We start from the raw sequence: 56,372 nt of genomic DNA, 5'->3' as shown, positions 1-56,372 counted from the left end.
GGGTGTCATCGGCGCGGTGCTCGGCACGATGGGCGGCGCGGCGGCACGTCAGCGGTTCGCCGACCTGCGCAACGGCCAGGACCGCCCTGGCGCGATCCTCGAAGACATCGTCGCCGTGGGTGGCGGCTTCCTGATCGTGTTCCTGGTCAGCCTGGTGTGAACGGATGCCGTTTGAAATGGCTGAGGTGACAGAACGCTTCGACGCGATCATCGTCGGTGCGGGACAGGCCGGGCCACCATTGGCGGGCCGGCTCACGCAGGCGGGGCAGAAGGTCGCGGTGATCGAACGCAAACTCGTCGGCGGGACATGCGTGAACTACGGATGTATTCCGACCAAGACCCTGGTCGCCAGCGCGCACGCCGCCCATCTGGCCCGCCGCGGCGCCGAATACGGTGTCAGCACAGGCGATATCGGCGTCGACATGACAAAGGTCAAGGCGCGCAAGGACAAGATCGTGCTCGATGACCGCGACGGCGTCGAGTCCTGGCTCGAAGGCATGGATGGATGCACGTTCATCCGCGGCCACGCACGCTTCTCCGACCCGCACACGATCCGCGTCGACGACCGAGTCCTGCACGCGGACAGGATCTTCCTCAACGTCGGCGGTCGCGCCGTCGCACCCGACATGCCCGGGCTCGCCGACATCGACTACCTGACCAACGTCGGCATTCTCGAACTCGACACGGTGCCCGAACATCTCGTCATCATCGGCGGCAGCTACATCGCCCTGGAGTTCGCACAGATGTACCGCCGCTTCGGGGCCGGGGTCACCGTGATCGAGAAGGGGCCGCGGCTGACATCACGTGAGGACGGGGACGTCTCGGCCGCGGTCAAAGACATCCTGGAGGCCGAGGGCATCGATATCGTCCTCGACGCCGACGCGATCCAATTCACCAAGACCGACAGCGGTTTCGAGGTCATCCCGAGCGACGGTGCGGCACCCATCGCAGGAACCCATCTGCTGATGGCGGTCGGGCGCACCCCCAACACCGACGACCTGGGGCTCGAGAACGCCGGGGTCGAAACCGACGCGCGCGGTTACATCGTCGTCGACGATCAATTGCGCACCAACATCGAACACATCTGGGCCATGGGCGACTGCAACGGCAAGGGGGCGTTCACGCATACGTCGTACAACGACTTCGAGATCGTCGCGGCGAACCTGCTCGACGACGACCCGCGCCGGGTCAGCGACCGCATCACGACGTATGCGCTTTACATCGACCCGCCGCTGGGACGCGCCGGTCTGACCGAGGCGCAGGTGCGCGAGTCGGGTCGAAATGCGTTGGTCGGCAAGCGTCCGATGACACGGGTCGGCCGCGCGGTGGAAAAAGGGGAGACGCAGGGCTTCATGAAGGTGGTCGTCGACGCCGAGACCGAGCAGATTCTGGGTGCGGCGATCCTCGGCGTCGGCGGTGACGAGGTTATCCACTCGATCCTCGACATCATGACCGCCGAGAAGCCCTACACCGCGATCTCGCGCACGATGCACATCCATCCGACGGTCAGCGAGCTGGTGCCTACGATGCTGCAGGAGATGACGCCGCTGACGTGACGGCTGGGTAGCCTGGCCAGTGGGCAGATATCCGTCAACCGCTGCCGGAAAGGCAACGCCGACTTGATGCCGAAGATGGTTGCTGTCGGATGCCTCATGGCGCTGGGTACGCTCGCGTGCCAACGTCACAGCGAACCTGGCGCTGATGACGCCGTCGACCGGCTCCCTCTCAGCCTCGACGAAATGAAGCAGATCAGCGGATTCGACGGATTCACACGCGACGTCGATACCGACCGACCCGCTGCCGACACGTATGTGCCCGACGGGCCTTGTCAGGCGCTCGCGGACCAACGGGTCGCGTTCGGAGACACCTGGATCCGGTTTCGATCGATCGCCGATAACGGTGAGTTGGTCAGCGGTCGGCCGCGCACGAGGGCGCCGGGTCCCGCCGTCGCTCCCTCGACGGTGCCCGTGGTGGCATCGGCCTTGCAAACCATCGCGCTCTACCCGAGCGACGTCGAGGCACGCAATGTGTTCGACCGTCGTGTCGCAGCCATGACCGAGTGCGTCGGGTTGAACATTCCTGGCTACAGCGGCACCGTCGCGCATCGCGATCCCGATACCGCGGTGTACACCAACAGCACCGGCAGCTGGGCGTTCGTCTTCGTCGTGAATTCAGCGATGCTGATTGAAGTGTCGGTGCTGGCTCTACCGGATGCCGAACGGATCGCCTCCGACATCTCGCAGGTGATCATCGACCGAATCAACTGACCGGAACGTGGCGACGATCGAATATCGTCGCAGCATGCCCACCGCGCTGCCGAGTCTCGATGCACTGACCGCCAAGGACGAGATCCGAGATCTCGTCCTTCAATACTGCCGCGCGATGGATCGCGGCGACGTCGCGCTGGCCGCAACGCTGTACGAACAAGGGGTATGTGCTGATCACCGGCGGCCGTTATCTCGACCGCTATTCAAAGCGGGAAGATCGGTGGAAGTTCGCCCACCGCAAATGCGTGGCCGACTGGACACACGAGTTCTCGTCGCCGCTCGCGACCGATGTCAAGAACCCGGTGTCCGGCAACCTTGCCCGGGGGCGCATGGACGCGCAGGACCCCTCGTACGCGTTCTTTACCGCATTTCCACGCGGTGACCGGGCGTAGCCTACGACGCCGCAGGCGATGACGCCGCTGCCGTGACCGAGCGGCCGACGATGAATTGCCGTGTCACCAAAGCGAACCGGTGACCGAGGTGACGGTGGGTGGCAACATCGGCGGGGTGGACCCCGTCGGGGTCGGCGTCGACGTCGGTCTGCGCGCCGGCGCCGAGGAAGAAGCCGAGCCGGTTGAGGTCGTTCTCGCTCGCCTCCGAATGGTTCCAGCCCGGAGGCAGACCGAGGCTGACCCAGTGCATGTGGTGCTGCGCGGCGAACACCGCCAACGACACCAACGTGTTCAACTTGTCGCCGCTCTTACCGCCCGAATTGGTGAACCCGGCCGCGACCTTGTCGCGCCACGCGCCGGTGAAGCAACGCCGCCCGGTCGACTCGGCGAAGCCCTGGAACGCCGCGGACACGTTGCCCATATAGGTCGCGCTCCCGAACACGATGCCGTCGGCCGAATCCAGAACGTCCCAGTCGGCGTCGGTCATCCGGTCGACGGCGACGGTTGCCACGACCGCGCCCGCCTCGCGCGCTCCTGCGGCCACGGCTTCGGCGAGTGTCGCGGTGTGCCCGAATCCCGAGTGGTAGGCAACTGCGACGGCAGGTGCGGCGATGTCAGATCCGTTGTGCGTCATGTTAACTCATCCTGTCTGCGTGCTGTTGATCTCTGCGCGCCTGCGCAGCCAGTCCGGTAGCGGTGCGTGCTCCAGGTATGCCTGCAGCCGGTCCAGATAGGCGTGGGTTCCGCCGAGGAACCCTCCGGCGTTGCGCACACCGAGCCCCCGATGGGTGAACTTCAGCAGGGTGCCGGTGCCGTCGGAAGTCAGTTCGTAGCGCACGGTGCTGTCCTCGATGATGGGCTGACGCCACTCGTGCTCGAGGACGTGCGGCGGATCCCACACCAGGATCCGCCCGGTCATGCGCATCCGGTCCGGAGGTAGCGGCGGTCCGGTGGGCACCATCTCGATCGTCCCGCCTTGCCGCGGTTCGATCGTCGTCGCGCCGAACCACTCTCGGCGTTCGTCCGGGTCGGCGATCGCGTTCCAGACCGCCTCGATCGGAAAGGGCAGCCGGCGTTCGAACGTCAGGACGGCGCGCTCGCCGTCGATGGTCAACCGGCCGTTGCGGTCATTCATCGCCGCTCCCGTGCTTTGCTTCCAGATGACGCTCCAGTGCGTCGAGGTGGTCGGTCCAGATGCGGCGGTAACGCGCGATCCAGTCGTCGATTGCCATCAGTCCGTCGGCGCGAAGCGCATAGATGCGGCGCTGCGCGTCGGGCCGCACTTCCACGAGGCCGACTTCCCGCAGCACCCGCAGATGCCGGGACACCGTCGGCTGGGTCAGTCCCGGCAGGCTCGCGACCAGTTCACCCGCGGTGCGTTCACCGTCGGCGAGCTGGTCGAGCAGTGCGCGACGACTCGGCTCGGCGACCGCTTCGAAGACGTCCATGCGGCTAGTATTACAGTTTGTCTATATAGACGCAAGCACATATTACTCAGCTCGCGCTGAATGGGTTGTACTCGGCGATCAGTTTCTCAAGCCGGGCCTCGTCGAGCCTCACCCGGATGGTGGCGGCTTCCTGTTGGTCGCGGATCACCTTGGCCAGGGTGAACGAACTGGTGACCAGAAACAGCGCCGTCATGCCCAGGAACAGTCGCTGCCAGGAGTCCAGCGGAAGGAACAAGATCCCGCCGACCAGTCCGAGCAGGCTGACGCCGAAAGCGATTGCGGCTTGCAGGAAGTACGCGGCGGTGGTCCGCGAGGTGGTAGGTGTGTCCATGCCGCCAGCGTGCAGGCGCAGCCGACGGCGGGGGTAGGTAGAACTACCCGACCTTCGACCTGTGTGCCGCGCGTATCAGGCGCAACTGGCCGATCTCGGCGGTGTTCTTGGTCAATTCGACGTTCACCCACAGCGCGGTGTGCGCGACGGTGCGGCCCGAGTCCTCGCCCCACGGGTACGCCGAGGGGGCGTTCGGGTCGACGCCGGTCAACACCTCTCGCCAGCGGTCGGCGAGGTGACGCAGGCGGGCGACGGCGGCGGCGCCCTCACCCGGCCAGGTGACGACGCCGGGCTCCCGCGGTGCTTCGCCGGTCAGATGATCGATCGCGCTCGACCACCACCAGTCGACGTGCCACGTGAGCCACGCGATCGTCGGCGCCGGGATGGGCTGGGGTTCCGTGGCGGACCAGTCCGCACGCCACACACCGTCCGCATCCGGCCGTACCGTCCACGTCACCTCGGCGGGCTTCCAGAGGAAGTCGTCATCGGCGAGGGCGGCCAAGTGCAGGTCGGCCAGCGCCCACACGAGTTCGAACTGCCACTGGAGGTCGACGGTCACGGGCGGCGTTGCACCAGCAGGGTCTGCGCCGAGGTGCCGATGAAGCCCTGCCGATCGAAGAGTTCGGCCGTGGTCACCCCGATGCCGTCGGGGCCGATCGAGCCTCGGGCGCGCACCGCGAAGTCGTCACCCGTCGGCAGGCGGTGCAGATGGACGGCGGTGTCGGTGTTCATGAACACGAACGACTCCGGGTCCAACGCCGCACCTGCACCGTTTGCGCTGTCCACGACCATCGCGAGCCGCTGCAGCGCGGTCGTCGGCTCCGAATCAACAAGCGCGACAAGCGGACTCATCCACACCACGTGTCCGGTCTCGCCGTTCTCGGGTTGGCGCCGCCAGCTCACCGTCTCCAGGTAGCCTTTCGCGCCGACCCAGCCGTGCGGCACCTCCACGGCGGTGCCCTCGATGAGTGGGGGATAGCGGTCGGTGGCCGCGTCGGCGGTGTCGCTGGTCGCCAACAACCATGCCGTCACGCGGGCCACCGCGCGCCGTGTGCCGTCGGGCCGGGTGTGGAGCATCTCGGCGGCCATCAGCGAGATTCGCGCGCCCGGGCGTTCCACCCAAGCCCGGACCCGCAGTTGCTCGACGGGAATCGCCCCCAGGATGTCCAGAGTCAAGCGCCCGATGCGCAGTCCCGAGTCGCCGGCCAGCTCCTCGATGCGCTTGGTCATCAGCGCCAACGGCGGTGAGCCGTGCTGGATTTCGGGATTCCAGTTGCTGCGGGTGCCGTCTGTGGACTCGAAGACCTCGAATTCGTCGTCGGTGCCGACACGGCGGTAGTGGCATTCGATCACGCCTCGGCTCACGCTCGTTCCGGTCCTCGCTGCGCTGCGAGCCTCGCTCGCGGGCGCCTTCGTGCGATCACACCGCAGGCTCCGCCGCGCGCAGCACGATGTCCTCGGCGGTCGGCGACCCCTCGTCGGGTGCCTCGGGCCAACCCGGGTACGGCGGCGGGGTGCCGCCGAACACGGGGCAATGCGCGTGGTGGGCGCACCAGTCGCACATCGCCGACGGCTTCGGGCGGAAATCACCGGTGGCTCCGGCGTCCTGGATGGCTCGCCAGATGGCGGTCAGCGTCTTCTCAAACCGCGTCAACTCGTAGAGGTCCGGGGTGTAGTCGAGGATCTGACCGTCGGCCAGGTACAGCAGCCGCAGCCGCGCAGGCAGCACGCCACGCGAGCGCAGCAGCGCCACCGCGTAGAACTTCATCTGGAACATGGCCTTGAACTCCGCGAGCGCGCGCGCCTCGGGCGGCGCCTTGCCGGTCTTGTAATCGACCACCCGCAGCTCACCGGTCGAGGCGACGTCGATGCGATCGACGAAGCCGCGCAGCAGTGTCCCGTCCGCCAGTTCGACCTCGACGCGCTGCTCACAACTGTCCGGGTCGAAGCGGGTGGGATCTTCGAGCCGGTAGTAGCCGGCCAGCAGGTCGCGCGCCTCCCTCAGCAGCGTGGCCCGCACCTCGGGGGCGAACTCGTCGGCGATGTCCGGGCGTTCGGCGACCACGCGGTCCCAGGCCGGCTCGACAAGCGTCATCGCGGTTTCCGGACCGCGGTGGGCGGCCGGCAGCGCGTACAGCTGCTCGAGTGCCGCGTGCACCACCGAACCGCGGACCTGGGCGACCGAGGATGGCTCGGGCAGCCGGTCGATCGCGCGGAAGCGGTACAGCAGCGGGCACTGCTTGAAGTCGGCGGCCCGCGAGGGCGACAGCGCCGGGCGCCGCAGCTTCTGCTCGCCCTGCTCGTTCATAGCGCCAGCCTAAGACCGGTGTCCGACAACCCCGGTACCCACGGCGGCGCGTCTACTGGCAGGCTGAACGACTGTGCCAAGAACCGGTCCGTTCGCCGTCGGCGATCGGGTGCAGCTCACCGACGCCAAGGGTCGTCACTACACGATGGTGTTGACGCCCGGCGGGGAGTTCCACACCCATCGCGGCGTCATCGCCCTCGACTCCGTGATCGGGCTGCCTGAGGGCAGCGTGGTCAAGTCCACCAACGGCGACCAGTTCCTCGTGCTGCGGCCGCTGCTGGTCGACTACGTGATGTCGATGCCGCGCGGCGCCCAGGTCGTCTACCCCAAGGACGCCGCGCAGATCGTGCACGAGGGCGACATCTTCCCCGGCGCCCGGGTGTTGGAGGCCGGTGCCGGCTCCGGCGCGCTGACGTGCTCGCTGCTGCGGGCCGTCGGCCCCGAGGGGCGGGTGATCTCCTACGAGGTCCGCGAGGACCACGCTCACCACGCCGAGCGCAATGTCGCGACCTTTTTCGGTGAGCCCCCGGCGAATTGGGATCTGGTGGTCGCCGACCTGACCACCTTCAGCGGTCCGGAGGTCGACCGCGTCGTCCTGGACATGCTCGCTCCGTGGGAGGTGTTGGGCACGGTCGCCGATGCACTGGTCGCCGGAGGCGTGCTGATGGTCTACGTCGCGACCGTCACGCAGTTGTCGCGAGTGGTGGAGGCGCTGCGCGAGCAGCAGTGCTGGACCGAGCCTCGGGCCTGGGAGAGCATGCAACGCAACTGGCACGTCGTCGGTCTGGCGGTGCGCCCGCAACACACGATGCGCGGCCACACGGCGTTTTTGGTCTGCGCGCGCAAGCTGGCGCCGGGCGCGGTGGCGCCGATGCCGCTGCGGCGTAAACGGCAACTCGGCAGCTGACCTTGACGGGTTGATTGCGCGCACCAGGTGGGGCGATCAACCCGCTAGGGCGCGATAGTCAGTCGTCGGTGCTGCGCCGGAGGCCGCGCCGGGCCGACAGCAGCTCGAACTCCGGGCGCGCGGCCACCAGACGTTCGGCGGCGTCGAGCACCTCGACGACATGCCCGCGGTCGGCGGCCACCAGAGCCACCCCGACGTTTGCCCGCCGGTGCAGTTCCTGGGCACCGGTTTCGGCGGCCGAGACGGCGAATCGGCGATGCAGTTCGGCGATCACCGGCCGGATCGCCGAGCGCTTCTGCTTGAGCGAGCGCACGTCGCCGAGCAGCAGGTCGAATTCGAGCCAACCGATCCACATCGGCGGCTCACGGCGTCGGTGTCGGCGTCGGGGCCGGACCGAGCTGCAACAGCGCATCGGTCGTCGAACGGGTCAGCTGCCAATGGTTGTCGGCGAAGCGGAACTGCATCGGGAACGTGAACTCGCCCGCCGTCGGATTGGCGGTCCGCACGGTGACGATTGCCTGAACGACACCGTCCGCGCCGTCGGACCACGTCAGATCCTTAGCCTCGAAGGTGGCCGGTGCGTAGCCGCCGTCGCGCAGCGCGACGGCGAACTTGTCCATCGATTCACCGTCGGCCGCGGTGGCGTCCTCGATCAGGTGGAGCTTCTCGGCCCCGGGAACGTTGGCGTCGGCGATGCGCGCCAGCACGTCGGTGAGCGCCTCGGGAGGCGGCAGGGGCGCGCTCGTCGCCCCCGGGTCCGGCGGCTGCACCGTCGGCGACGTCGCGGCCGGCGGCTGGGTCGCCGCGGGGGATTCGGTTGCCGGTTCGTCGGCGCCACATCCGCAAAGCCCGAGCGCCGCCGCTAACGCGACGGCGCTCAGGACTGCGAAACGGTTGGTGCGACGCACCGGGCTCCTAGCCGACGGCGGACAGCAGCGCCATCAGCGACTGCTTGGCCATCTGCCAGCCGGTCGGGCTCGGGCCGGGCACGAACTGGATGTTCTGGCTGGCCGTGCCGCCGGTGGCGGCGGTCGCGGTGACATCGGCGGACACGACCGGGCCGTTCTGGTCGATGTTGGCCACCGAGAAGCTCAACGGGAACTTGCCTTCGGCGGCCGCCTCACGAAGCTTGGTGTCGGCGACGCGGCTCTCGATGCGTCCGATGCCACCCTGGATGTACGGCGCTTTGCTGGCGGCCGTGCCGGACGTGCCGAGCGCCTGCAGCGTCTGCAGAAGCGCGCCTTCGAGTTCGGGAGCCGGGGCCTGTGGCATCGGGATGTCCCAAACGACCGGGGTGACGGTCGGTGCGGCGGCTACGTTGGAGGATGCAATGGACGTCACACCTGCCGCAGCACCGCCGACAACAGCAACCGCTGCGACGCCGGTAACGAGGGCTTTCAGGGTCACGATTTTCCTTTCGATCGGACCAACACATCAGAGAGGTTAACAGTGGTGCAGGTGTGTCGAATTGCTACACCGCACACAAAGGCTGAATCGCCGGTAGCTTTGGAGTTGTTACTGCACCAACTTTCGGTGCGGGGAGGGGCGCAATATGAGTGAATCAGACCGTTCTGACGCTTTCGCAGAGGGTTTTGACGCCCGAGGATCCGGCCTGTCCAGTGAGGACGCGGCCGAGCTCGAGGAGCTCCGCCGGGAGGCTGCCGTCTTGCGAGAGCAGTTGGAGAACGCGGTCGGGCCCCAGAGTGGGTTGCGCAGCGCCCGAGATGTTCACCAGCTCGAGGCGCGCATCGACTCCCTCGCCGCCCGCAACACCAAGCTGATGGAGACCCTCAAAGAGGCCCGTCAGCAGCTGCTCGCATTGCGCGAAGAGGTCGACCGCCTGGGCCAGCCGCCGAGCGGATACGGCGTACTGCTCGGCGTCCAGGACGATGAAACCGTCGACGTGTTCACGTCCGGGCGCAAGATGCGGCTGACCTGCTCGCCGAACATCGACACCAAGTCGCTCAAGCAGGGCCAGACCGTCCGCCTCAACGAGGCCCTGACCGTCGTGGAGGCCGGCAACTTCGAGGCGGTCGGCGAGATCAGCACACTGCGCGAGATCCTGTCCGACGGACACCGCGCGCTGGTGGTCGGGCACGCCGACGAGGAGCGCATCGTCTGGCTTGCCGAGCCGCTTGTCGCCGCCGAGGACCTGCCGGAGCGCTACGACGACGAGCTGAACGACGACAGCCGTCCCCGCAAGCTGCGCCCGGGGGACTCGCTTCTGGTCGACACCAAGGCCGGATACGCGTTCGAGCGCATCCCCAAGGCCGAGGTCGAAGACCTCGTGCTCGAAGAGGTGCCCGACGTCAGCTACAACGACATCGGCGGGCTGGGCCGCCAGATCGAGCAGATCCGCGACGCCGTCGAACTGCCGTTCCTGCACAAGGAGCTGTACCGGGAGTACTCGCTGCGCCCGCCCAAGGGTGTGCTGCTCTACGGTCCGCCCGGTTGCGGTAAGACGCTGATCGCCAAGGCGGTGGCCAACTCGCTGGCCAAGAAGATGGCCGAGGTGCGTGGCGACGACGCCCGCGAGGCGAAGAGCTACTTCCTCAACATCAAGGGCCCGGAGCTGTTGAACAAGTTCGTCGGTGAGACCGAGCGTCACATCCGGTTGATCTTCCAGCGCGCGCGGGAGAAGGCGTCCGAGGGCACCCCGGTGATCGTGTTCTTCGACGAGATGGACTCGATCTTCCGTACCCGTGGCACCGGTGTGAGCTCCGATGTGGAGACGACGGTTGTGCCGCAGCTGCTTTCGGAGATCGACGGCGTCGAGGGCCTGGAGAACGTCATCGTCATCGGCGCCTCCAACCGCGAGGACATGATCGATCCGGCGATCCTGCGGCCCGGCCGCCTGGACGTCAAGATCAAAATTGAACGTCCGGATGCCGAAGCGGCCCAAGACATCTTCAGCAAGTACCTCACCGAAGAGCTGCCGGTCAACGAGGACGACCTCGCGGAGTTCGACGGCGACCGCTCGCTGACGATCAAGGCGATGATCGAGAAGGTCGTCGACCGGATGTACGCCGAGATCGACGACAACCGCTTCCTCGAGGTGACTTACGCCAACGGCGACAAAGAGGTCATGTACTTCAAGGACTTCAACTCCGGTGCGATGATCCAGAACGTCGTCGACCGGGCCAAGAAGTATGCGATCAAGTCGGTGCTGGAGACCGGCAGCAAGGGTCTGCGGATCCAGCATCTGCTGGACTCGATCGTCGACGAGTTCGCCGAGAACGAGGACCTGCCCAACACCACCAATCCCGATGACTGGGCAAGGATCTCGGGTAAGAAGGGCGAGCGGATCGTCTACATCCGCACGTTGGTCACCGGCAAGAGCTCGTCGGCCAGCCGGGCGATCGACACCGAGTCCAACCTGGGCCAGTACCTGTAGTCCACCTTCCCTTTCGCCTCTCTCTGCCCCTTTCTGCCCCCTTCTTCCGCGAGCGGGCGTGTCTGCACACAACGCGCCGCGGTTGTGCAGCAATTCGCGCACGCTCGCGCGCGTCGAGCGCTACGGTCACGTCATGTCTGCGGACGAGCTGTCGGTCACCGACGGTGTTTTCGGCAAGCGGTACGGCGAAGTGCTGCTCGTCAAATCCACGCCGTCGGGTGCCGAGGCCACGGTGTACAACACGTTTCCGCTCAACGACTGCCCGGCCGACGTGTGGAACGCACTCGACGCGAAGGCGATCGCCCAGGAGAACGGCGCGGTGGCCACACTGCTCAACGGGCCGCGGTACTGGCTGATGAGCAGCATCGGCAAGAGAGGCCGGGAGGCGTTGGAGCGCAAGAGCTTCGGTGGTATCGAGATGCTGCGGCAAGCCACCGTCAAGCTCGCGTCGATGAACCCGGCCCCGTACCAGCTGAACCGGGTGGACCGGAAGGCGGTCTTCACCTTCGATGCGGGCCGCGAGATCTACGAACTCGTCGACCCGGACGGCCGATGCTGGGTCATGCAGACGTTCAGCCAGACGGTCGACCCGTCGCTCACGCTTGGAGACCTTCCCGGCCTCGCCGCCAGGCTGTCGCTGCCCGATGGCTGGTCGTATCGGGCGCTCACGCCGACATCGCCGCTCGTCGTCGACACCGCCACCGAGGACGCCTGCGTGACGCAGGACGATCTCGCCAACAGCTATTCGTTGCAGTCGTAAGAACATCAGCCCGCTTGACGCCTGGAGCGTGCCGAACTGGAATATCGCCTCTGTAAAGGCCCGCTCCCGCGCGCACGGGCCGTATGCTGCCAGCTAACTGGCCGGCCTAGTCCAGGGGGGGCTCGCGGGTGATTGAAGTGTTCATCAGCTACTCGGATGCCGATGAGTCCGCGGTCGACATGCTCTTCGAAGACGTAGAACTGGCGAAAATGCAGGTGTGGCGAGATGTGGACTCCGAACGGCGCCACGCCTGGTGGACCAGAACTCTGGAGAGAATCCGTCAGGCGACCGTATTCGTCTTCGCCCTGTCCGATCACGCATTGCGTTCTGAGGGGTGTCGCACCGAACTCGCCTACGCCGAAGCGCTCGGATTGCCGATACTTCCGGTCCAGATCGGTGAAGTAGCTGGCAGTCGGTCCGATCCGGTCTTCACCGAACAGATACTCGACTATCGCGGAACTTCGCGGCGCAGCGGCATCGAGTTCGTCGCGGCCCTGCTCGAACTGGCTCAAGAACGGGAGCCGGCCGATCCACCGCCCGCGCCCCGGATCCCTCGTGAGTATCTTTTTCAACTTGGCGACTTGGTGTACGACGACGCTGAGCTCCCACCGTCAACCCAGATGCAGATTCTGTTCGAATTGCGCAGCGCTGCATTAGATTCGAGCAAGTCAACGGAACAATATGACGTTTCGCGGCTGTTGCGAGCGCTGCGAGCTCGTGACGACGTCACGTTCCGCATCGCCAGTGAGATCGACACGTTACTTGCGGCCGAATCGTCGGCGAGCAACTTCTCAGACACGACAGAGTCGTCCGCAACGGTGCCCGAGCATGGCACCGCCGTATCCGAACTCTTCGGCGGTGAGCGGGAGTACCGCGTCGCACCCACGGTGGCTGCGTCCGGGACGGCACTCTACGACAGCGTCGGTCCCGCGGATGACGGCGCGAGCGCCCCTGAGACCGGCACCGCTATCGACGACCTGCTCGAACGCGCGGTATCGGCCATCAACCGCGGCGACCGGGAAGCAGCTTCCGATCTAGTCGAACAAGTGTTGGCCGTCGATGACGGCAACGTCGACGCGGAGGATCTCTTGGCCGCCCCTGCCGATGCGGGTGAGATTCGTCGCCTGACGATAATGTTCGTCGACCTCGTCGACTCGACGGTTCTGTCGACTCGGGTGGAGCCTGAAACGTATCGCTTGCTCGTCGGCCGCTATCGCGATCAGGTGCTGCGAATCGTCGAGCGTTACGAAGGTCATGTCGGGTCGACCAAGGGTGACGGCCTGCTGATCGTCTTTGGCTACCCGACTGCTCACGAGAATGATGTGCATCGCGCAGTACAGGCCGGACTGGAGATAACCCGGGAAGTCGCTCGGCTGAGCGAGCAGGCGGAACGCCGTTTCGGGTTGCAGGTGAACGTGCGGGTCGGTGTGCACCGCGGCATGGTCTATCTCGACACCGCTCAAGACGACGTTTACGGTTTGGCTGCCAACCTGGCTGCGAGGGTGTCGGGGCTGGCGCATCCCGGGACGGTCGTGGTCTCCGATGCCGTCCAGCCGTTGATCGAGGGTGACTTCGAGGTTCAGCCACTGGCGCCCGCGCCCGTCAAAGGTGTCGAGGAGTTGATCAACCACTACCACGTGGTAGGGGAGCGACTGAACATGGCTCGAGTTCAGTTGGGGCCAGTGGTCGGCCGTGATCGCGAGCTCGAACGGCTTGAAAAGAGTTGGGCCCGAGCAAGAGCCGGCACGCTGACCACCCCAGGCGTGGTTTTCCGAGGGGAGGCCGGAATCGGAAAGTCGCGGCTCGCTGTCACTGCCACCGAACTCGTCGAGCGTGATGGCGGGACGGTACTCGAGCTGGTGGGCTCCCCTTTTCATCCTGAGGCTGGGCTTCATCCCGTCCGTGCACTACTCGAACGCCGCTGCGGTATCGATCGGCAGACCAGCGCTGCGGACCGACTCCGCAGATTGCATGACGAGGTCGAGGCTCAATCGCTCGCCCCTGATGCGGTCGTTCCGCTCCTGGCGCCGGTTCTCGCGATCGCGCCCGAACACGGATATCGGGCCGTGCCAGCCGAAGGGCGAAAGCTGCAAGAACTTATCAATGATGCCGTACAAAGCTATTTACGATCGTGCCTGAAAGCCGCGCCCGCCCTGATCCTCGCGGAGGATGTGCACTGGTTCGACGGCTCCACCCTCGAACTACTCGGACAGGTTTTGACCGGGGCGGAAGGCAAATTGCTAGTCGTGATCACTGGTCGTGACGGCAACTGGCTGAACCCGCAGTGGCCGGTCAAGGTGTTCGATCTCAAATCGTTGAGCGACGATGAGACGGATGCGCTCATCCAGGCCCTCGACCCGAGCGTGACAGCAGAAGAGCGCGCCTCGGTACGTCGTCGATGTGACGGAGTGCCCTTTTATGTCGAACAAGTGGTGGCCGGTCTCGGGACGTCAGCGCCGCCCCGCGAGCGGCCGACGGTGCCCGATCCGCTCTATGAGCCGCTCTTTGCGCGGTTACTCACGACACCGAATGTGGTCCCGGTTGTGGAGGCGGCCGCGGTGATCGGACGCCAGGTCGATCGCAGCCTCTTGTCGGCTGTCACCTCGCTCGACGAAGACGACATCGACGACGTCATCGACGAACTCGAGAAGGCGCGTGTCATCGAACCAAGCGGAGCTTTCGGCTTCCGGTTCCGTCACGAGCTTCTGCGTGAGGTCGCAGCCGAGATGGCGCCGCCCAGCGTGCGGCGTGGACTGCACGCCAAGGTCGCTGACGCGCTGATCGAACAGGGAGAGCCGGACTGGCGACTGGTCGCCGCGCACTACCAGCATGCCGAGAGCCACAGTGAGGCGGCATCGGCGTATCAGAAGGCCTCATCAGACGCCAGGCTCCGCGGCGCCCTCAGCGAGGCTCGCCTGTATCTCGACCACGCGATCGAGGAGCTAGCGAAGTGTCCGCCGAGTGTTACTCGCGACCGTCTCGAGATCGCGCCTCGGCTGGTACGAGGCTTCCTCGCATCGGCCGCGGAAGGCTATCAGAGTCCTTCCGTAGCAGCTGATTTCGAGCGCTGTTTGCAGCTGGCTGGTACCGACATCCGCGACGACGAGGTATTCGCAACGATGCTGGCGATCGCTAGTTACTATGTGCCGCGGGCCGATCTGCGGCGCGCCTCCCAAGTGCTCGAACTCGTCGACGCCGGCGCCGAGGGCGAACGGCATTGGTTCAGGCCCGCTATTCAAAGCGCGTTCGGCATCGTCGCATTCCTTCGCGGCGACTTTCGGGACGCCCACAGTGAATTCACGCAGGCAACAGCGGGGTTGACCGAAGACGACGCCCATCAGATCGGTGCGCTGTGGTTCATTCCGGACGATCCGATAGCACTTGCTCACGAACACCTCGCCATGATCAACTTGCTCAACGGTGATCTGGCCAGCGCGGAAGCCGAGTTTGTCAACGCGGTTCGTCGCGCCGAGCTACTAGAGTTCCCGCAAGGGCCCTACAACCACGTGTATGCGATCGATATCGAGATATGGATGCGCGCCGAGGCGGGGCAATTCGATCGAGCACGGACTTTGGTTGCCGACATGATCCAACGCGCCGAGCGGTACGGCTTCGATTTCTGGCAGCTCTTCGGAGCCACCGAGCAATCCCTCGTAGACGCCACTGAATTGATCGCCGACGGATCCACCGATGCCGAAGCGTTGGAAAGTCAGATCACCGCCGTCGCGGGCTTTGTCGAGTTCTGGCGCTCAGTGGGGTTGTACGCCTACCAGACTCACTACGACTGCCTACTCGCGCAACTCCTGACTGCGGCGGGACGGGTCGAAGAAGCACGCGACCGGGTCGAAGTCGCCCTCGGCATCGCTCGAGACACGGAGATGCACATGTATGACGCCGAACTTCTGCGCGTTCGCGCACGGACTCACGCTGACCAGACCGACAGTCATCGTGACCTTGCTTCAGCGATAGCTTTGGCACATCGCCAGGGTGCTCCGCTTTTCGAATTGCGTGCCGCGCTCGATGATTTCAAGTTGCGAGGCGAGTCGGCACGCGGCGTGCTGCGCAGGGCGGTAGCGTCATTCGCCCCTGATTGCGCGATCCCGGAGTACGTCCGGGCTCGGCGGCTGCTCGGAGAGGTGGAATCAACCCTGCAGTGACTCCATCGTGCGGTAGGCATCGCGGCCGGCCAGGCTGACCGCGACGTCGGCGATCAGCGGGTCGAAGAAGCGCTCGCGATACAACGGATCCACGCTGGTGCTGACGGTGAAGTACAGACCGGACAGCACGGCGACGAAAAGCGATACGTGCACGATGGTCTGCGGCACGGGCACGTTGACGCCGAACCACGTTCCCGGACAGGGTGGTTCGCCGACCGGACAGGACTGCTCCGACGCCCACAGCACCGCGACGTCGTCAGGGACGGCGACGATGCCCAACGCAAGAAAGAATATGAACAGTCCGGTCGTGAAGAACACCACCTGTATCGTCTGGGAAAACACCATCACCGCAACGACATTGACCTGTTCGGCCAGTGAAAGCGGCGTGCGCTCCAGGCGCGTGCCGGGCGCGACGGCCAGCGGTGTGCCCTCGAGCAGCTTGGCCGGATCGTCTTGTTCGGCACGATCTTCACGCAGCGCCCGAACCTCGTCGCGAATCGTGGTGACCACGAAGATCAGCGCGACCAGGGCCAGGAAGCCGATTGTCTGCCAGAGCCGTTGGCGTGGCATCCGAGCGGCCAGCTGCCACAACTCACCGGTGAAGTACACCACAACGGTGAGCATCAGCAGCGGCAGCGCCCGACTCATCAGTGTTCCGAGCGCACCGAGTTGCACCCAGGCAAATCGCAGCGCCCATAACGCGATCGCGCCGATACCGAGATAGGTGAGCCAGATCGCGACCACGGCGACGACCGCGAACCCCACCGCCTCGACAGCCGCGATGCCCGAAAAACCGCTGTCGGCGAACGGAAGTCCCAGCACGAACACCGCCATCACCACCAATGCCGCCGAGCGTCGTCCGGCCTCGCTGTGCGCGGTGCCGATGCGGTGCAGCAGATGTAACCCGAACGGAGCCGCCACCAACAGCGCGGTCAGCACTCCCAACCGGATCGCATAGCCGATGTCAGGATCATCGCCGGTGAGATCGGCCAGCAACATCGTCAGCGAAATCACCGCTCCGACACCGCTGACCGTCGGGGCGGAGCGTTCGATCAGCGCCCCGGAGCGAACCCGTCGCGTGAGAACCAGCGGCAGCCCGCGATGCAGGAACCAGTTGTGCACCCGACGCATGTCCGACACGGGCATATTGTGCGCGAGATTCACTCCGGCAGGCGCTCACCGCGCCGGAACGGCGGCCCGGTAGCGGTTGCGGGCGGCCAGCGTGAGCCACAGATCGTCGAGCAGAGGGGCGATGAACCGGTCGTGATAGGCGTCGTCGCCCACCGCGCGGGCGCTGACGTACATGAACGTCAACGCTCCGAGAAACAGGGTCACTTGGATCAGCGCATCCGGAACCGGGATCGTCATGCCGAGGAATTGCCCGTCGCTGGACCCGTTGCGGGTCCATGCCGCGAGCAGCTCGGGGGAGAGCAGGATGAGGCCCAGCACCAGGAACAACAGCGCCGTCACCGTGGCCACGACCAAGATGTGGGCCAGCTGCGACACCGCGAGTACGAAGTACACGTTCCACCGCTCGGGCCGGCTCAGCGGTTTCACCCGCGCAGGATCGGGCATGTCGGCGAACGGAGTGCCGTCCAGCTTTGCGGCGTGACCCGGGTCCGGATCGGTGTCGTTGACCATGGGGCGCAACCGGTCCACGATCACCGACGCGACGAAGGCCGCCGCGATCGCGGTGAGGAACGACAGCGCCAGCCAGAGCCGGGTGCGCGAGATCGTCGCCGCCATCAGCCACACCGGCGAGTTGAAGAACACCAGGAACGTCAGGAGCAGCACGGGCAGCGCGCGCAGCAGCAGTGAGCCCGCCGCGCTCAGGTGTGCGAGTGTCACGCGGGCGGCCCAACCCAGTATCGAGCCGACGCCCAACGCGGTGAGTGCCAGGATCGCCGAGATGGCCACTGCCACCCACACCAGGTTCCTCGGCAGGTACGGGCTCGGGCCGCCGAACACACCGCCCAGCACCGCGACGGCGACAGCGACCGCCGCGGCCGCGAGGCGACCCCGCTGAAGAGGGATGTGCGACACCCACCAGCCCAGCGCCGCCGCCACCGGCAGCACCAGAATCAGCAGCACCAGCACGAACCACTCGCCCCGCGTCGGCCGTCCGTCGATGTCGATCGCGTGCTTACCCGTCAACGACACCACGGCGACGGTGTTGGCCATCAGCACCGCGAATGCGGCGAGGGCGGGGGCCGACCGCGACCACAGCTGGCGCACCGAACGGCTGGGCCGCAGGACCGCAGGCAGGCCGTGCACGAGGAACCACCGTTCGGCCGCCTGACGGCGCGCCGCATCGATGGGAGCGGGATCGACCGGAACGGATGGCACGGTCGTAGGCTACTTTCCGCCGTCACCTAGGCTTGGCGACATGCAACGGATTATCGGGACCGAGGTCGAGTACGGCATCTCGTCGCCGTCCGACCCGACCGCGAATCCGATTCTGACCTCCACCCAGGCTGTGCTCGCGTACGCCGCGGCGGCCGGGATCCAGCGTGCCAAGCGCACGCGCTGGGACTACGAGGTGGAATCGCCGCTGCGCGACGCCCGTGGCTTCGACCTCAGCCGGTCGGCGGGGCCGCCGCCGGTCGTTGACGCGGACGAGGTCGGCGCGGCGAACATGATCCTGACCAACGGTGCCCGCCTGTACGTCGACCACGCCCATCCGGAGTACTCCGCACCCGAGTGCACCGACCCGCTGGACGCCGTGATCTGGGACAAGGCGGGCGAGCGGGTGATGGAGGCCGCCGCGCGGCACGTCGCCAGCGTGCCCGGCGCCGTGAAACTGCAGCTCTACAAGAACAACGTCGACGGTAAGGGCGCGTCCTACGGGTCGCACGAGAACTACCTGATGAGCCGGCAGACCCCGTTCTCCGCGGTGATCGCCGGACTGACGCCGTTCCTGGTGTCGCGCCAGGTCGTGACCGGTTCGGGGCGCGTGGGCATCGGTCCGTCCGGCGACGAGCCGGGCTTCCAGCTGTCGCAGCGCTCCGACTACATCGAGGTGGAGGTCGGCCTCGAGACGACACTCAAGCGCGGCATCATCAACACCCGCGACGAGCCGCACGCCGACGCCGACAAGTACCGCAGGCTGCACGTGATCATCGGCGACGCGAACCTGTCGGAGACCTCGACGTATCTCAAGCTCGGCACCACCGCGCTGGTGCTGGACCTGATCGAAGAGGGGATGGATCTCAGCGATTTGGCGCTGGCCCGTCCCGTGCACGCGGTGCATGTGATCAGCCGCGACCCGTCGCTGCGCGCCACCGTCGCGCTGGCCGACGGTCGCGAAGTGACCGGCCTTGCGCTGCAACGGATGTACCTCGACCGGGTGGCCAAGCTCGTGGACAGCCGTGATCCGGACCCGCGGGCCGCCGACATCGTCAAGATGTGGGCCGAAGTCCTCGACCTGCTGGAGCGCGATCCGATGGAGTGCGCGGAGATCCTGGACTGGCCGGCCAAGCTGCGCCTGCTCGAAGGTTTCCGTCATCGCGAGAACCTGGGCTGGTCGGCACCGCGGCTGCACCTGGTCGACCTGCAGTACTCCGACGTGCGGCTGGACAAGGGCCTCTACAACCGGCTGGTGGCCCGCGGGTCGATGAAGCGGCTGGTGACCGAGCAGCAGGTGCTGGACGCGGTCGACAACCCGCCGACCGACACGCGCGCGTACTTCCGCGGTGAGTGCCTGCGCCGCTTCGGGGCCGACATCGCCGCGGCGAGCTGGGACTCGGTGATATTCGATCTGGGCGGTGATTCGCTGGTCCGGATTCCCACGCTGGAGCCGCTGCGGGGCAGTAAGGCGCACGTCGGAGCCCTTCTGGACTCCGTGGACAGCGCCGTGGAACTGGTAGAACAGCTCACCAACTAGGCGCGCTATCGCAGGCAATCAGCGCGGCGACCGGTAATGTGGAGTCACGGCGGGCAGCAGTGAGCCCGCCGACAACTTACGCAGGAGGCAGCGATGGCTCAGGAGCAGACCAAGCGTGGCGGTGGTGGCGGCGAGGACGACGACCTCACCGGCAGCACGGCCGCCGGGCAGGAGCGTCGCGAGAAGCTGGCCGAGGACACCGACGACCTGCTCGACGAGATCGACGACGTCCTCGAGGAGAACGCCGAAGACTTCGTGCGCGCATACGTCCAGAAGGGTGGACAGTGACCTGGCCGCACCGCGATCAGCTGGCCTTTCCCTCGCCCCTACCTGGAGCTCCATCCGTTCCCGTGGACCTGTCGTCCTTCTCTGAACTCCTGCGCCGCCAGGCGCCCGAACTTCTACCCGCCCACCGGGCCGCCGCCGCCCACGCAGGCGACGCCCATTCCGACTTCGCGCCCCACGGCACCACGATCGTCGCGCTGAAGTTCCCCGGGGGCGTGGTCATGGCCGGTGACCGCCGCGCCACCCAGGGCCACATGATCGCCAGCCGCGACGTGCAGAAGGTGTACATCACCGACGATTACACGGCCACGGGCATCGCCGGGACCGCGGCCATCGCGGTCGAGTTCGCCCGCCTCTACGCCGTCGAACTCGAGCACTACGAGAAGCTGGAAGGCGTCGCTCTGACCTTCCCCGGCAAGGTGAACCGGCTCGCGACCATGGTGCGCGGCAACCTCGGTGCGGCCCTGCAGGGTTTCGTGGCGCTGCCGCTGCTCGCCGGCTACGACCTCGACGACCCCAACCCGCAAGCGGCAGGGCGCATCGTTTCCTTCGACGCGGCGGGCGGCTGGAACTTCGAAGAAGAGGGCTACCAGTCGGTGGGCTCGGGCTCCATCTTCGCCAAGTCGTCGATGAAGAAGCTGTATGCGCAAGTGACGGATGGCGATTCGGCGCTGCGGGTGGCCATCGAGGCGCTCTACGACGCCGCCGACGACGATTCGGCGACCGGTGGGCCCGACCTCGTGCGCGGTATCTACCCGACCGCGGTGATCATCGACGCCGACGGCGCCGAAGAGGTGACCGAGGAGCGCATCGCCGAGTTCGCCCGTCTGGTGATCGAAAACCGTTCGCGCGCTGACACATTCGGCCCGGATGCTGTCCACCGTTCGACCGATGCGCGGGGAGATTCGTGAGCTTTCCCTATTTCATCTCGCCCGAACAGGCGATGCGTGAGCGGTCCGAGCTCGCGCGCAAGGGTATCGCCAGGGGGCGCAGCGTCGTGGCGCTGGCCTACGCCGACGGCGTGCTGTTCGTCGCCGAGAACCCGTCCCGCTCGCTGCAGAAAGTGAGCGAGCTGTACGACCGGGTGGGGTTCGCCGCCGTCGGGCGGTTCAACGAGTTCGACAACCTGCGCCGCGGAGGCATCCAGTACGCCGACACCAGGGGTTACGCCTACGCCCGCCGCGACGTCACCGGACGTCAGCTGGCCAACATCTACGCCCAGACGCTGGGCACCATCTTCACCGAACAGGCCAAGCCCTACGAGGTCGAGCTGTGTGTCGCAGAGGTCGCCCACTACGGCGAGTCCAAACCTCCGGAGATGTACCGCATCACCTATGACGGGTCGATCGCCGACGAGCCCCACTTCGTGGTCATGGGCGGAACGACCGAACCGATCATCGCCGCCCTCAACGACTCCTACACCGAGAACGCCAGCCTCGAAGATGCGATGAAAATCGCGATCGACGCCCTGCACGCCGCGGGTAACGGTGGCACCGAACAGCGTGTGCTGGGTCCCTCGACACTCGAGGTGGCGATCCTGGACGCCAATCGGCCACGGCGCGCGTTCCGTCGGATCACCGGCTCCGCCCTGGAGACGCTGCTGCCCGCGGTGGAGGAGACTCCGCAGGATTCCGAACCCGCCGGAGAGTAGGTCAGCCGGCGGCCGGCGTCGGCCGCGCCCGGATGAGGATGAGTTCGGCGAACTGCTCAGGGCATTCCAGCGGCGTGAAATGTCCCGCGTCGTAAGCGAAGTGCACGTGCACGTCGCTGAAGTAGTGCCCGAGTCGGTCCGACCATGCGGCCGGGAACAGCGGATCATGGTGCGGCCACACCACATCGGTGGGTACGTGGATCTTGATGGCACGCTCGGGCGGCAGTTCGGTGAGCGACTGGGCGATCATCCCGGCACCCGCGCGGTACCACGCGATCGACGCGGTGAACGCCCCGGGCAGACCGTAGTCGGCCACCAGTCGTTCCAGATCGTCTTCTGACACGGCGAAATTCGGCCCTGACCAATGCGTCCAGAAGTGTCGTAGGTAGTCGCGGACCAGATCGGGGTTCCCGTCGAGCAGCTGGCCCGCCAGCGGCAACTGGTGGAAGGACTGATACCAGAACTCGCTCTGCGCCTTCGCGGTCAGGACGCGGTCACCGGCACCGGGCAGCGGCGGGGACAGCACCAGCGAGCGCACCAGATCCGGCTGCATGCGAGCGACGCTCTGCGCGACGCGGCTGCCGACGTCGTAGCCGGCAAGCACCACCTCGGACAGCTCGAGCTCCTTGATCAGGCCGATGATGCTGCCGGCCTGCGCGGTGGCGCTGTAGAAGTGCCGGATCGCGACCGCGTGCTTGTCCGAGCCGCCGAAGCCCCGCAGGTCCGGCACGACGACATCGGCGGCATCCCCGAGCAGCGGCACCACCCGGCGATAGTCGTGGCGGTTACCGGGCCAGCCGTGCAGCAGTACCACCGGCGGCGCGCCCCTCGTGCCGAACCGGTCGTAGGCGAGCCGGAACCCGTCGACGGGCGAGCTGCGCGACCACACCGGCTTATTTTGGCCAGATGTCATCCCGGTTGTTGTGAGGTTGCACGATCCCTGCCGATATCACCGGTGATGACCCCCAGGATCGCGCGCCATGCGTCCGAGGGTGCGTTCAGCACGTCGGAGTGGGCGCTGGGGCCGGCCATCGGGCGTCCGTCGTCGTACCGGCCTGCGGGCAACGTGATCACACCGGCCATCTCGTCGGGGTCGGCGCCGTGCGGGCCGCCCGGGATACCCTGCACGGCCGCGATGAGGTCGCCGGGCGGTGTCATGGAGAAGCGCAACACATGTGGGTTTCTGTTGTGCCAGTCACCGGGCTCGTGCACCCCGACGCCCGCCCCCGCGGCGGCGACGTACATCGTGCGGTCCGAGGTCATGCCCAACGCCTCCGCGGTGCCCACGATCGACCCGCCGTAGGAGTGACCGACGACAGTGACAGGGATTCGGCGGCCCGTCGAGTCCACCGTGCGATCGACGTCTTCGGTGAAGGCGACCAGCCGCGGCGCCATGGCCTGCGCGTACCGCGGGTCGGCCGCCGCCGCCAGACCACTCACGACGTTGTCGCCGCGCGGAAACGGCCCGCCGAGATAGGTGATGGCGGCGACGTCGCCGCGGGTCGCCGAGACGAACCGGCGCGCGGTCCCGACGTTGGCCGCCGAGCCGGTGATCGTCGTGTTCAGCCCCGGTACGAGCACGGCGACGCTGGAGGCCGTTGCGACGTTGCCGTGCAGCTCCACCAGCGATGAACGGCCGGGGTCGAACGCCAGCACCTGGCGGTCCAGGCGGGCGTGGCCGCCTGCGGGATCGTCGATCTCTCCGAGCAGCTCCCGGTACACCGCGAGCCGCTGCGGATCGGGCTCGCGCAGCACGGCCTGCGCCACGTTGGTGCGGTTGGCCTCGACCCGCATCTGCCACGGCACGCCGTCGGTGTTGCCCACCTGCGAAGGGAAGTCGTCGATGAGCCGCTGCCGCTGCTCGGGTGTCATGGCCGCGATCTGATCGGCGATCCGATCCTGGCTGGTGATCGGCCATGCGGCGACGACGTCGGCATCGGCGGCCTGACTACCGGCGGCCGTGAGCACGAAGGCCTCGGCGATCTCGGCCGCAGCGTCGGCGTCGGCGGCGTCGAGGCGGTCCAGTGCCTCGGCGAGTTGGCCGGTCAGCTCGGCCGCACGCACGGTGAGCATCTCGACGGCGACCGGCGGGGCACCTCCGGACAGCGCGACCAGCAGCGGCGACGGCGGGTCGTGCACCGCGACCGCCCCGGCGTCGTCGACGGAAAAGCCTTCGGCGCGCGCGGTGGCGACCACGGCCATCACGTCGGCTCGGGCGGCGCTGATCTGGGCGGCGCCGTCGCGGGCGGCCGCGGCGGCGAGCACCAGTGCGCGCGAGAGCGTATCGGCCGTCGCGACAATGCTTTTCGCGCGGTGACGGGCCGTCTCAGCGGCAGCACCGGTCCAGAAGCTGAATTCGGCGGCCAGGGAGTCGGCGTGCACGCACACGGACCGGGCGTTGCGGTCCCACTCGTCGGCCATCAGGCCCAGCGCGCCGGGAGACCAGGTGTGGGCCTGGCCGATGGTCGGCCGCGTCACCGCCCGACGCGGTCGCCGGTGCGTTGCTCGGCGCGCTCGAAAGCGTCCGCCGAGATCCGCGCTGCGAGGGCCCAGCCGCGCATGTTCGCGACGACCTCGGCGAGCCCGGGTGCGACGGGCGCTGTCGCGGCGACGTCGGCGACGGCTGCGCCGGGCAGCTCACCCGGATTCAATTCGGGCCAACGCATCTCGGCGATCCGGTCGGCGGCGGTCATGACCTTTTCGGCGACGGTGCGCAGCTGCGACACGTCGACCTCGACGATTTCCCCCATGGCTCATGCTGACAGAATCGGCGTCTGCGCTGATGAAGTTATCCACAGGCCGACGTCCCTTACGGACTTTGACGCGAGTGTCAAGCGAAGGTCCGCTGCCTTCTTCGGCGCGGCTTGCCCACCGCGACCGGCGAGCAGCAAGTAGTCTCGATGAGGTGCAGCGACGAATCATGGGCATCGAGACTGAATTCGGTGTCACCTGCACGTTCCACGGCCATCGTCGGCTCAGCCCCGACGAGGTGGCGCGCTACCTGTTCCGGCGAGTCGTGTCGTGGGGCCGCAGTTCGAACGTATTCCTCCGGAACGGCGCCCGGCTCTACCTCGACGTGGGCAGCCACCCCGAGTACGCCACCGCCGAGTGCGACAGCCTCACGCAGTTGGTCACCCACGACCGGGCGGGCGAGCGGGTGCTCGAAGATCTGCTCATCGACGCCGAACAGCGGTTGGCCGACGAGGGCATCGGCGGCGACATCTACCTGTTCAAGAACAACACCGACTCCGCGGGCAACTCCTACGGCTGCCACGAGAACTACCTGATCGTGCGGGCCGGAGAATTCTCGCGCATCTCCGACGTGCTGCTGCCGTTCCTGGTCACCCGCCAGTTGATCTGCGGTGCGGGCAAGGTGCTGCAGACTCCCAAGGCCGCGACCTTCTGCCTAAGCCAGCGCGCCGAGCACATCTGGGAGGGCGTGTCGTCGGCTACCACCCGGTCACGACCGATCATCAACACCCGCGACGAACCGCACGCCGACGCCGAAAAGTACCGCAGGCTGCACGTCATCGTCGGCGACTCGAACATGTGCGAGGCCACCACGATGCTCAAGGTGGGCACGGCGTCGCTGGTGCTCGAGATGATCGAGGCCGGAATCGCGTTCCGCGACTTCTCGCTGGACAACCCGATCCGCGCGATTCGGGAGGTCAGCCACGACCTGACCGGCCGGCGCCCGGTACGCCTGGCCGGCGGCCGACAGGCCAGCGCCCTGGACATCCAACGCGAGTACTACACCCGCGCCGTCGAGTACCTGCAGAGCCGGGAGCCCAACACGCAGATCCAGCAGGTCGTCGACCTGTGGGGACGCCAACTCGACGCCGTGGAGAGCCAGGACTTCGCCAAGGTCGACACCGAGATCGACTGGGTCATCAAACGAAAGCTGTTCCAGCGCTATCAGGACCGCTACGACATGGAGCTGTCCGACCCGAAGATCAGCCAACTCGACCTCGCCTATCACGACATCAAGCGCGGCCGCGGGGTGTTCGATCTGCTGCAGCGCAAGGGACTGGCCGCGCGGATCACCACCGACGAGGACATCGAGGCGGCCGTCAACACGCCGCCGCAGACCACCAGGGCAAAACTGCGCGGGGAGTTCATCAGCGCCGCGCAGGAAGCCGGCCGCGACTTCACCGTCGACTGGGTGCACCTCAAGCTCAACGATCAGGCGCAGCGCACGGTGCTGTGCAAGGACCCGTTCCGGTCGGTCGACGAGCGGGTGAAGCGGCTGATCGCCTCCATGTAGGCGCTCGGCCGGCGGGCGGCAAGCTCTAAGCTGGGTCGAATGGCGATCTCCAAAGTCGAACGGCTGATGAACCTCGTGATCGCACTCCTGTCGACGCGCAACTTCATCACCGCCGAGCGGATCCGCCAGACGGTTTCGGGATACGCCGACAGCGCCAGCGATGAAGCCTTCTCCCGCATGTTCGAGCGCGACAAGAACGAGTTGCGCGACTTGGGCATTCCGCTGGAGACCGGGCGGGTCTCGCAGTTCGACCCGACCGAGGGCTATCGGATCAACCGGGAGGCCTATGCGCTGCCCACGGTCGAACTGACTCCCGACGAGGCGGCCGCCGTCGCCGTGGCCACCCAGTTGTGGGAATCGCCGGAGCTGATCACCGCGACCCAGGGTGCGCTGCTGAAACTGCGCGCGGCGGGCATCGACATCGACGCCGTGGAGGCCGCACCGGCGATCACGTCGACCGCGGCACTGCCCGGGCTGCGCGGGTCCGAGGAGGTGCTGGGAATCCTGTTGTCCGCCATCGACTCCGGACAAGCCGTGCAGTTCCCGCACCGACCGTCGCGCAGCGACCCCTACACCACCCGCACGGTGGAACCCTGGGGCGTCATCACGCACCGGGGCCGCTGGTATCTGGTGGGACACGACCGCGACCGCGACGCCACACGCACGTTCCGGCTCTCCCGCATCGGCGCCGAGGTGACCACGATCGGACCGCCCGGTGCGGTCAAGCGACCACAGGGCGTCGACCTACGCGAAGTCGTCGAACGCGCAGTGGGCGAGTGGCCATCGGGCGGCCAGGCGCGGGTGTGGATCGCCGAGGGCAAGGGCACCGCGTTGCGGCGACGGGCCGCCTCGGCGACGCCGCAGACACACAACGGCCGCCCGGGCGAGGTCATCACCATCGACATCGGAATGTTCGACCGGCTGGCCCGCGAGGTCGCCAGCTACGGTCCCGACGCGGTGGCACTCGAGCCCGACTCGTTGCGCGACGACGTGGTGGCCCGGTTGACGGCCCAGGCGGGACAACAGTGACTTGCGAGCGAGTAGCGAAGGCGGATCGCGCATGACGGCCGTATCGACGCGCCTGGTCCGGCTGCTCAACATGGTGCCGTACTTCCAGGCCAACCCGAAGATCACCTACGCAGAGGCGGCCTCCGATCTCGGCGTCAGCGTCAAGCAGTTGCGCGAAGACCTGAACCAGCTGTGGATGTGTGGGCTGCCGGGATACGGACCCGGCGACCTGATCGACTTCGAGTTCTCCGGCGACACAATCGAAGTGACGTTCACCGCGGGTATCGACCATCCGCTGCGGCTGACATCGCCGGAGGCGACGGGCGTGCTGGTGGCCCTGCGCGCGCTGGCCGAGGTGCCTGGCATGGTGGACCCGGAGGCGGCGCGCAGCGCGATCGCGAAGATCGAGTCCGCCGCGGGCACGGTGGGCCAGGACGGTGCCGCGGTCGACGAGCCCGCGCCGATCGAGAGCGACGCGGCCGCGGCGGTGCGGGAGGCGGTGCGCGACGGACACGCCTTGTCCATCGAGTACTACTCGGCGTCGCACGACGTGCTGACCAGCCGCATCGTCGACCCGATCCGTGTGGTGCTGGTCGGCGACCACAGCTACCTGGAGGCGTGGTGCCGCACCGCCGAGGGGGTGCGGCTGTTCCGTTTCGACCGCATCGTCGACGCGCAGGTGCTCGACGAGCCCTCGTCGCCGCCACCGCCGGCGGTGCAGGCCGAACCGGACACCTCGCTGTTCGACGCGGACCCCTCCCTGCCCTCAGCACTTCTGCTGATCGACCGGTCGGCGGCGTGGATGTTCGACTACTATCCGCTGCGGGTCAGCCGGGAACTGCCCGACGGCGCCGGTTGGGAGGCCGCGATGACCTACGCCTCCGACGACTGGATGGCCCGTTTCGTGCTCGGTTTCGGGTCGGCGGTGCGGGTCCTCGAACCCGCCCAGTTGGCCGAGAGGGTGCGGGAATCGGCGCACGCCGCGCTGCGCGCCTACGGCGCGGAGGCCGAGTGACGGTAGACTGGCCGCGACGTCTGGAGGTGACCTAAATGGGCGGTCTACAACCCTGGCACTGGGTGATCGTTATCGCCGTATTCGTGCTGCTCTTCGGTGCCAAGAAGCTCCCGGACGCGGCACGATCGCTCGGCAAGTCGATGCGGATCTTCAAGTCGGAGATCAAGGAGATGCAGGCCGATTCCAAGTCGGACACGCCGCCGGCCACTCCGATCGCCTCGGAGCGCGTTGACAACGCTGCGGCTCCGGAGCCCGAGCATCCATCGGACAAACGTCCGGCCTGAACGCCGAGAATCGATTGATCGCGGCCACGCTGCCGCGTCAGTAGGCATGCCGTGCAGACCCCAGGACTCTTCAAGAAGCTCGATCCTCGCCGACGGCGCTCGCGGGTCAACCCCGATGGCACGATGTCGCTGGTCGAGCACCTGCAGGAGCTGCGCACCCGGCTGCTGATCTCGGCGGCCGCCGTCGTCCTCACCACGGTCCTGGGTTTCCTCTGGTACAGCAACGGCGTGTTCGGGCTGCCCAGCCTCGGGGACTGGCTGCGCGGCCCGTACTGCGATCTGCCCGCCTCGTCGCGGGCGACGATCGCGCCGGACGACGAGTGCCGCCTGCTCGCCACCGCACCCTTCGACCAGTTCATGTTGCGACTGAAGGTCGCGCTGACCGCGGGCATCGTGCTGGCCTGCCCGGTGTGGCTGTATCAGATGTGGGCGTTCATCACGCCCGGGCTGTACAAGAAGGAGCGCCGGTTCGCGGTCGCGTTCGTCACCGTCGGCGCCACGCTGTTCGTGGCGGGAGCGGTGCTGGCCTACGTGGTGTTGGCCACCGCGCTGGGCTTCTTGCTGACCGTCGGCAGCGACGTGCAGATCACCGCGCTGTCCGGCGATCAGTACTTCGGCTTCTTGATCAACCTGCTGCTGGTGTTCGGTTTCAGCTTCGAGTTCCCGCTGCTGATCGTGATGCTCAACGCCGTCGGGGTGCTGACCTATGAGCGGCTCAAAGCGTGGCGCCGCGGCCTGATTTTCGCGCTGTTCGTGTTCGCCGCGCTGTTCACCCCGGGATCGGATCCGTTCTCGATGCTGGCACTGGCGCTCGCCCTGACGGTGCTGCTCGAGTTCGCGATTCAGATCGCGCGGCTGCACGACCGACGCAAGGCGCGTCGGGCCGCGCTCGAAGACATCTCCGACGACGCGGCCGCGCCGATCGAACCCGCCGAACCCATCGAAGCGTCCAGCACCGTGCCGACGTCCGCACGGCATGTGGTCGATGACGACGCCACCTAGTGAATTGGGCTGCGAGCTGGCCCGTTTCACCGAACAGTTGACGTTTGCACTCGATGACTTTCAACGCCGATCCTGCGAGGCACTGGAGAACGGGCACGGTGTGCTGGTGTGCGCACCCACCGGCGCGGGCAAGACGGTGGTGGGGGAGTTCGCCGTGCACCTCGCGCTGGCGGCCGGCGGAAAGTGCTTCTACACGACGCCGATCAAGGCGTTGAGCAACCAGAAGCACAACGACCTGGTGCTGCGTTACGGCCCGGAGAAGATCGGACTGCTCACCGGTGATCAGTCGGTCAACGGTGACGCCGATGTGGTGGTCATGACGACCGAGGTTCTTCGCAACATGCTCTATGCGAATTCCTCGACGTTGCACGGTCTTTCGTATGTCGTGATGGATGAGGTGCACTTCCTGGCGGACCGCATGCGCGGCGCGGTGTGGGAAGAGGTCATCCTGCACCTGCCCGACGAGGTGCGGCTGGTGAGCCTGTCGGCGACGGTCAGCAACGCCGAGGAGTTCGGCGGCTGGATCCAGACCGTGCGCGGGGACACCGCGGTCATCGTCGACGAACACCGTCCGGTTCCGCTCTGGCAGCATGTCCTGGTCGGCAAGCGGCTGTTCGACCTGTTCGACTACCGCGCCACCCGGGCGGCCCGCGGCACCACGAAACCCAACCGGGAGCTACTCGTCGATCCGGAGTTGTTGCGGCACATCGCACATCGGCGCGAAGCGGATCGGCTGTCCGACTGGCAGCCGCGCGGTCGCGGCCGCAACCGGGGCAGGCCGACCATGTACCGGCCCCCGTCGCGGCCCGAGGTGATCGCCACGCTGGACCGCGAAGAGTTGCTGCCCGCAATCACCTTCATCTTCTCGCGCGCGGGATGCGACGCCGCGGTCAAGCAGTGCCTGCGGTCGTCGCTGCGGCTGACCACCGACGAGGAACGCGCCCGCATCGCCGAGGTCGTCGACCGCCGCTGCGGGGATCTGCCCGAGTCCGACCTGATCGTCCTCGACTATCACGAGTGGCGCGAAGGCCTGCTGCGCGGGCTGGCCGCCCACCACGCCGGCATGTTGCCGGTGTTCCGCCACACCGTGGAGGAGCTGTTCTCCGCCGGGCTCGTGAAGGCGGTATTCGCCACCGAGACACTGGCTTTGGGAATCAACATGCCCGCACGCACGGTGGTGCTGGAGCGGCTGGTGAAATTCAACGGCGAACAACACGTGCCGTTGACCCCCGGCGAGTACACGCAGCTGACCGGGCGGGCGGGCCGCCGCGGCATCGACGTCGAGGGCCACGCCGTGGTGCTGTGGACCCCGGATGTCGAACCGGCAGAGGTCGCCGGGTTGGCGTCGACCCGAACGTTCCCGCTGCGCAGTTCGTTTGCGCCGTCGTACAACATGACCATCAACCTCGTCCGGCAGATGGGCCCGGCCCAGGCGCACAAACTGCTGGAGAGTTCGTTCGCGCAGTACCAGGCCGACCGCTCGGTGGTGGGGTTGCGCCGCGGTATCGAGCGCGGTGAGCGGATGCTCACCGAGATCAGCGCCGAACTGGGCGACGAGGCGATCCTCGACTACGTCCGGCTGCGGATGCAGATCTCCGAACGCGAACGCGCGCAGTCGCGGGCCTCGCGGCTGCAGCGACGCAGGGCCGCCAACGAGGCGCTGGCCTCGCTGCGCCGCGGCGACATCATCACCATCACCCACGGTCGCCGCGGAGGCTTGGCCGTCGTGCTCGAACCGGCCCGCGATGACGAGGATCCGCGCCCGCTGGTGTTGACCGAACACCGCTGGGCGGGGCGGATCTCGTCGGCCGACTACGCGGGAACGTCTGCCCCATTGGGCACCATGCCGTTGCCCAAACGCGTCGAGCACCGCAACCCGCGAGCCCGGCGCGACCTCGCCTCGGCGCTCAACTCGGCGGCCGAACGCCTCGACGTGCCGTCGAGAAAAGGCAAGCGCAGCGGGAGCGCCGCGGCCGAACGCGACATCGACCCCGAATTGGTCGCGCTGCGCGAGCAATTGCGCGCGCACCCGGTTCACCACCGTCCCGACCGGGAGGAGAAGGCGCGGCTGGCCGAGCGGTACCTGCGCATCGAACGCGACAACGACCAGATCCGGCAGAAGGTGGCCGCGGCGACCAACTCGCTGGCGCGCACGTTCGACCGGATCGTGGTGCTGCTGACCGAGCGCGGATTCATCAGCGGCGCCGCGGACGACCCCAAGGTGACCGACGACGGCCGCCTGCTGGCCCGCATCTACAGCGAAAGTGACCTGCTGGTGGCCGAGGCGCTGCGCACCGGCATCTGGGAGGGACTCGACGCCGCCGAGCTGGCGGGCGTCGTGTCCGCGGTGCTCTACGAAGCGCGCGGTGACACGCCGGGCGCTCGCGAGGGCTTCGACATCCCGACCGGCAGACTGCGTCGCGCCCTCAACCAGACGCAGCGGCTGTGGACCGAGTTGCGCGCCGACGAACAGCGCCACCGCATCACCGGCAGCCGCGAACCCGACGACGGGTTCGTCGCCGCGATTTTCCGGTGGGCCACCACCGGCGACCTGACCAGCGCCCTGGCCGCCTCGGATGCCACAGGCAGCGGATCACCGCTGTCGGCGGGTGATTTCGTCCGGTGGTGCCGACAGGTCCTCGACCTGCTCGACCAGGTGCGCAACGCCGCACCCAGCGCCGCGTTGCGGAGCGCCGCGAAACGCGCGATAAACGACGTTCGACGCGGCGTCGTCGCTGTTGATGCGGGGTAATGTGTCGGGGGCAAGACGCCGAGGTATCCGCGGCTCGGCCGCGGGTGAACAAGGAGTGATATGAGCGGACCGCAGGGATCTGATCCGACGCAGTCGTGGCCAGGCCAGCAGCCGGAACAGCCTTCGGACCAGCCGTCCAGCGATCCATCGGCCAACCAGCCGTGGCAGCCCCAGGGCGGCGACGCGACCCAGGCGGCGCCCAGCTGGCAGCCGCCTGCCTACGACCCGTCGCAGGCCCAGCAGCAGTACCCGCAGTACCAGCAGCCGGCGTATCAGCCGCCGCAGCAGTACCCGGGTGGCGAACAGTACGGACAGCAGCCCAGCGAGTACACCCCGCAGGCGTATCAACAGCCGGGGCAGTACGGCCAGCCGCACTACGGGCAGCCATACGCGCAGCCCGGTCAGCCGGGCTACCAGCAGCAACCCGGCCAGTACGGTGACCAGACCGGCCAGTACGGACAGCAACCGGGCCAGTACGGCCAGCAGCCGGGTCAGTTCGGCCAGTACCCGCAGTACGGCCAACCGGGTTCGGAGGAGGGTTCGAAGCGCTCGCTGGCCGTGATCGGCGGCGTGATCGGCCTGCTGGCGGCGGTCATCGTCGCGGTCGTGCTGGTGCTGGGCTTCTGGAAGCCGGGTTTCTTCGTCACCACCAAGCTCGACATCGACGCCGCGCAGTCCGGGGTGCAGCAGATTCTCACCGACGAGGCCAACGGATACGGCGCCACCAACGTCAAGGACGTCAAGTGCAATGACGGCCAGAATCCGACCGTCGAGAAGGGCGGCACCTTCAACTGCGAGGTCAGCATCGACGGCACCAAGCGCCAGGTGACGGTGACCTTCCAGGACGACGAGGGCACCTACGAGGTCGGCAGGCCCAAGTAACCCTGGTCGTCGCTAGCCGTCGAGCCCGTCGAGGGCCTTCTGCAGCCGCCCGATCGATGACGTGACGCCGTAGGTTTCGGCGAGTGTGACGACCTTGCGGGGATGCTCGGCGGACAGCGGCAGCGTGTCGCTCGGGGTCGACCAGTCCAGGTCGGCGTCGGTGGCCACCTTGACCACCGGGGCCGCCGCCTCGATGTAGTCGGCGGCCTTGAGCAGCTTGGTTCGGTACGCCTTGCTCATCTTCGACTTCGGGTCGTTGGCCGCGGCGAGGATGCTCTCCAGCGAGCCGTGCTGTGCCAGCAGCGTTTCGGCTGTCTTCTCTCCGATACCGGGCACGCCGGGCAGGCCGTCGCTCGGATCGCCGCGCAGCAGTGCCAGTTCGGCGTACGCCGGGCCCGCCCTATCCACCGGAACCCCGTACGTCTCGGCCACTTCCTTCGGACCCCATTTGGTGGCCTTGGCCAGGCCGCGGCCCAGGTAGAGCACCCGCACGGGGACCGGCTCGTCGCGCACCAACTGCAGCAGATCGCGATCCCCGCTGACCACCACGACGGGATCGCGCTTTTCGCGCGCGGCCAGCGTGCCCAGCACGTCGTCGGCCTCACACTCGGCAGCACCCGCGGTCGGGATGCCGAACGCGTCGAGGATCTCGAAGATCATGTCGACCTGCGGCGTGAGCTCGTCGGGCACCTCCTCGACGTCGGGCTCACCCTCGGGGTTCTCCTCGAGCACGCGGTGCGCCTTGTAGGACGGAATGAGGTCGACGCGCCACTGCGGTCGCCAGTCGTCGTCGCGGCACACCACCAGCCGGCCGGGGCGCTCCCGGGTAATCACTGTGGCCATGGCGTCCAGGAAGCCGCGCAGCGCGTTGACGGGGCGGCCGTCGGGCGCGGTGATCGAGTTGGGCACCCCGAAATAGGAGCGAAACCACATGCTGGCGCCGTCGAGCAGGACGAGGGGAGCGGCCACGGTCACTGACAGTAGCGCGACCGACGAGCGCGGTCGCCACCCATACGGGCGCCGATTAGCCTGAATCCCATGACGGCCAACCGATTCAGTACCGATGTCTACGCCTCCCGGCTGCGTGCCGCCGCGTCGGCCGCCGCCGATGCGGGTCTCGCGGGCCTGGTCATCACGCCGGGCTACGACCTGCGCTATCTGGTCGGTTCACGCGCGCAGACCTTCGAGCGGCTCACCGCGCTGGTGTTACCGGCCGACGGCGAGGCGACCATCGTGGTGCCCCGGCTGGAGTTGGCGGCCCTGAAGGAGTCGGCGGTGCCCGAACTCGGCGTGACGGTGCGCGACTGGGTCGACGGCGACGACCCCTACGCGCTTGTCGGCGAGGCGCTCGGCGGGGGGACGGTGAAGAGCGCCGTGACCGATTCCATGCCCGCCCTGCACTTGCTTCCGCTCGCCGAGGTCCTCGGCGCGGTGCCGGTGCTGGCCACCGACGTGCTGCGCCGGCTGCGGATGATCAAGGATCCGGCCGAGATAGCCGCGCTGCGCAGGGCGGGCGCGGCGATCGACCGCGTGCACGCCAGGGTGCCCGACTTCCTGGTGCCTGGCCGCACCGAAGCCGACGTCGCCGCCGATATCGCCGAAGCCATTGTCGCCGAAGGACATTCGGAGGTCGCATTCATCATCGTCGGTTCCGGGCCGCACGGGGCGGACCCGCACCACGAGTGTTCGGACCGCGAACTGCGCGCCGGTGACGTCGTGGTCGTTGACATCGGCGGACCGTACGAGCCCGGCTACAACTCCGACTCCACCCGGACCTACAGCATCGGCGAACCGGATGCCGACGTAGCCCGTCGCTACGCAGTGCTGCAGCGCGCCCAACGCGCCGCGGTCGACGCGGTCCGGCCCGGGGTCCCCGCCGAACACGTCGACGCCGCCGCCCGCGACGTGCTGGCCGCCGAGGGCCTGGCCGATGCGTTCGTGCACCGCACCGGCCACGGCATCGGATTGTCAGTGCACGAGGAGCCCTACATCGTCGCCGGCAACACGCTCCACCTCGAGGAGGGCATGGCGTTCTCGGTCGAGCCGGGCATCTACTTTCCCGGCGAGTGGGGCGCGCGCATCGAGGACATCGTGATCGTCACCGCCGACGGCGCCGAGTCGGTGAACAACCGGCCGCACGAGCTGGTGGTGGTGCCCGCGGGTCCTGCCGCGACGGGTTAGTCCTGGACGCGGTCGAGCAGGCCCGAGGAGCCAAGCACCCGCTCGACACGGACCTCGATCACGACGCGTTTCGGGTTGACCCGCGGCGTGCGGTAGCGCTGTGCGTATCGCAGTTCGGCGTCGCGCACGGCGTCGGGATCGGTGTTGACCTTGGCCTTGCCCTCGAGCGACAACCACCGCGCACCGTCGACCTGGCTCAACACCGCGACGCCCTGCCGCTCGGCGTTCACGGCCTTCTGCGAACCGCCGCTGGTGATGACGCGGGCGATGTGGGTGGTCGGGTCGAAGGTGAAACCGACGGCGACGACGTGCGGCGAGTTGTCCGAACGCAGGGTCGTCAGCATGGCGAGATGACGCTCGGACAGGAACGCGAGCGCGTCGGTGGTGAGCCGGGTGGTCGACCGGCGGCTGGACTGGGCCATCGGGCTTCACCGTAGCGCAGGACATAATCGCAGCCATGACAGACACGGCTGACTCTCGTGCGCCCTTGGTCGTGGTCTTCGGCGGGCGCAGCGAGATCGGCCTCGAGGTGGCCACGCGTCTGGCGTCCGGGGCGGTGGTGTTGCTGGCGGCGCGCCGCTCCAACGAGCTGGCCGCGGAGGTGTCCGCCGTCCGCGCGGCAGGCGCCACCGCCGTGCACGTGCGCGAGTTCGACGCCGACGACCTGGACTCACACGGCCCGCTTGTCGAGTCCATCGTCGCCGAACACGGCCCGATCGGCACCGCGGTGCTGGCCTTCGGCATCCTCGGGGATCAGGCCCTGGCGGAGAAGGATTCCGCGCACGCCGCGGCGATCGTGCACACCGACTTCGTCGCCCAGGTCAGCCTGCTGACCGTGCTGGCCGCGACGATGCGCGGCGCGGGCGCCGGGGCCATCGTCGCGTTCTCGTCGGTCGCCGGCGTCCGGGTGCGACGCGCCAACTATGTCTACGGGTCCGCGAAGGCGGGGCTGGACGGGTTCTGCAGTGGGCTCGCCGACGCCCTTCACGGCTCGGGTGTGCATCTGCTCGTGGTTCGGCCGGGGTTCGTAATCGGGCGGATGACCGAGGGCATGGCACCGGCGCCGCTGTCCAGCACGCCCGGGCAAGTCGCCGACGCCACCGTGCGTGCGCTGCGGAAGGGCCGCGCCACGGTGTGGGTGCCCGCGCCGCTGGCCGTGCTGGCGGCGGCGTTCCGGATGACGCCGCGGTTCGTGTGGCGAAGGTTGCGGCGATGATCATCGTCGTCGGCATCGGCGCCGACGGAATGCCCGGACTGTCGCCGGTCGCAAAGGACGAACTCGCAAGAGCCACCGTAATTTACGGCTCGCGGCGTCAGCTGGAGCTGCTCGACGACACCGTCACCGCAGCGCGGCGGGAGTGGCCGTCACCGATGCTGCCGGCGCTGCGCACGCTGCTCGACGGGGCCGAGGGCGACGTGCATGTGGTGGCCAGCGGTGACCCGCTGCTGCACGGCGTCGGCAACTCGCTGATCCGGTTGTACGGCGTCGACCGGGTGGCGGTGCTCCCGCATGTGTCGTCGGTGACCCTGGCCTGCTCGCGGGTGGGCTGGGCGGTGCAGGACACCGAGGTCATCAGCCTGGTGTCGGCCGACCCGCACATCGCGGTGCGCCGCGGCGGGCAGGCCGTCGTGATGTCGCGCGACCGTTCCACTCCCGCGGCGTTGGCGCGTCTGCTGACCGACACCGGCCGCGGCGATTCCGAGGTCACCGTGCTCGAGCAACTGGGCGGGCCCGCCGAGCGGCGCCGGACCGCCACAGCACGGGAATGGGCGGCGCGGCCTCCCGGTGACGTCGACGACCTCAACGTGGTCGCGGTGCGCTACCTGCCCGACGAGCGGCGGCTCGGGGTGCTGCCCGACGACATGTTCGCCAACGACGGTCAGATCACCAAACAACCGGTGCGCGCGGTGACGCTGGCCGCCCTCGCGCCGCGGCCCGGCGAAATGCTCTGGGACGTCGGAGCCGGATCGGGCAGCATCGCGATCGAATGGTGTCGTAGCGGGCCGGGTTGCCGCGCGGTGGCGTTCGAACGCGACGAGCAACGCCGCAAACGCATCACCGAGAACAGCGTTGCGTTCGGTGCGCGCGTCGAGGTGCAGGGCAATGCGCCCGGTTCCTTCGACTCCGTACCGGCGCCCGACGCCGTCTTCATCGGCGGCGGCATCACCCAACCCGGCCTGTTGGAGGCGTGCTTCGAGCGGTTGCCGTCCGGCGGCAGGCTCGTCGCGAACGCCGTCACGGTCGAATCCGAATCTCTTGTTGCTCAGTGGTATTCACGTTACGGCGGGGAGCTGCGGCGCTTCGAGTACCACCGCGGCGAGCCGCTCGGCGGCTTCACCGGCTGGCGCCCGGCCATGCCCATCACCCAGTGGACGGTGACCAAACGATGACCGTCTACTTCATCGGCGCCGGCCCCGGTGCTGCCGACCTGATCACCGTTCGGGGACAGCGACTGCTGCAGCGCTGCCCGGTCTGCCTCTATGCCGGGTCGATCATGCCCGAGGACCTGCTCGCGCTGTGCCCGACGGACGCTCGCGTCGTCGACACCGGCCCCTTGACACTCGATCAGATCATCACCGAACTCGCCGACGCCCACGCCGCGAACCTAGATGTGGCGCGGCTGCACTCCGGTGATCCCTCGATCTACAGTGCGCTGGCGGAACAGTGCCGCCGCCTCGACGAACTCGACATCGACTACGAAATCGTCCCCGGTGTACCGGCATTCGCCGCGGCTGCCGCCGCACTGGGCCGCGAGCTCACGGTTCCCGGTGTCGCGCAGACGGTCACACTGACCCGGGTGGCCACCCTGTCGACCGCGATGCCGCCGGGGGAGGACCTGCAGACACTGTCGGCGCCGGGCGCCACACTGGTGTTGCACTTGGCGGCCGCGCAGATCGATACGATCGCCGCGGACCTGCTGGCCGGTGGATACCGGCCCGAAACGCCCTGTGCGGTGGTCGCGTTCGCGTCGTGGCCCCAGCAGCAGGTGGTGCGCTGCAGGCTCGAGAATCTCGCGGAGCAGACGAAGGCGGCGGGAATCACCCGCACCGCGGTCATCGTCGTCGGCGACGTGCTGGCGGCCGAGGGGTTCGCCGACAGCTACCTGTACTCGTCAGGGCGGGTACGACGGGGACGACACTGATGCGAATCCTGTTGTTGGGCGGCACATCGGAGGCGCGTTCGCTCGCCGCGCGGCTACACCCCGACGTCGAGGTGATCAGCTCCCTCGCCGGACGGGTGCCCGACCCCGCGCTGCCGGTCGGCGAAGTGCGCATCGGCGGGTTCGGCGGCGTCGAGGGCCTGCGGCAGTGGCTGCGCGGCGAACAGGTCGACGCCGTCGTGGACGCCACGCACCCGTACGCCGCAACGATGACCGCCCACGCCGCCGCCGTCTGCGCCGAACTGGAGTTGCCGCACCTGGTGCTGGCGCGACCCGCATGGCCGGCCGGCGACGCGATCGTCGTCAATGATGATCGCGAGGCCGCGAAGGTTGTTGCCGCCGAGGGGTTTCAGCGGGTCTTTCTGACCACCGGGCGATCCGGCGCCGCTGCGTTCGGGAGCGTCGACGCGTGGTTCCTTATCCGTGCCGTCACCCCACCCGATGTCGGGGACCTGCCGTCGCGGCATCAGGTCCTGCTGTCGCGCGGGCCGTACCGCTACGACGAGGAGCTGGCGCTGCTGCGTGAGCATCGCATCGACGCGCTGGTCACCAAGAACAGCGGCGGGTCGATGACGCGGCCCAAGCTGGACGCCGCCGCCGCGCTCGGGGTCGCGGTGGTGATGGTAGACCGGCCACCGCTGCCCGCGGGGGTGACCAGCGTCGCCACGGTGGATGAGGCGGTCGAATGGGTCACGGCGATTCGGAAGGCGCCGACGAGCGACTGACTGCAGGGCTCTTGCGCGGTTTGGCTCACTGCCTCGCAGCAGAGTGGGCACCGATCATCAAGGCGGCGAGGTCCTCGGGTTCCAGGAACGAAGGCGGAGGGGGCGGCCCCCAGGCGTAGAGCCCCTGCAAACCGTGCAGCACCTCAGGGCTCCACAGTTCGTCTTCCGGGACGGTATCCATGTCGGAGTAGTACTCGGAGAAGTTGCCCGCCGGATCTTTCAGATACCAGAAGAAGTTCGCGCCCGCATAATGGCGGCCGAGACCCCAAATGTGGCGTTCTGGATGACTTTCCAGCATCGATTGAGCGCCGCGGCCGATCTCGTCGATGTCGTCTACCTGCCAGCTGGTGTGATGCATGAAGTTGACCGGCGCAGCCATGACCAAGAGGTTGTGGTGTTCGACTGAGCAGCGTAGGAAGGCGGCTTTGTCTCCCATGTAGTCGCTGACTTTGAAGCCCAGGCCGTCGACGAAGAAGCGCATCGTGGTTTCGATGTCGACGGAGCCGATCACCGCGTGACCGAGCTTGCTCGGCCGTACCGGCCCCCGCCGAGCAATGAATGGTGCGCGGCCCCAACGGTCGATGCGTCCTGGGCCGTTGTACGCGGTAGCAGCGATGGCTGGTTCGACAACGATCCAGGGCCGGATCTCGACGGTGACCCGAGTACCGGTAATGGATTCGATCGCCGAGCACGTGGTCGGCGAGCGCTGGACGTCGGCGCCGAAGGCGGCGATACGCGTGGCGATGCGTGCGATGTCGTCTTCGTGATCGGCTGCGACCGTCAACTCGACTAGCCGGCGCCTAGGCGTATGCCTGATTTCCAGTTGGTCACCCCCGTCGCGGGTGGCGAACACGCCGCCCCCGCGCGTGTGAGGCCGAAGTCGGTGTAATAGGCGATGGCTTCGTCGACGTTTGGTACGCCGATAGTGGCTTTGGCCAAGCCGTGTAATGCCATGGTGCTCCTTCAGAAGTCTGTCGAGTCTGCCTCAAGGGGCGAAGTCTCCCGATGCCCCTCGATCCAGCGATCCTGAAGACCTCTACGTCACAGCGCTCGACAAGGTTCACCGCAGATTTCGCGGAGCCACGGTCGAGTCCGGCAATGCGCAGCATCGATCGTCCGTGCTCTGCAGGCATCGACTTCTTACTTCATCGGCTGGCCTACCGATATGACGCGATGAGCTCCAAGGTCTCCAGTTCGCGGATGGCCTGGCAACCGCGACTCAACATCGCCAGCATCATCTCGTCGCCGCGCTCGGTCGACGTTGCGAACGCCGTGCCCAGCGCCACGAGCAGCGGCGCCTGCACGACGCCGAGACGGTAGTCGTTCCAGCAGGTGGCGAGATCGTAATCACCGACGCCGTAACCGATCAGCGCACGGTGGTAGCGCTCGACGAGGCCACGCTCGGTCTCCGCGCGCACCGCCGGTTCGAGGCTGGTCGCGGTGAAGTACGCGAGGTCGCGCGTGGGCAACCCGATGCCGATGGTCTGCCAGTCGACCACCGTGATGCGGGTGTGGTCGGGATCGAACAACATGTTGTCGAGCCGGTAGTCGCCGTGCATCAGCGCGTAGCGGTCCGGTTCGGCCATCAGCCAGTCGGTGACCGAAGCCATTGCCGCGGAGAGTGTTTCCTGGTCCTCGGCGCTGATCGATGGCCCCAGGCGGTCGATGACGATGTCGGCGGCCATCTTGCAGACGTCGCCCATGCCCTTGGCGGCTTCGGCGTCACCGGGTTTCGGCATCACGATTCCGGCCAGCTGCATCCACCGGTCGTCGCGCCAACTCGGGCCGTGTAAGCCCGCGAGCGCCTCGACGGCGAGCCGTGCCTCGACAACGCTGCACCCGGCGATCTGGTCACCCTGCACCGCTGGGGCCATGTCGGCAAGGACCAGGACGAAATCTGTTCCGTCGGCTGAGATGTCGCTGTGGAAGCAACCGGGGATGGGGATGGCCACCTGATCGGCGATCAGCGAGTAGAACTCGACCTCGGAGCGGTAACCGAGCGCCACCCGCTCGCGCACCGCATCGTCTTGGGCGGACAGCTTGATCGCGAACGTCGCGGGCAGGTCGGTGTCGCCGGCGTACGTCACCGCCGCCCGGTAGGTGGCACCGGTCTGTCCGGTCCCGATCGCGAGCACGTCGACGACGTCGACGTCCACGCCGAGCGCAGAACCGAGCCAACCGGGCGTCACATCGGCCGGACCGCGGGGGATGGTGAGCACGCTGCCCTCATCGGTCGATGGGGTCTGCTGCCCCACGGCGCCTCCCTCAGTGGTTGCGGGTGTGAGCCGAAACCGTATCGGTAAGGGCGACAGTCGTCAACGAACCCGGGCGCGCGCGTCAGTGCCGGGTAAGGCGCAGCTTCCAGGCCTCCGGTCCGCGTTCGAGGTATTCCACCGAGATCCGGCCCGAGGTGCGGTCGTGCAGTTGGCGCAGCAGCGGCACCGGGTCGTGGGGAGCCACGAGCACCAGCGCGCCGCCAGCCCGGACCGCGTCGAACGCGCCGAACACGGTGGCGTGCCGAATCGAGTGCGGCACCTCGCGCACGTCGAGCACAGGTTCGTCGGCGTCGGACTCACCGCAATCGCACCGGTCATGGCCGGGTTCGCCGCAATCGTGACCGCCGAGCAACTCGTGCATCCCGCCGGTGATCTCCGTCAGGGAGGCCTCCGGGTCCGCGGCGACAATCGGCAGTATCCGGTCGTTCTCGTCGATCAGGTGCGCCTCGAACAACACCCGCAACGCGTGACCCGCGGCCGCCGCGCGCACCGGGGACTCCTCGGTCCGAATCCGGTCCACCAGGCCCGCGATCACACGGTGCGCCGCGATCATCGACTCGATCAGAGGTCTTGCCTTTTCTGTGCCGGCGGCGGCGGGATACAGGCGGGCCTCCTCGGCTGCGGCGTGCGGCAACAACTCGCCGGTCAGGAACTCGGCCGCAGCCGCGCGCACTGGTTCGAAGTCCGCGGAGCGCTCGGCTGCCGACAGCATCGCCTCGGTCAACACCTGAACGCGTCCTGCGAGCTCGGCGTGATGGCTCTTGATCGCCTCGACGGCCTCCGCATCGGCGGCGGTGGACGCGACGATCACCTCGTTGACGGTCATGTCGGCTCCCTTCGGGTTGTGCTGGTCCGACGCCTAACAATTTACTACAATAAATTCCGTGTTAAATAGTGGCCCGTCCCTCGGGCCTCCGCCCGCCCGCCCGGTGACCGGCCATGTCCCGTTGTCGGGCCAGCGGCTGCGCGTGCTCGGATATCTGCGTGAGCACGCGCCGGTTCGCACCGTCGACGCGGCATCCGGTCTCGGCCTGCACCGAAATACCGTGCGCGAACATCTCGATGCGCTGGTCGACCTGGGTCTCGCCGAGCGCGGCACCGAATCCGCCGCGGGCCGGGGGCGGCCGGCGGCGGTGTATCGGGCAGCCGCCACCGATCCGGCCGTGGCGGCCCGCGACTACGCCAGCCTCGCGACTGCGCTGGCCGGGCACATCGCCCGGACCAGCGCCGAGCCCGAGCGCGACGCCCGCGCGGCGGGCGTCGAGTGGGGCCGCGAGGTAGCCGAGGAGATCGGCCGCACCGACGGCGATCCGCGCCAAGCGGTCCTCGACGCGCTGACCTGGCTGGGCTTCGCTCCCGACGACGAGGGCGCCGAGCGTGGAGTGGCGCTGCGCCGCTGTCCGCTGCTCGACGCGGCCCGTCGCTACCCGAGCGTGGTCTGCCAGGTCCACCTCGGCATCGTCGAGGGATTGCTGCAAAGCGTCGATGCGCCCACCGGGCCGGGCCTGGACCTGATCCCGTTCGCCGAACCCGGCGCCTGTCGGCTGTTCCTGCCCGATCCGGTGGTGAAAACCCATGACTGAGAATCGGATTCCGCTTCGGGCGGTGTTGCTGATACCGGGAGGGTTCGCGCTGCTGGCCGGATTGGACGCCGCGCTGTTGCGTCTCGGGCTACCCGCCCCCGTGGAGACCGTCCGGCTGGCCGAAGTGCACGGCATCGTGCTGGTACTGGGGTTCGTCGGCACCGTGATCGCGCTGGAACGCGCTGTCGCATCGGGCCGACGGTGGTGCTATCTGGCCCCGGCGTTGTCCGGATTGGGGGCGATCCTCCTCGTCAGCCCTGCCCCGCGACCCCTCGCCGACACCGCCCTCCTGGCGGGGGCCGCACTTCTGGTCGCGGTGTATGTGCCGCTGTGGCAGCGCAGTTGGGACGCGGCGGTGCTGGTTCAAGCCGCGGGTGCGGTGTTGGCGACCGGAGCGGCGCTGCTGTGGGCGGCCGGGCTTCCCGCGCCGGACCTGCTCGGCTGGCTGGCCGGCTTCCTCATCCTGACCATCGCGGGGGAGCGCCTGGAACTGGCGCGGGTGGCGCTCTCGGATACCCGCGCCGAGATGCTGCTCGGCGCAGCAACGGGCACACTCGTCATCGGTGCGGTGACGCAATTGATCTGGTCGACAGTCGGATTCGCGCTTCTCGGTGCGGGAGTGCTGGCGGTCGCATGCTGGCTCTTCCGATTCGACGTGGCCAGGCGCACCATCCACACGACAGGCCTCACACGCTATATGGCGGTGTGCTTGCTGGCCGGCTACGCGTGGCTGATGGTTCCCGGCCTGGCGTGGCTTCTCGTCGGCGCGGTGAACTCGGGCGTCGGATACGACGCGATCGTGCACGCTGTGATGCTCGGGTTCGTGCTGTCGATGATCATGGCCCACGCACCGGTCATCTTGCCCGCGGTGCTGCGACGTCCGTTGCCGTACACCCCGACGATGTACGGGCCGGTCATGCTGCTGCACGCATCGCTGTTGCTGCGCATCGTCATCGGTGACGTACGCGACGTCGAGTGGGCGGCGCAGGCCGGAGGCGTGCTCAACATCGTGGCGGTGCTCGCGTTCGTCGGCGTCGCGGTCCGCGCGTCCGCGCGGCAGACGATCGGGGCGCCGGTATGAACCGCTCCCAGTGGCATCTGCGGGTCGGAGCCATCGTATTCGCCTGGCTCGCAGCACTTGTCGTGATTGCACTGGTTCACAGGTCGGTGCCGATATCGACCTGGATGCTGATCCACCTGCTCGGTCTGGGGGCGGCAGGCAACGCGATCCTCATCTGGAGCCGACACTTCACCGATGCGCTGCTGCGCCGTCCACAAGACCCGTCGAGGTCCGGGCAGGCCTGGGCCCTCGGGGTCTTCAACGTCGGCGCGGTCGCGGTGGTCGCAGGCATGGCCGTCTCCTTCTGGCCCATGGTGCTGGCCGGTGGTATCGCGGTCGCCGCCGTCGCGTTGACCCACGCCGTCACATTGGTGCGGCAATTGCGCAGCGCGCTGCCCTCACGCTTCGGCGACACGGTGCGCTATTACGTCGCTGCGGCAGCGCTGCTTTCGGTCGGGGCCGGGCTTGGCATCGCGATGGCCAACGCGACGCTGCCCGGCGCCCTGCACGAGCGGTTCGTCGTCGCCCACGCCGCGGTCAATGTGTTCGGGTTCATCGGGCTCACCGTGCTTGGCACCTTGGTAACCCTGTGGCCGACGATGCTGCGCACCCGGATGGCAGACGGGGTCGAGGTCGCGGCCCGGCGTGGTCTGCCCCTGCTGGTGGCGGGTTTGACAGTGACGTTGGTGGCGGCGGTGGCCGGTTCGCCGATGGTGACCGCCGCGGGCGCGCTGGCCTACCTCGCTGCGGCCGGCTACGTGCTGGGGCCCCACCTCGACGAGGTCCGTCGCAAGCGGCCGGGCAACTTCGCCACGCTGTCGGTGCTGTGCGGCGTGGTGTGGCTGCTGGGCTCGCTGAGCTACGCGGTGGTCGCCTTTGCCACCGCACCGACATGGTCCGCACTGCTGGACCGGGCCGGTCCGCTCACCGCGGCGGTGCTCGCCGGGTTCCTGGTTCAGGTGCTGCTCGGTGCGCTGTCGTACCTGACCACCATCGTCGTCGGCGGGCGCGCCGCCTCCATCGCGGCGACCACCGAACTGGAACGCGGTGCGCCGTGGCGGCTGGCCGTCGCCAACGTCGCGCTGCTGCTGTGCGTGCTGCCGACCCCGAGCCTGCTGCGGGTCGCGGCGTCGGTGTTGGTGCTGACCGCCTACGCCGCGTTCTTGCCGCTGCTGGTGCGGGCGGTGTGGCGGGCACGCAAGCTCCGCGATACGCCGTCGACGCCGGGACCGCCGCCGTCGGGGCCCCCGGTGCGACAGCGGCTCGGCGTCGCGGCCGCAGGCTTGGCAGTTGTGGTGTTGACGGCCGTGGCCGCGGTGGCCGCCGACCCCGCCGCGGTCGGTATCGCCGACGCGCCCCAGGTATCGGTGACCGCCACCGGACAGACCACCGAGGTCGAGGTGCACGTCGAGGGGATGCGCTACGTGCCCGACACCATCGACGTCCCGGTGGGCAACCGGCTGGTGGTCACCCTCGTCAACAGCGGTTCGGACCGACATGATCTCGTGCTGGCCAACGGGACCAGCACCGGGCGCCTCGCGGTCGGGGAAACCGCCGTCCTCGACGCCGGGGTGATCGGCGCCGACATGGACGGCTGGTGTTCGGTGGCCGGACACCGGCAGATGGGCATGACCATGTCCGTGCGCGTGACCGGCGCCGAGGCGCACGCCGGCCACCACGACCAGTCGAGCGCGGCGTCGATCGCCGGTGACGACATCGCGCGCAGTCTCGCGGCGACGCCCGACAGGGATTTCGTGGCGCGGGACGCGGCCTTGGCCGCCGCGACGCCCGACCACCGCGTCACCTTGGCGGTGACCGATACGACGCGGGAGGTCTCGCCGGGAATCACGCAGCGGCAGTGGACATTCGGCGGCTCGGCGCCCGGGCCGACGCTGCGGGGCAAGGTCGGTGACGTCTTCGAGGTCACCCTCGTCAACGACGGCACGATCGGGCACTCGATCGACTTCCATGCCGGAGCGCTCGCGCCGGACGTGCCGATGCGCACCATCCAACCCGGCGAACGCCTGGTCTACCGGTTCACCGCGAGCCGTGCCGGTGTGTGGATGTATCACTGCTCGACGATGCCGATGTCGGTGCACATCGCCAACGGCATGTTCGGCGCGGTGGTCATCGACCCGCCGGACCTGGCGCCCGTCGACCGCGAATACCTTCTCGTGCAGTCGGAGTACTACCTCGGGCCGCAGGGCGGCGAGGTCGACGCCGCCAAGGTCGCCGCCGACAAGCCCGATCTGGTGGTGTTCAACGGCTACGCCAACCAGTACGACCACGCGCCGCTGACCGCGCGGATCGGGGAGCGAGTGCGGATCTGGGTACTCGCCGCCGGACCGAACCGGGGCAGTTCCTTCCACGTCGTCGGCGGCCAGTTCGACACCGTGTGGTCCGAGGGCGACTACCGGCTGCGACCGGGCCCCGGCGGCGCACAGGCCCTCGGATTGTCAGCGGCCCAAGGGGGTTTCGTCGAGCTGAGCTTCGACCAGCCCGGGCGCTATCCGTTCGTCACCCACGCGATGGTCGACGCAGAACGCGGCGCTCACGGATTCATCGAGGTCGCCGGTCAGTCCGGATAGCGGCGCGGGGTGAACACCCGGTCACCGTCGTCGGTGTACCACTGGGTCTGCGAGGAGCCGACGATCAGCAGACAGCGCATGTCGACATCGCCGGGGTTCAGGTCCATAAGGCGCACCACCTTGACCTCCTCGCGGGGACCGGACACATCGCGGCCGATGACCACCGGGGTGCCGGGATCGCGGTGGTCGAGCAGCAGGTCGCGCATCGCACCGACCTGCCAGGTGCGGGTCTTGGACGCCGGGTTGTAGATCGCCAGCACCAAATCGGCGGCCGCGGCCGCGGTCAGGCGGGCTTCGATCACATCCCACGGCTTGAGCCGATCCGACAGTGAGATCACCGCGTAGTCGTGGCCCAGCGGCGCGCCGACCCGGCTGGCGACGGCTTGCGCGGCCGTCATCGCCGGGATCACCCGCACCGACACCCCTGGCCACTGCTTGGCCTCCTCGAGCACCGCGGTCGCCATCGCGAAAACCCCCGGGTCGCCGGAGGACACAACCGCGACCGTGCGGCCCTGTTCGGCCAACGTGCACGCCAGCCGGGCGCGGGCGGGTTCGTCGGTGTTGTCGCTGGGATGCTTGCGTTGGCCGGCGCGGTGGCCCACCCGGTCGAGGTAGGGGCCGTAGCCGATGAGGTCGGTGGCCGCGGCGAGTTCACGACGGCATTGCGGGGTCATCCAGTCGGTGCTGCCCGGACCGAGTCCGACCACCGCGACGCTTCCGGTCGGCGCCTCCCGATCGTGTCGGCCCGGCAGCATGGCCAGCGAGAAGTACGGCACGGTCGCGTCGTCGACCTCGCCGGCGCCCAACACCCGCTGCTGCGGCGTGCTTGCCCGTTCGACATAGAATGCGTCGTCCAATCGACCGGTCGCCGAGAGTGCTTCGCGCACAGCCGGATAGGACCGACCGAGCTTGAGCATCACCGCCGCGTCGGTGTCGGCGAGCCTGCGTCGAAGTTCGTCGGCGGGCAGCGTGCCCGGCAGGATCGTCAACACCTCGTCGCCCTGGACGAGGGGAGTGGCCACCGCCGCCGACGCCGCGCTGACCGACGTCACCCCCGGCACGATGACCGCGTCGAACCGTTCGGTGAGCCGGGTGTGCATGTGCATGTAGGAGCTGTAGAACAGCGGGTCGCCCTCGGCGAGCAGCGCCACGTTGCGACCGGCCTCCAGGTGGGCGGCGATGCGCTCGGCGGCTTCGCGGTAGAAGTCCTCCATCGCGCCTGCGTAGCCGCCGGGATGGTCGGTGGTCTCGGTGGTGACCGGATAGACCAGGTGCTCCTCGATCTGACCGGGCCGCAGGTACGGCTCGGCGATACCACGCGCGATGCTCTTACCGTGCCGCGCGCTGTGGTACGCCACGACGTCGGCCTCACCGATCAGCCGTGCCGCCTTCACGGTCACCAGTTCCGGATCACCGGGGCCCAGCCCGACACCCCAGAGCGTGCCCCTCATTCCCGTTCCGTCGCAATCGCATTCACGGCGGCGGCGGCCATCGCGCGGCCGCCGCGACGGCCCGTCACCACCAGATAGGACATCCCACGCGGCCGGTCGATGAGTTCCTGCTTGGATTGCGCGGACCCGACGAACCCGACCGGGCCGCCGAGCACCGCCGCGGGCACCGGAGCGCCGTCGTCGAGCAGTTCGAGCAGCCGGAACAACGCGGTCGGGGCGTTGCCGATCGCCAGCACCGCGCCGTCGAGCCGGTCGGCCCACAGATCCACCGCGGCCGCCGAGCGGGTGCTGCCGAGCCGGGCGGCGAGGTCGGCGGCGCGTGGGTCGGCCACCAGCGAGACCACCTCGTTGTCGGCAGGCAGCCGCGACCTGGTGATCCCGGCGGCGACCATCGACGAGTCACACAGCACCGGGGCGCCTGCGGCCAGCGCGGCGTGGGTCCTGGCGACGACGTCGTCGCGATACGCGACGTGGTCGGCGACGTCGACCTGACCACAGGTATGGATCAACCGCACGACCACCCGGGCGACATCGTCGGGAAACCGCGACAGGTCCGCTTCGTCGCGGATCGTCGCGAACGACTGCCGGTAGATCTCCTCGGCGTCGCGGATGTAGTCGAGCACGCGATCACCCTACGGGTGAGCGTCTCGCGTCCGGTATCCGTCTCCGGTTGCCACCAGCACCTCACCGGTGGGCGGGCTGCCGCAGGCCCGGTCGCATCCGACGAAGTGGCGGTGGCCCGCGGCCGGTTGTGCCACCGCGGCGGCGGCGTCGGCGCGGACGTCGGCCAGCGAATGCTCGCAGCCGGGGCGGCCCGTGCACGCGCTGACCGACAGCCAGGGCGAGTTCTCGTCGAACACCAGGCCCAACGGGGCGAGCACACGCAACGCGACGTCGGCGACGTCCTCGACGAGGTCGAACACGAGCACCGAGCGCCACGGCGTGATCACCATCGGCGCGCCGATCGCGGCCAGAAACTCCGCCGTCCGGGCGGGCAGCACGCCCAGCGGGACCGCCGCACCCAACGCGATGCGGCCGTCGTGCTGTTCGAGCCAACCGACGGGCGGGCGGGTGACCGCCGGCCACATCGCACCCGGGTCCACGGACGACACCAGCCCGCCCAGCAGGGCATCGGTATCACCGAGTTCCTTGATGCGCCAGGCATTTTCGCGTGTGGCAGCGAAGCGCCGGGCGACGTCGACCATCGTCGACACCGCCGTCTGCATCGGTACCCGGACACCGGTGTCGCGCCCGGCCAACAGAAGTGCGGCGTCGGCGGCTTCGACGTGCACGCCGACGTCGGGGGCAAGACCGGAGATGTCGCCGCGCCCGTCGTCGATGCCGAACAGGAACCGGCCGGGCAGCGTCGCCAGTTCCGGGTCGGCCTGGATGGCGTCGTCGAGTTCGGTGACCATCCCACGGATGTCGGCGCTCGCTCCCACCCGTCCTGACAGCGGTGAGGCGACGATGTTGCGCACGCGCTCGTGCGTCGGCGAGGGGAGGAGTCCGGCCGCCGCCACGGCCTCGGCGACCGTCCCGGTGTCGGTGACGCCGCGGATCTGGAGGTTGCCCCTCGACGTGAGCTCCAGCGTGCCCACACCCCAGCCGGTGGCCGCATGCGCCAGCGCCGCCAACTGCGCCGCGGTGATCACCCCGCCCGGCAGCCGCATCCGCGCCAGCGCGCCGTCTGCGGCCCGATGCACCTGCAGCGCACCGGGGCAGGCGTCCTGGTCGCGGGTCCTGGCCACGAGTTCACGGTAGTCCGTGGATGCGGCCCGCAAACACAGCTACTGCCTCACGCGACTGTGGCGCACCGGGGGCTCGTGACCTCGGTGGCAGAGACCGCCATGACCGAGCGCAATGTGATCAGCTCGCCAGGGCGGCGGTCTGCCCGCCGGGGGCTCCGACCACCGCCGAATATGCCGAGGCGTCGCCGACGATGACGCGGCTCGGCCGGCCCCAGATGTCGACCGGGACGTCGCCGGCCAAAGTGATGCGGTTGAGTCGGCGGTACTGATCGTCGTAGTCGGCGACGGCGTAGTGCTGGGTGGCGCGGTTGTCCCACAGTGCAACGTCGCCGAGTCGCCAATCCCACCGAATCGTGTGCTCCAGCTTCGTGATTCGCATCTGGAACAGGTTGAACAAGGTGGCCGACTCGGTCGATCCGAGCCCGACGAAGTTCTTGACGAAGTGGCCGAGGAGCAGCACCCGCCTGCCGGTCTCCGGGTGTACGCGGACCACGGGATGTTCGGTCTCGTAGTAGTCGGAGACGAATTCGTCGCGGTATGACCGCTGTTCGGCGGTGAGCGTCGCGCCCGGCTCGTCGTGCAGCGTGGCGTAGTCGTACTCGTTTGTGTGCACGGCCCACAGGTTCTCGGCCAGTGCGCGCAACGGCGCCGGCAGACGGTCGTAGGCGGCCTCCGTGGATGCCCATGTCGTCGTGCCGCCGTACGGAGGCAGGGTGATGGCGCGCAGGATGGACGCTTTCGGGATCCGGTCGACGAACGTCACGTCGGTGTGCCAGCTGTTGGCCTTGTCGTAGCGGGAATCGATGGGCAGGAGGCGGTCCCCGCGCGAGGTCACCGTTGGATGCGCGGCGGTCGGGGTGCCCAACGCCTGCGCAAAGGCGAGCTGACCGTCGTCGTCCAAACCGTGCTGGTCGCGGAAGAAGATCACCTTGTGTTCGAGCAGCGCCGCGTTGATCGCCGACGCGGTTCTCGCGTCGACCCCGGCGCTGAGGTCGACGCCTTCGATCCGGGCGCCGATGTGAGCGCCGAGCTTGACCACCCGCAAAGGAGACGGCACGTGGGAACCTCCAGACGATGCATGAACGTGGTGATCAGGGTCGCCTCGGGACCGTGTGACGACAACCGTTCGACTCAGCGCGAATCGAACAGAGCAGGTGTTTCGGCTCAATCAAGATCGGGTAGCTCACCGCCGTGAGGGCACTGTGGGACTACATCTGGGCCCACCAAGCGCAATTGGCGTTCGACTCCTACCAGCACGTCAGCGCGGTCGTCCAGAGTGTGCTCATCGCGACGATCGTCGGCGTGGTGATCGGTGTGCTGACCTACCGCAACCCGGTGGCCGCCAACCTCGCCACCTCGACATCCAGCGTCATCATGACCGTCCCGGCGTTCGCGCTGCTCGGCCTGCTGATCCCGTTGTTCGGACTCGGCGTGGTTCCCAGCATCACAGCGCTGGTGCTGTACTCACTGCTGCCGATCGTGCGCAACACGATCGTCGGGCTCACCGCGGTGGACCCCGCGCTCACCGACGCGGCGCGGGGTATCGGGATGAGCAGGCTCGACACCCTGGCCCGAGTGGAGTTGCGGTTGGTGTGGCCGTCGATCCTGTCGGCCATGCGGATCAGCACGCAGATGTCGATGGGCGTGCTGGCGATCGCCGCCTACGTCAAAGGACCGGGGCTGGGAAACCTGATCTTCACCGGCTTGGCGCGGGTGGGCAGCCCGACGGCGGTCCCGATGGCGCTGGCCGGCACGCTGCTCATCGTCATCCTCGCGCTCGCGCTGGATGCGGTGCTCGTACTGATCGGCCGCCTCACCACGTCGAAAGGTCTTCGATGACAGGGCATTTGAAGGCAGAGCAAATGGCACCGGACGACACGGCCTCGAACGGCAGCACCGGCGTGCGCATCGTGCTGGATCACGTCTCCAAGGTCTATCCCGGCTCCGACCGCCCGGCGGTGGACGACGTGTCGCTCGAGATCCCCGCAGGCGAGATCGTCGTATTCGTCGGCCCGTCCGGCTGCGGGAAGACCACGATGATGCGGATGATCAACCGGTTGTCAGAGCCGACGTCGGGCACGATCATGATCGGCGACAACGACGCGATGTCGATCCGGCCGACCGAACTTCGCCGCTCGATCGGCTACTCCATCCAGCAGGCCGGGCTGTTCCCGCACATGACGATCCGCCAGAACGTGGGCCTGGTGCCCGGGTTGCTGCGCTGGGACCGCAAACGCATCGCCGACCGGGTCGACGAACTGCTCGACATGGTCGGGCTGGAGCCGAGCCAGTACGCCGACAGGTATCCACGCCAACTGTCCGGTGGGCAGCAGCAACGTGTGGGCGTCGCGCGCGCGTTGGCCGCCGACCCTCCGGTGTTGCTGATGGACGAACCCTTCGGCGCCGTCGACCCGATCACCCGCAGCACGCTGCAGGACGAACTGCTGCGGTTGCAGGGCGAATTGCGCAAGACCATCGTCTTCGTCACCCATGACTTCGGTGAGGCCGTCAAGCTCGGTGACCGGATCACCGTGCTGGGCAACCAGTCCAAGGTGCTGCAGTACGACACTCCGCAGAACATCCTGGCCAACCCCGCCGACGACACCGTGGCCGGCTTCGTCGGCTCCGGCGCCTCGTTGCGCCAGCTGGGGCTGACGCGCATCAAGGATGTCGAGCTGCGGCCGCATCCCTCGGTGCGCCAGACGGCCTCGATCGACGATGTGCGGAAGACGTTGGCGGGCAGCGAGTTCGACTGGGTCGTTGTGCTCGACGACCGCGACCGGCCGGTCAGCTGGGTCCGGGGCGCCAAACTCGCGCACGCCACGACATTGGCCGATGTCGTCGAACCGCTCGATGTCGTCAGCACACATTCCACGCTCGAGGACGCCCTCGAGGCGATCCTCGCCGACCAGCACGCGTCGGCGGTGGTCGTGGGTGCCGGCAGCCGGTACGAGGGTGTCGTCACCCTGGACACGTTGATCGACACGATCACCTGGCTGAGGGCGTCGGCAGAGGCGGACACGGACGGGCAGCCATGACCGCGGTCGCAGATTCCGCTCAGTCGTCGGGTGCCAATTCGGGCGAGCGCACACGACTGCTCATCCAGCCGGTCCTGGTGCTGATCATCGCTGCTGCCGTGATCTTCTGGGCGTTCAACCGCGACCTGACCGCCACCCAGCAGGAGAACATCAACCCCGGCAACATCGCCACACTGATCTGGCAGCACCTGTTGATCACCGTGGCGGTGACCGCGATCGTGCTCGCCATCGGCGTTCCGCTGGGAGTACTGGTCACCCGCCCCGGCGCAAAACTGTTGCGCCCGTTGTTCATGGGCGTCGCCAACATCGGCCAGGCTGCGCCGGCCATCGGGCTGCTCGTGCTGCTGTTCCTGTGGTCGGGTAGGACCGGGTTCTGGATCGGCGTCCTTCCGATCGCGCTGTACTCACTGCTGCCCGTGCTGGCCAGCACCATCCTCGGCATCAATCAGGTGGACCGGTCGCTGGTGGATGCGGGACTGGGACAGGGCATGTCGCGACGTTCGGTGCTGACGCGGGTCGAGATGCCGCTGGCGATCCCGTACATCCTGGCCGGACTGCGCACGTCGTTGGTGCTCGCCGTGGGAACCGCGACACTGAGCTTCCTCGTCAACGCCGGCGGTCTGGGCATCCTGATCGACACCGGATACAAGTTGCAGGACAACGTGACCCTGATCCTCGGCAGCGTGCTCGCGGTCTGCCTCGCCCTGCTGGTCGACTGGATGGGCGGATTGGCCGAGTTCTACCTCAATCCCAAGGGCCTTCGATGATCCGCCGCTCGATCGCCGCGCTGGCCTGCCTGCTGCTCGCCGGGTGCGGGCTGGGAGCGGGCAGCACCGTGCCGCTCAAGGTGGGCCCGGGCTCCATCCAGCCCGTCGCCGCACTCGAAGGAGTGCAAATCACTGTGGGCTCAAAGGAATACACCGAACAGGTGATCCTGGGATACATCCTGGAGTTCGCGTTGACCGCCGCCGGTGCCGACGTGCGTGACCTCACTGGCATCGTGGGCTCACGCAGCACCCGGGAAGCCCAGTTGTCGGGTCAGGTCGACGTCGCCTACGAGTTCACCGGCAACGCATGGATCAACTACCTGGGCCACGAGAAGCCGATTCCCGACAGCCGCAGACAGTTCGAGGCCGTCCGCGACGAGGACCTGGCCCGCAACGACATGGTGTGGTTGCCGCCCGCACCGATGGATGACACCTACGCGCTGGCGGCCAGCAGGGCGGTCGTCGAGCGGACCGGTGTGCGCACGCTTTCCCAGTACGCCGAGTTGGTCAAGCGCGATCCGGCGGCTGCGCGTACGTGCGTGGACACCGAGTTCCGGGCCCGCCAGGACGGCTTTCCCGGAATGGCGGCGGCCTACGGGTTCGATCCGGCGCGGGCGCAGACGCCGGTACTGCAGGTCGGGATCATCTATCAGGCCACCGCGGACGGTACGCAGTGCGACTTCGGCGAGGTGTTCACCACCGACGGCCGCATCTCCGCGCTCGACCTCGTGGTACTCGTCGACGACAAGCAGTTCTTCGCCCACTACAACCCGTCGGTGACCATGAAACGTGCCTTCTACGAAGCACATCCGCAGATCGCGGAGGTCACGGCACCGGTGACGGCCGCACTGACCAACGAGGCGATCATGGAGATGAACAAGCAGGTCGACGTGGAGGGCCGCGATCCGAGCCAGGTCGCGCGGGACTGGATGGTGGCCGAAGGTTTCGTCACCGTGCCGTAGCCCCGATTGCCACGACAACCACGCTGGTCAGGCGTACCCTTCCGGTAGCCGGAGGGGGTTCGATGGCAGAGAAACGCGCAGTGCGTATCGCGATCGTCGGCGCAGGCATGTCGGGCATCTGCATGGCGGCCAGGCTCCAAGATGCGGGCATCGACACCTTCACGATCTTCGAGCAGGCCGACGAAGTCGGTGGCACCTGGCGCGACAACACCTATCCCGGACTCCACTGCGACGTGCCGTCGCGCTTCTACTCGTATACGTTCCGGTCCAATCCCGAATGGACGCGGCTACTGCCGCCGGGTGGCGAGGTGCAGTCCTACTTCATGCAGGTCGCCACCGAGCGCGACATTCGACCCCACATCAGATTCGGCACAGCGGTGACATCGGCGCAGTACCGCGACGGCACGTGGTGGGTCAGCACCACCGGCGGCACAGAAGCGTTCGACATCGTCATCACCGCCACCGGAATCCTGCGCGTGCCACGCTATCCGAACATTTCCGGCCTGGAAACGTTTGCGGGCCCGATGTTTCACTCGTCGCGCTGGGACCACTCGGTGTCCTTGCAGGACAAGCGGATCGGCCTGATCGGGACGGGCTCGACCGGTGTCCAGATCACCGCTGAGCTCGGCGGGAACGTCCGCGCTCTGACGATCTTCCAACGCACCGCGCAATGGGTCTTCCCGTTCCCGAACCCGCGCTACTCACCGATCACCAAAGCAGCACTTCGACGCTTCCCGGCGATGAGCCGCCTCGGCTACCGCTTCTGGCAGGCCGTGTACGAGAACTTCTTCGCCAAGGCCATGGTTTCGCCGGGATTCCGTCGCCGCCTGGTGTCGGCGATGTGCCGGTGGAATCTCCACCTCTCGGTGCGCGACCCAGAACTGCGGAGCAAACTGACGCCGAACTACCAGGCGATGTGCAAGCGCATCATCGCGGCCGGGCACTACTACCAGTCCGTGCAGAGGCCGGGCGTCGACGTCGTCGTCGATCCGATCGACCACGTCGAGCCCAAAGGTGTCGTCACTGCGGACGGGACACTGCACGAGGTGGACCTGCTCGTCGTCGCCACAGGCTTCGACGCCCACGCCTACGTGCGTCCGATGGAGATCGTCGGCGAGCACGGAGTGTCACTCAACGAGGCCTGGGCAGACGGGCCGCAGGCCTACCGGTCGGTCGCGGTGCCGGGATTCCCGAACCTGTTCATGCTGATGGGCCCGCACTCTCCGATAGGACAACAGTCGTTGGTGATCATCGCCGAGAACCAGGCCGACTACGCGATGTGGTGGATCGAACGCATCCGTAACGGCGACATCCTCGCCGCGTCCCCGACGGACGTCGCCACCAAGGATTACAACGAGGAGATGAAAGCCGCTATGCCGCAGACGGTTTGGACCACCGGCTGCAACAGCTGGTATCTCGACAAGAACGGTCTGCCGGAACTGTTCCCCTGGGAACCCGTTCGGCATCGCCGGCTGCTGGCTTCGCCGGTGCTGTCGGACTTCACCGTCCACACCGCGCAAAAGTGACGGCCGTCACACTAGAACCTCTAGTGATCCGTACCACACAAGTCGGTCTCAAATACCCGCTGACGTCGTAAGTTCCGGGTTACTGCACGCGTGTGCAGTAAGCGTCAGGAAGGAACGACGATGTTCGAACTCATCGTGTTCGGTGCTCTTCTGGTCGTACTGATCGCCGCCCTCGGACTGCCTTATCCGCAGAGCACTTACGGCCGCTGGAACCGCCGCTAGACACCTCACCCTTCTTGCGCGAGCATTGCTCCTATGTCAAGCCGCGGCGGGCTGGGGGGTGTGGTGGCGGGTTTGTTCATCGTTTCTGAGGTGG

At 67.8% G+C, this 56,372-nt stretch carries 55 protein-coding genes and 2 pseudogenes (1 of these 57 running past the window's edge); 33 read left to right on the top strand and 24 right to left on the bottom strand.

What is annotated here, in order from left to right:
* The 4 genes from A5790_RS08430 to A5790_RS08415 all read left to right on the top strand — a co-directional run.
* Positions 1-160 carry the end of a DUF4126 family protein gene (locus tag A5790_RS08430; protein WP_066842662.1) on the top strand. It extends 323 nt beyond the left edge of the window, so only the last 160 of its 483 coding nucleotides appear in the window; its start codon lies off the left edge, out of view; the stop codon is at positions 158-160.
* A gap of 25 nt (positions 161-185) precedes the next feature.
* Positions 186-1,556 (top strand): FAD-containing oxidoreductase, encoded by a 1,371-nt coding sequence (locus A5790_RS08425; protein WP_156656341.1) that lies wholly within the window; start codon positions 186-188, stop codon positions 1,554-1,556.
* A 66-nt stretch (positions 1,557-1,622) separates the two neighbouring features.
* Positions 1,623-2,267: a sensor domain-containing protein gene (locus A5790_RS08420; protein ID WP_066842659.1), complete on the top strand. Its 645-nt coding sequence runs from the start codon at positions 1,623-1,625 to the stop codon at positions 2,265-2,267.
* Positions 2,268-2,434: 167 nt separating this feature from the next.
* The gene (locus tag A5790_RS08415) at positions 2,435-2,659 is read left to right on the top strand and encodes a hypothetical protein (protein WP_066842657.1); all 225 of its coding nucleotides are present in this window, start codon (positions 2,435-2,437) and stop codon (positions 2,657-2,659) included.
* Position 2,660: 1 nt separating this feature from the next.
* On the opposite strand, the gene A5790_RS08410 is transcribed toward A5790_RS08415, so the two are convergent.
* The 7 genes from A5790_RS08410 to A5790_RS08380 all read right to left on the bottom strand — a co-directional run bounded on the left by A5790_RS08410 (position 2,661) and on the right by A5790_RS08380 (position 6,746).
* Positions 2,661-3,293 carry a flavodoxin family protein gene (locus A5790_RS08410; RefSeq protein WP_066842655.1) on the bottom strand — a complete coding sequence of 211 codons (633 nt, stop codon included), beginning with the start codon at positions 3,291-3,293 and terminating at the stop codon, positions 2,661-2,663.
* A 6-nt stretch (positions 3,294-3,299) separates the two neighbouring features.
* Positions 3,300-3,794 carry an SRPBCC family protein gene (locus A5790_RS08405; protein ID WP_066842653.1) on the bottom strand — a complete coding sequence of 165 codons (495 nt, stop codon included), beginning with the start codon at positions 3,792-3,794 and terminating at the stop codon, positions 3,300-3,302.
* Positions 3,787-4,107, bottom strand: coding sequence for a helix-turn-helix transcriptional regulator (locus tag A5790_RS08400; RefSeq protein ID WP_066842651.1), 321 nt, complete (start codon positions 4,105-4,107; stop codon positions 3,787-3,789). The genes A5790_RS08405 and A5790_RS08400 overlap by 8 nt, the downstream gene beginning before the upstream one ends.
* A 46-nt stretch (positions 4,108-4,153) precedes the next feature.
* Entirely contained in the window at positions 4,154-4,438 is a 285-nt protein-coding gene (locus A5790_RS08395; RefSeq protein WP_066842650.1) for a YiaA/YiaB family inner membrane protein, read from the bottom strand.
* A 43-nt stretch (positions 4,439-4,481) separates the two neighbouring features.
* Positions 4,482-4,997 carry a DinB family protein gene (locus A5790_RS08390; RefSeq protein WP_066842649.1) on the bottom strand — a complete coding sequence of 172 codons (516 nt, stop codon included), beginning with the start codon at positions 4,995-4,997 and terminating at the stop codon, positions 4,482-4,484.
* Positions 4,994-5,791, bottom strand: a complete 798-nt coding sequence (locus tag A5790_RS08385) for a thioesterase family protein (protein ID WP_066842645.1) — start codon at positions 5,789-5,791, stop codon at positions 4,994-4,996. The genes A5790_RS08390 and A5790_RS08385 overlap by 4 nt, the downstream gene beginning before the upstream one ends.
* A 67-nt stretch (positions 5,792-5,858) precedes the next feature.
* Positions 5,859-6,746 (bottom strand): RecB family exonuclease, encoded by an 888-nt coding sequence (locus tag A5790_RS08380; protein ID WP_066842643.1) that lies wholly within the window; start codon positions 6,744-6,746, stop codon positions 5,859-5,861.
* A 73-nt stretch (positions 6,747-6,819) separates the two neighbouring features.
* Between A5790_RS08380 and A5790_RS08375 the strand changes: the two genes are divergently transcribed.
* Complete coding sequence (locus A5790_RS08375; RefSeq protein ID WP_066842641.1) at positions 6,820-7,653, top strand: tRNA (adenine-N1)-methyltransferase; 834 nt, start codon at positions 6,820-6,822, stop codon at positions 7,651-7,653.
* A gap of 58 nt (positions 7,654-7,711) precedes the next feature.
* Here the strand turns inward: A5790_RS08375 and A5790_RS08370 are convergent, their stop codons facing one another.
* The 3 genes from A5790_RS08370 to A5790_RS08360 are packed head-to-tail and all read right to left on the bottom strand — an operon-like array spanning position 7,712 to position 9,060.
* The gene (locus A5790_RS08370) at positions 7,712-8,008 is read right to left on the bottom strand and encodes a DUF503 domain-containing protein (RefSeq protein ID WP_064418281.1); all 297 of its coding nucleotides are present in this window, start codon (positions 8,006-8,008) and stop codon (positions 7,712-7,714) included.
* 7 nt (positions 8,009-8,015) lie between these two features.
* Complete coding sequence (locus A5790_RS08365; protein ID WP_066842638.1) at positions 8,016-8,561, bottom strand: hypothetical protein; 546 nt, start codon at positions 8,559-8,561, stop codon at positions 8,016-8,018.
* A gap of 7 nt (positions 8,562-8,568) precedes the next feature.
* Positions 8,569-9,060, bottom strand: a complete 492-nt coding sequence (locus tag A5790_RS08360; protein ID WP_064418279.1) for a hypothetical protein — start codon at positions 9,058-9,060, stop codon at positions 8,569-8,571.
* A gap of 145 nt (positions 9,061-9,205) precedes the next feature.
* Between A5790_RS08360 and arc the strand changes: the two genes are divergently transcribed.
* The 4 genes and pseudogenes from arc (at position 9,206) to A5790_RS08345 (ending at position 15,964) form a co-directional block, all read left to right on the top strand.
* Positions 9,206-11,047, top strand: a complete 1,842-nt coding sequence (gene arc, locus A5790_RS08355; protein WP_066842636.1) for a proteasome ATPase — start codon at positions 9,206-9,208, stop codon at positions 11,045-11,047.
* 133 nt (positions 11,048-11,180) lie between these two features.
* The gene (locus tag A5790_RS08350; protein WP_066842844.1) at positions 11,181-11,807 is read left to right on the top strand and encodes a hypothetical protein; all 627 of its coding nucleotides are present in this window, start codon (positions 11,181-11,183) and stop codon (positions 11,805-11,807) included.
* Between the two features lie 128 nt (positions 11,808-11,935).
* Positions 11,936-12,196, top strand: a pseudogene (locus A5790_RS26485) (toll/interleukin-1 receptor domain-containing protein); the annotation flags it as partial.
* Between the two features lie 498 nt (positions 12,197-12,694).
* Positions 12,695-15,964, top strand: coding sequence for an adenylate/guanylate cyclase domain-containing protein (locus A5790_RS08345; protein WP_066842842.1), 3,270 nt, complete (start codon positions 12,695-12,697; stop codon positions 15,962-15,964).
* On the opposite strand, the gene A5790_RS08340 is transcribed toward A5790_RS08345, so the two are convergent.
* Both A5790_RS08340 and A5790_RS08335 read right to left on the bottom strand, forming a co-directional pair.
* Entirely contained in the window at positions 15,950-17,110 is a 1,161-nt protein-coding gene (locus tag A5790_RS08340; RefSeq protein WP_066842840.1) for a hypothetical protein, read from the bottom strand. The two genes, A5790_RS08345 and A5790_RS08340, sit on opposite strands and share 15 nt — an antisense overlap.
* A 30-nt stretch (positions 17,111-17,140) precedes the next feature.
* The gene (locus tag A5790_RS08335) at positions 17,141-18,310 is read right to left on the bottom strand and encodes a hypothetical protein (RefSeq protein ID WP_231987643.1); all 1,170 of its coding nucleotides are present in this window, start codon (positions 18,308-18,310) and stop codon (positions 17,141-17,143) included.
* Between the two features lie 40 nt (positions 18,311-18,350).
* Between A5790_RS08335 and dop the strand changes: the two genes are divergently transcribed.
* The 4 genes from dop to prcA all read left to right on the top strand — a co-directional run bounded on the left by dop (position 18,351) and on the right by prcA (position 21,783).
* Entirely contained in the window at positions 18,351-19,847 is a 1,497-nt protein-coding gene (gene dop / locus A5790_RS08330; RefSeq protein WP_064350045.1) for a pup deamidase/depupylase, read from the top strand.
* A gap of 93 nt (positions 19,848-19,940) precedes the next feature.
* On the top strand, positions 19,941-20,135 hold the full coding sequence (locus A5790_RS08325; RefSeq protein WP_064393943.1) for a ubiquitin-like protein Pup: 195 nt from the start codon (positions 19,941-19,943) through the stop codon (positions 20,133-20,135).
* Positions 20,132-21,043: a proteasome subunit beta gene (prcB, locus tag A5790_RS08320; RefSeq protein WP_066842634.1), complete on the top strand. Its 912-nt coding sequence runs from the start codon at positions 20,132-20,134 to the stop codon at positions 21,041-21,043. Before A5790_RS08325 ends, prcB begins: the two co-directional genes overlap by 4 nt.
* Positions 21,040-21,783, top strand: a complete 744-nt coding sequence (prcA, locus tag A5790_RS08315; RefSeq protein ID WP_066842632.1) for a proteasome subunit alpha — start codon at positions 21,040-21,042, stop codon at positions 21,781-21,783. The genes prcB and prcA overlap by 4 nt, the downstream gene beginning before the upstream one ends.
* A gap of 1 nt (position 21,784) precedes the next feature.
* On the opposite strand, the gene A5790_RS08310 is transcribed toward prcA, so the two are convergent.
* From A5790_RS08310 to A5790_RS08300, 3 genes are read right to left on the bottom strand one after another with little or no spacing between them, the layout of a single operon-like run.
* Positions 21,785-22,696 carry an alpha/beta fold hydrolase gene (locus A5790_RS08310; RefSeq protein ID WP_066842630.1) on the bottom strand — a complete coding sequence of 304 codons (912 nt, stop codon included), beginning with the start codon at positions 22,694-22,696 and terminating at the stop codon, positions 21,785-21,787.
* Positions 22,693-24,261, bottom strand: a complete 1,569-nt coding sequence (locus A5790_RS08305) for an alpha/beta hydrolase (protein ID WP_066842628.1) — start codon at positions 24,259-24,261, stop codon at positions 22,693-22,695. The genes A5790_RS08310 and A5790_RS08305 overlap by 4 nt, the downstream gene beginning before the upstream one ends.
* On the bottom strand, positions 24,258-24,533 hold the full coding sequence (locus A5790_RS08300; RefSeq protein ID WP_066842627.1) for a hypothetical protein: 276 nt from the start codon (positions 24,531-24,533) through the stop codon (positions 24,258-24,260). Before A5790_RS08300 ends, A5790_RS08305 begins: the two co-directional genes overlap by 4 nt.
* A gap of 155 nt (positions 24,534-24,688) precedes the next feature.
* Between A5790_RS08300 and pafA the strand changes: the two genes are divergently transcribed.
* The 7 genes from pafA to A5790_RS08265 are packed head-to-tail and all read left to right on the top strand — an operon-like array spanning position 24,689 to position 32,990.
* A complete protein-coding gene (gene pafA / locus A5790_RS08295) occupies positions 24,689-26,047 on the top strand; it encodes a Pup--protein ligase (protein WP_156656332.1) in 1,359 nt (452 codons plus the stop codon).
* A gap of 39 nt (positions 26,048-26,086) precedes the next feature.
* Complete coding sequence (locus tag A5790_RS08290) at positions 26,087-27,076, top strand: YafY family protein (RefSeq protein WP_066842623.1); 990 nt, start codon at positions 26,087-26,089, stop codon at positions 27,074-27,076.
* Between the two features lie 31 nt (positions 27,077-27,107).
* Positions 27,108-28,070, top strand: a complete 963-nt coding sequence (locus tag A5790_RS08285) for a YafY family protein (protein ID WP_066842622.1) — start codon at positions 27,108-27,110, stop codon at positions 28,068-28,070.
* Between the two features lie 35 nt (positions 28,071-28,105).
* Positions 28,106-28,354: a Sec-independent protein translocase subunit TatA gene (gene tatA / locus A5790_RS08280; protein WP_066842621.1), complete on the top strand. Its 249-nt coding sequence runs from the start codon at positions 28,106-28,108 to the stop codon at positions 28,352-28,354.
* A 51-nt stretch (positions 28,355-28,405) separates the two neighbouring features.
* Positions 28,406-29,356, top strand: a complete 951-nt coding sequence (tatC, locus tag A5790_RS08275) for a twin-arginine translocase subunit TatC (RefSeq protein WP_066842620.1) — start codon at positions 28,406-28,408, stop codon at positions 29,354-29,356.
* Positions 29,340-32,108, top strand: a complete 2,769-nt coding sequence (locus A5790_RS08270; protein ID WP_066842836.1) for an RNA helicase — start codon at positions 29,340-29,342, stop codon at positions 32,106-32,108. Before tatC ends, A5790_RS08270 begins: the two co-directional genes overlap by 17 nt.
* Before the next feature lie 60 nt (positions 32,109-32,168).
* Positions 32,169-32,990, top strand: a complete 822-nt coding sequence (locus A5790_RS08265) for a DUF4333 domain-containing protein (RefSeq protein WP_066842619.1) — start codon at positions 32,169-32,171, stop codon at positions 32,988-32,990.
* Positions 32,991-33,002: 12 nt separating this feature from the next.
* Here the strand turns inward: A5790_RS08265 and A5790_RS08260 are convergent, their stop codons facing one another.
* Entirely contained in the window at positions 33,003-33,959 is a 957-nt protein-coding gene (locus A5790_RS08260) for a 5'-3' exonuclease (protein WP_066842834.1), read from the bottom strand.
* A 69-nt stretch (positions 33,960-34,028) separates the two neighbouring features.
* Between A5790_RS08260 and A5790_RS08255 the strand changes: the two genes are divergently transcribed.
* Positions 34,029-35,171: a Xaa-Pro peptidase family protein gene (locus A5790_RS08255; RefSeq protein ID WP_066842617.1), complete on the top strand. Its 1,143-nt coding sequence runs from the start codon at positions 34,029-34,031 to the stop codon at positions 35,169-35,171.
* On the opposite strand, the gene A5790_RS08250 is transcribed toward A5790_RS08255, so the two are convergent.
* Positions 35,168-35,593: a F420-dependent biliverdin reductase gene (locus A5790_RS08250; RefSeq protein WP_066842615.1), complete on the bottom strand. Its 426-nt coding sequence runs from the start codon at positions 35,591-35,593 to the stop codon at positions 35,168-35,170. The two genes, A5790_RS08255 and A5790_RS08250, sit on opposite strands and share 4 nt — an antisense overlap.
* Before the next feature lie 35 nt (positions 35,594-35,628).
* On the opposite strand from A5790_RS08250, the gene A5790_RS08245 reads away from it, so the two are divergent.
* Genes A5790_RS08245 through A5790_RS08230 form a run of 4 tightly spaced genes read left to right on the top strand, consistent with a single transcriptional unit; the run spans position 35,629 to position 39,057 of the window.
* Entirely contained in the window at positions 35,629-36,387 is a 759-nt protein-coding gene (locus tag A5790_RS08245) for an SDR family NAD(P)-dependent oxidoreductase (RefSeq protein ID WP_066842613.1), read from the top strand.
* Positions 36,384-37,562: a bifunctional cobalt-precorrin-7 (C(5))-methyltransferase/cobalt-precorrin-6B (C(15))-methyltransferase gene (locus A5790_RS08240; protein ID WP_066842831.1), complete on the top strand. Its 1,179-nt coding sequence runs from the start codon at positions 36,384-36,386 to the stop codon at positions 37,560-37,562. Before A5790_RS08245 ends, A5790_RS08240 begins: the two co-directional genes overlap by 4 nt.
* Positions 37,559-38,314, top strand: a complete 756-nt coding sequence (gene cobM, locus A5790_RS08235) for a precorrin-4 C(11)-methyltransferase (RefSeq protein ID WP_066842827.1) — start codon at positions 37,559-37,561, stop codon at positions 38,312-38,314. The genes A5790_RS08240 and cobM overlap by 4 nt, the downstream gene beginning before the upstream one ends.
* Positions 38,314-39,057, top strand: coding sequence for a cobalt-precorrin-6A reductase (locus A5790_RS08230; RefSeq protein WP_066842611.1), 744 nt, complete (start codon positions 38,314-38,316; stop codon positions 39,055-39,057). The genes cobM and A5790_RS08230 overlap by 1 nt, the downstream gene beginning before the upstream one ends.
* 25 nt (positions 39,058-39,082) lie before the next feature.
* On the opposite strand, the pseudogene A5790_RS08225 reads toward A5790_RS08230, so the two are convergent.
* From A5790_RS08225 to A5790_RS08215, 3 genes and pseudogenes are all read right to left on the bottom strand, one after another.
* Positions 39,083-40,011 (bottom strand): annotated as a pseudogene (locus A5790_RS08225) (VOC family protein).
* Positions 40,012-40,214: 203 nt separating this feature from the next.
* Positions 40,215-41,312: a phosphotransferase family protein gene (locus tag A5790_RS08220; RefSeq protein WP_197696740.1), complete on the bottom strand. Its 1,098-nt coding sequence runs from the start codon at positions 41,310-41,312 to the stop codon at positions 40,215-40,217.
* An 82-nt stretch (positions 41,313-41,394) separates the two neighbouring features.
* Positions 41,395-42,159 carry a DUF2249 domain-containing protein gene (locus A5790_RS08215; RefSeq protein WP_066842609.1) on the bottom strand — a complete coding sequence of 255 codons (765 nt, stop codon included), beginning with the start codon at positions 42,157-42,159 and terminating at the stop codon, positions 41,395-41,397.
* Between the two features lie 58 nt (positions 42,160-42,217).
* On the opposite strand from A5790_RS08215, the gene A5790_RS08210 reads away from it, so the two are divergent.
* Genes A5790_RS08210 through A5790_RS08200 form a run of 3 tightly spaced genes read left to right on the top strand, consistent with a single transcriptional unit; the run spans position 42,218 to position 46,564 of the window.
* Entirely contained in the window at positions 42,218-42,916 is a 699-nt protein-coding gene (locus tag A5790_RS08210) for a metalloregulator ArsR/SmtB family transcription factor (protein ID WP_066842607.1), read from the top strand.
* Positions 42,909-43,997, top strand: coding sequence for a hypothetical protein (locus A5790_RS08205; RefSeq protein ID WP_066842605.1), 1,089 nt, complete (start codon positions 42,909-42,911; stop codon positions 43,995-43,997). The genes A5790_RS08210 and A5790_RS08205 overlap by 8 nt, the downstream gene beginning before the upstream one ends.
* Positions 43,994-46,564, top strand: coding sequence for a multicopper oxidase domain-containing protein (locus A5790_RS08200; RefSeq protein ID WP_066842604.1), 2,571 nt, complete (start codon positions 43,994-43,996; stop codon positions 46,562-46,564). Before A5790_RS08205 ends, A5790_RS08200 begins: the two co-directional genes overlap by 4 nt.
* Here A5790_RS08200 and A5790_RS08195 read toward each other — a convergent pair.
* The 4 genes from A5790_RS08195 to A5790_RS08180 all read right to left on the bottom strand — a co-directional run bounded on the left by A5790_RS08195 (position 46,552) and on the right by A5790_RS08180 (position 50,820).
* A complete protein-coding gene (locus tag A5790_RS08195) occupies positions 46,552-48,015 on the bottom strand; it encodes a precorrin-2 C(20)-methyltransferase (protein WP_066842603.1) in 1,464 nt (487 codons plus the stop codon). The genes A5790_RS08200 and A5790_RS08195 overlap by 13 nt on opposite strands.
* Positions 48,012-48,638, bottom strand: a complete 627-nt coding sequence (locus tag A5790_RS08190; RefSeq protein WP_066842601.1) for a precorrin-8X methylmutase — start codon at positions 48,636-48,638, stop codon at positions 48,012-48,014. Before A5790_RS08190 ends, A5790_RS08195 begins: the two co-directional genes overlap by 4 nt.
* A gap of 9 nt (positions 48,639-48,647) precedes the next feature.
* Positions 48,648-49,763, bottom strand: a complete 1,116-nt coding sequence (gene cobG, locus A5790_RS08185; RefSeq protein WP_066842599.1) for a precorrin-3B synthase — start codon at positions 49,761-49,763, stop codon at positions 48,648-48,650.
* 118 nt (positions 49,764-49,881) lie between these two features.
* On the bottom strand, positions 49,882-50,820 hold the full coding sequence (locus tag A5790_RS08180; protein ID WP_066842597.1) for a TauD/TfdA family dioxygenase: 939 nt from the start codon (positions 50,818-50,820) through the stop codon (positions 49,882-49,884).
* Between the two features lie 134 nt (positions 50,821-50,954).
* Between A5790_RS08180 and A5790_RS08175 the strand changes: the two genes are divergently transcribed.
* The 5 genes from A5790_RS08175 (at position 50,955) to A5790_RS08155 (ending at position 56,056) form a co-directional block, all read left to right on the top strand.
* Positions 50,955-51,602 carry an ABC transporter permease gene (locus A5790_RS08175; protein WP_066842596.1) on the top strand — a complete coding sequence of 216 codons (648 nt, stop codon included), beginning with the start codon at positions 50,955-50,957 and terminating at the stop codon, positions 51,600-51,602.
* Between the two features lie 23 nt (positions 51,603-51,625).
* The gene (locus tag A5790_RS08170) at positions 51,626-52,801 is read left to right on the top strand and encodes an ABC transporter ATP-binding protein (protein WP_066842595.1); all 1,176 of its coding nucleotides are present in this window, start codon (positions 51,626-51,628) and stop codon (positions 52,799-52,801) included.
* A complete protein-coding gene (locus A5790_RS08165) occupies positions 52,798-53,568 on the top strand; it encodes an ABC transporter permease (RefSeq protein WP_066842593.1) in 771 nt (256 codons plus the stop codon). Before A5790_RS08170 ends, A5790_RS08165 begins: the two co-directional genes overlap by 4 nt.
* Positions 53,565-54,530 carry a glycine betaine ABC transporter substrate-binding protein gene (locus tag A5790_RS08160; RefSeq protein ID WP_064393913.1) on the top strand — a complete coding sequence of 322 codons (966 nt, stop codon included), beginning with the start codon at positions 53,565-53,567 and terminating at the stop codon, positions 54,528-54,530. Before A5790_RS08165 ends, A5790_RS08160 begins: the two co-directional genes overlap by 4 nt.
* Positions 54,531-54,592: 62 nt before the next feature.
* Positions 54,593-56,056, top strand: a complete 1,464-nt coding sequence (locus A5790_RS08155; protein WP_066842591.1) for an NAD(P)/FAD-dependent oxidoreductase — start codon at positions 54,593-54,595, stop codon at positions 56,054-56,056.
* Positions 56,057-56,372: the final 316 nt, after the last annotated feature.

The sequence above is a fragment of the Mycobacterium sp. 852002-51152_SCH6134967 genome, assembly GCF_001667105.1.
In the GTDB taxonomy this organism is placed as follows: domain Bacteria; phylum Actinomycetota; class Actinomycetes; order Mycobacteriales; family Mycobacteriaceae; genus Mycobacterium; species Mycobacterium neumannii_A.
The sequence above is the reverse complement of the archived record's forward strand: the minus strand, read 5'-3'. Positions and strand labels throughout refer to the sequence as shown.

Excerpts from the sequence above, each read along its gene's own strand:
- A5790_RS08420 (WP_066842659.1), top strand. The coding sequence starts at position 1,623 with ATGCCGAAGATGGTTGCTGTCGGATGCCTCATGGCGCTGGGTACGCTC.
- A5790_RS08410 (WP_066842655.1), bottom strand. The coding sequence starts at position 3,293 with ATGACGCACAACGGATCTGACATCGCCGCACCTGCCGTCGCAGTTGCC.
- A5790_RS08405 (WP_066842653.1), bottom strand. The coding sequence starts at position 3,794 with ATGAATGACCGCAACGGCCGGTTGACCATCGACGGCGAGCGCGCCGTC.
- A5790_RS08400 (WP_066842651.1), bottom strand. The coding sequence starts at position 4,107 with ATGGACGTCTTCGAAGCGGTCGCCGAGCCGAGTCGTCGCGCACTGCTC.
- A5790_RS08395 (WP_066842650.1), bottom strand. The coding sequence starts at position 4,438 with ATGGACACACCTACCACCTCGCGGACCACCGCCGCGTACTTCCTGCAA.
- A5790_RS08380 (WP_066842643.1), bottom strand. The coding sequence starts at position 6,746 with ATGAACGAGCAGGGCGAGCAGAAGCTGCGGCGCCCGGCGCTGTCGCCC.
- A5790_RS08370 (WP_064418281.1), bottom strand. The coding sequence starts at position 8,008 with ATGTGGATCGGTTGGCTCGAATTCGACCTGCTGCTCGGCGACGTGCGC.
- arc (WP_066842636.1), top strand. The coding sequence starts at position 9,206 with ATGAGTGAATCAGACCGTTCTGACGCTTTCGCAGAGGGTTTTGACGCC.
- A5790_RS08350 (WP_066842844.1), top strand. The coding sequence starts at position 11,181 with ATGTCTGCGGACGAGCTGTCGGTCACCGACGGTGTTTTCGGCAAGCGG.
- A5790_RS08340 (WP_066842840.1), bottom strand. The coding sequence starts at position 17,110 with ATGCCCGTGTCGGACATGCGTCGGGTGCACAACTGGTTCCTGCATCGC.
- dop (WP_064350045.1), top strand. The coding sequence starts at position 18,351 with ATGCAACGGATTATCGGGACCGAGGTCGAGTACGGCATCTCGTCGCCG.
- A5790_RS08325 (WP_064393943.1), top strand. The coding sequence starts at position 19,941 with ATGGCTCAGGAGCAGACCAAGCGTGGCGGTGGTGGCGGCGAGGACGAC.
- A5790_RS08310 (WP_066842630.1), bottom strand. The coding sequence starts at position 22,696 with ATGACATCTGGCCAAAATAAGCCGGTGTGGTCGCGCAGCTCGCCCGTC.
- A5790_RS08300 (WP_066842627.1), bottom strand. The coding sequence starts at position 24,533 with ATGGGGGAAATCGTCGAGGTCGACGTGTCGCAGCTGCGCACCGTCGCC.
- A5790_RS08290 (WP_066842623.1), top strand. The coding sequence starts at position 26,087 with ATGGCGATCTCCAAAGTCGAACGGCTGATGAACCTCGTGATCGCACTC.
- A5790_RS08285 (WP_066842622.1), top strand. The coding sequence starts at position 27,108 with ATGACGGCCGTATCGACGCGCCTGGTCCGGCTGCTCAACATGGTGCCG.
- tatA (WP_066842621.1), top strand. The coding sequence starts at position 28,106 with ATGGGCGGTCTACAACCCTGGCACTGGGTGATCGTTATCGCCGTATTC.
- A5790_RS08270 (WP_066842836.1), top strand. The coding sequence starts at position 29,340 with ATGACGACGCCACCTAGTGAATTGGGCTGCGAGCTGGCCCGTTTCACC.
- A5790_RS08265 (WP_066842619.1), top strand. The coding sequence starts at position 32,169 with ATGAGCGGACCGCAGGGATCTGATCCGACGCAGTCGTGGCCAGGCCAG.
- A5790_RS08255 (WP_066842617.1), top strand. The coding sequence starts at position 34,029 with ATGACGGCCAACCGATTCAGTACCGATGTCTACGCCTCCCGGCTGCGT.
- A5790_RS08250 (WP_066842615.1), bottom strand. The coding sequence starts at position 35,593 with ATGGCCCAGTCCAGCCGCCGGTCGACCACCCGGCTCACCACCGACGCG.
- A5790_RS08245 (WP_066842613.1), top strand. The coding sequence starts at position 35,629 with ATGACAGACACGGCTGACTCTCGTGCGCCCTTGGTCGTGGTCTTCGGC.
- A5790_RS08240 (WP_066842831.1), top strand. The coding sequence starts at position 36,384 with ATGATCATCGTCGTCGGCATCGGCGCCGACGGAATGCCCGGACTGTCG.
- cobM (WP_066842827.1), top strand. The coding sequence starts at position 37,559 with ATGACCGTCTACTTCATCGGCGCCGGCCCCGGTGCTGCCGACCTGATC.
- A5790_RS08230 (WP_066842611.1), top strand. The coding sequence starts at position 38,314 with ATGCGAATCCTGTTGTTGGGCGGCACATCGGAGGCGCGTTCGCTCGCC.
- A5790_RS08215 (WP_066842609.1), bottom strand. The coding sequence starts at position 42,159 with ATGACCGTCAACGAGGTGATCGTCGCGTCCACCGCCGCCGATGCGGAG.
- A5790_RS08205 (WP_066842605.1), top strand. The coding sequence starts at position 42,909 with ATGACTGAGAATCGGATTCCGCTTCGGGCGGTGTTGCTGATACCGGGA.
- A5790_RS08200 (WP_066842604.1), top strand. The coding sequence starts at position 43,994 with ATGAACCGCTCCCAGTGGCATCTGCGGGTCGGAGCCATCGTATTCGCC.
- A5790_RS08195 (WP_066842603.1), bottom strand. The coding sequence starts at position 48,015 with ATGAGGGGCACGCTCTGGGGTGTCGGGCTGGGCCCCGGTGATCCGGAA.
- A5790_RS08170 (WP_066842595.1), top strand. The coding sequence starts at position 51,626 with ATGGCACCGGACGACACGGCCTCGAACGGCAGCACCGGCGTGCGCATC.
- A5790_RS08165 (WP_066842593.1), top strand. The coding sequence starts at position 52,798 with ATGACCGCGGTCGCAGATTCCGCTCAGTCGTCGGGTGCCAATTCGGGC.
- A5790_RS08160 (WP_064393913.1), top strand. The coding sequence starts at position 53,565 with ATGATCCGCCGCTCGATCGCCGCGCTGGCCTGCCTGCTGCTCGCCGGG.
- A5790_RS08155 (WP_066842591.1), top strand. The coding sequence starts at position 54,593 with ATGGCAGAGAAACGCGCAGTGCGTATCGCGATCGTCGGCGCAGGCATG.